Genomic DNA, 57671 nt, shown 5'->3' with positions numbered 1-57671 from the left:
TTGGGCGGCGGTGTCGGGGCCGACGCCGAACAGGGCGGTGGTGGCCGGGGCCAGGCGGGTGGTCAGCGCTTTGAGTTGGTTGCCGAGGCGGGTGATTTCGCTGGTGAGGGCCTGGATGCGGTGCCCCAGTTCGCGCAGGGCCATTCGGGCGGCCTGGGCCGGGTCGGCGGTGTCGTCGGGGGCTAGTTCGGCGCAGGCGGCGGCCAGGCGGGTGGCTGAGAGCCCGCGCAGACGTACGCGGAGTTCATCGTCGGCGGTCACCAGCAGCCCGCGCAGGGTGTTGATGGCGGCGGTGCGGGCCTTGACCGCGCCGGCCCGCACGGTGTGCAGCACACGCACGGCTTCCACGCTCCCGTTCTGGGCTTTGGGGATCGCGGTGGCCTGCCCTGCCAGCACCGCGCGGGCGGCAGCCGCGGCGTCCAGGGGATCGGATTTGCCTTTGCGGCGCCGGGTCGAGCGGTCGGGCCGGTTGACCTCCCACACCCGCACCCCGCTAGCGACCAGGAACCGCGTCAGCCCGGCCCCGTAGGAGGCGGTGCCCTCCACCCCCATACCGATGATGTGCCCGAACCCGCACAGCCATGTCAGCAGCTGCTGATACCCCGCCGGGGTGACGGGGAACTCCGTGTCCGCCAGCTGTCGGCCCGTCGCGTCGAACACTGCCGCGTGATGGGTATCCCGGTGAGTGTCCACCCCGCCGACCACCCGTAACGCCGATGCGGGCTCCGTTGTCGCCACCGACGCCGGTTGTTCCTGCTCGCCCTGATCAGTCATGCTTGCTCCGTCTTCGCGTCACACGTGAGACACGGCGCCGGGCCTGTGCTCAGTGGACAGGACAGTGACGGGCATGCAGTGCAGTGCAGGCTCCTATGAAGTCACACCACGACAGTCCCGGCGCCCCCGAACTCGGTGACCGCCGGGACGCCGACAGATCGAAACCAAGACAGCCCACAGGCGTCAGCGCGAAATCGAGCCAGACACCCCGGACGATCACCACCCACATCATCACTGCGCGAAATCGGCGCCCCGCCTCTACGTGGATTGCCGTTTTCGCGCGCTATCGAGCGCGTCTCTCGGGATCCGCTGAGCGGAGTCCGAGGTTGGGCGTTCCAGGGAGGCCCTGGGGTGAGCACGCCGCGGAAGGCAAACTCCCGGTTTGCCTTCCGCTCACTTCTCGCTTGCCGAGGCGGTCGTAGGTTGGCCGTGATTCTGGTGTGGGCAAGGGGAGGAAAGGGACGGGATGCATGCGCTGGCGGTGAACGTGCTGGATTCGCGGTCGTTGGTGACCGGGTTCGGGGCGCTCGGTGTGTTCCTGGTGCTTTTCGCTGAAACCGGATTGCTGATCGGCTTCTTCCTGCCGGGCGATTCGTTGCTGTTCACCGCAGGGGTTCTCGCGGCCACCGGTGCGGGCGGCTCGTCCCTGCTGCCGTTGCTGGTGGCTGCGGCGGCTGGGGCGCTTGCAGGAGCACAAGTCGGTTATCTGATCGGCAAACGCGGTGGGGCAGCGGCGCTCAGGCGGGTGCGCAACAAGCGCCTGCACGAGGGTGTGGGGCGAGCAGGGCGATTGCTGGAGCGCTACGGCTACGGCAAAGCCGTTGTGCTGGCCCGTTTCATCCCGATCGTGCGGACCGTTCTGAACCCGATGGCGGGGATGACCGGGGTGCCGTCGGGAGTGTTCGCGCTGTGGCAAGTCGCTGGCGGTCTGTTGTGGACAGTCGGCGTGATGCTCGCTGGTTATGCGCTGGGGGCGTCGATGCCGAACATCGACAGCTACTTGCTGCCGGTGATCGCGGTGATCGTCGTGGTGTCCCTGATCCCGGTGGGGTGGGAGGTGTATCGGTCGCGCCGGGCGCCCGATGCTTCGTGAGCGGAGCGGCTTTCCCGGACAGTGACGGATACGTGGCCGTGACGCAGTTCGCGCAGCGGACGCCTTGGCTCTGGGAACCGATGATCCTGTTCACGACCTTCGGCGTGGTGGCTCTCGCCGTCGCGGTATTGTGGATGCTGTGGTGGGCGCGCAGAGGTGATCCCACGGCGGTCGCGAAGGTGCTGTGGGTGGGCACCGCGGTGGTAGCTGCGTATGCGGTCGACAGCGTTGTGAAGTCCCTGGTGGCCGAGCAACGTCCGTGCCGGGCGTTGCAGGACGTGGTGACCGTGCTGCCCTGTGACGGCATCACCGACTACTCCTTCCCGAGCAACCACGCGGCCATCTTCGCCGCTTTCGCAGCAGCCACGCTGTTCATCCGCCGGAGCTGGGGTGTCTTGGCCGTGGTCGCCGCGCTCGTGATGGCGTTCTCCCGCGTGTACGTCGGTGCGCACTACCCGCACGATGTACTCGCTGGCCTCATCGTCGGAGGCGTGGTCGGTGGCGCGTGGATCGTCGCCCGTCGTCCCCTGACGGCAGGCATTGAGCGGTTGCGGACGAACAGGCTTCGCGGCGCCGCGTGAGCTAGCCGCGGGCCGGTGCGTCGGCGATCGGGAGCAGCAGGGTGAAGGTCGGCGGGGCCGGGATACGCAGCCACAGCCGGCCGCCTTCGGCTTCGGTGAGGTTGCGGGCTAGGGCCAGCCCGATCCCGTGTCCGACGCCTTCTCGGCGGCGGGTGAACGGGTCGTCTTCGGGGGCGATGCCGGGTCCTTCGTCGGAGACGTCGATGGCCAGCACGTCCCCGGCCTCGCGCACCGCGACGGTGACGGTGCCTCCGCCGTGTGTCGTGGCGTTGTCCAGCAGGACTGAGAGCACTTGGCGGACGGCCGCGGCGGAGGCGTCGGGGTGCACGTCCCCGGGTGTCGAGACATGCAGTTCTCGCCCTTTCGCCGCCAGGAGGGCTGTCCAGTCCTCCTGGACTTCGGCGAGCAGTTCGTCGAGGTCGGCGGGGTCGGACTCCGGCCTGGTGGTGCGGGCTAGGAGCAGCAGGTCGTCGATCGTGCGCTCCAGCCGGTCGGCTGCTTCGATGCTCGTGCGGATCGCGAGCCTCGGGTCGGTGTCGTGCGAGTCGAGCGCGGTCTCGAGCTGCAGGCGCAGTCCGGTCAGCGGGGTGCGGAGCTGGTGCGAGGCGTTCGCGGAGAACTCGCGCTCGCGGGCGAGGATTTCGCCGAGGCGCTGTGCGGTGATCTCCATCGCCGAGGCGACCGAGTCGATCTCCGGGACGCCTGCCCGGCCGGGACGCACGGTGAAGTCCCCGTCGCCGAGCTGCTGGGCCGCGAGGGACAGCTCGTCCAAGGGACGGGTGAGGCGGCGGGCCATGCTGTGGGCCATCAACCAGGCCACAGCCCCCGCTACCGCGGCCAACCCGGCCATCGCCGACCACGTCAGGGCGGTTCGCAGGTAGACCTCGCGGTACGAGGAGGCCGCGCGCACCACGCCGGCGACAGTGTCGCCGTTGGGGACTGGGACCGCTACAACGAGGTCGCCGCCCGCCGAGCCTGTGACCACACCGCCACCCGTTGCGGCGCTGACGGCCTCATCCACGGCTGGGCCATCGCCGCTTTCCAGCCTCCCGGCTGGCGAGTACAGGCTGAGCCGGGTGTCGGACTCGGTCGGAGGCAGCTGCGGGGGAAGCTGGTCGCGGATCAGCCCGGCCGTGATGGACAGCGCGGTGGCCTCGGCAGCGCGCTCCAGTTCCGCCCGCTCGTCGTTGAGGTAGTAGCGCGCGACGGCGATGCCGAGCGGCAGGCCGAACAGGCCGATCGCCAGCATGGCTGACAACACCGTGAGCGTCACGATGCGCTTTCGCATGGTCGCCCTCCTCGTCCATTCGACCCGCACCACCTTTGGTCGCCGGCGCCGCCAGCAGCCGTCCCTGGCGTTCGCCTGCTGCGTGGCGCTGAACCCACGAAGCTCGGTTCGCGTTCAGCTCGCCGTGTTCTCCAGCCGGTACCCGTGACCGCGCAACGTGACGATCTTCGGCACGTGCTCGGGAGAAGCAGCGGCAGCGCTGAGCTTTCGGCGCAGCGCTGCGATGTGCACGTCGAGGGTCTTGCTCGAGCCGTACCAGTGCTCGTCCCACACCTCGGTCATCAGCATGTCGCGGCTCAGGGCCACGCCTGGCTCGGCCGCCAAGCGAGCCAGCAGGTCGAACTCCTTCGCCCGAAGCGTGACCTCCTGGCCGTCGACGCTCGCGCGCCTGGCCGCGGTGTCGATGCGCAGATGCCCCACCGCGATGACTGCTTGGTAGCTGGCTGCCGGACCGCGTCGGAGGTGCGCGCGGATGCGGGCCAGCAGCTCACCCAGGCGGACTGGTTTGGTGAGGTAGTCGTCGGCTCCGGCTTCCAGCCCGACCACCACGTCCATCTCGTCGTGGCGCGCGGTCAGGATCACCAACACGCACTGCGGCTGTGTCTCGCGCAGCCGGCGGCACACCTCCACACCGTCCAGATCGGGCAGGCCGAGATCGAGCAGCACGAGGTCGAACTCCCGCCGGCCCGCGAGCTCCAGCGTGTCCTGCCCGGTGTGCTGCCAGGAGACGTCGTAGCCGTGCGATCTCAAGCTCGATTCAAGAGCTTGTCCGATCGTGTGGTCGTCCTCCACCACCAGAACCCGGAACATGCGTGCAGGATATCGACCGACCTGTGCCGTTCGCTGCGCTGCGGGAGGGCTGGCTCCGGGATGCCGTCGAGCCAGATCGAGGTCCGAGGTGAACTGCTGCGCCATCCGTTGCGATGGGCACTGTCCGCTTTCCCTCGCTTTGCCGTTAGCTCACCATCCCCTCTCTAACGTCTCGGGCGAAGGGGCAACCACTCCTGCCCCGCCCAATGCCGTTCTCGGGTTCGCACCCGTGCCCGCTGACGCTGCCGTCACGGGCGTTGAGACCGTTCCAAAGGATCTACCCGCCGTGGCGATCGGATCGAGACAAGGGGTCCACTATGACCACTCGGAGCCGCCTAGCGCCGAGCTGCCTGCTCCTCAACAAAGTTCCGGAAGTCACAGTCTATTTCTGGATCGTCAAGATGCTGTGCACGACCGTGGGTGAATCGGCGGCCGATTTCCTGAACGTCAACCTGGGCTTCGGTTTGACCGGGACGTCCGTGGTCACGGGTGTGCTGCTCGTCGTCGCTCTGATCTTCCAGTTTAGGGCGAGCCGGTACGTACCGGGCGTGTACTGGTCGACGGTGGCGCTCGTGAGTGTCTTCGGCACTTTGGTGACGGACAACTTGGCAGACAACGTCGGCGTGCCGCTCGAAACGAGCACGCTGATCTTCAGCGCTCTGCTGGCCCTCACCTTCATCGTGTGGTACTCATCCGAGCGAACGCTGTCGATCCATTCCATCCTGACCCGACGACGAGAAGCGTTCTACTGGCTTGCGATTCTCTTCACCTTCGCTCTCGGCACTGCAACCGGTGATCTCATGGCCGAGGTTCTCGGCCTCGGCTACCTGGTGACGGGGATCATCGTGGCCTCGCTGATCACTATCATCGCGATCGCGTGGCGCTTGGGGCTTAGCTCCGTCCTGTCCTTCTGGATCATCTACGTCCTGACGCGACCGCTCGGCGCGTCGATCGGTGACTACCTATCCCAGTCGCAGAGCCAGGGCGGGCTCGGATTGGGAACGACGGTGACGAGCGTGATCTTCTTGCTCGGGATTCTCGGCATCGTCATCTACCTCTCGATCGCGAAGGTCGACGTCCTCCCGGCCACCGATACCGCCGATGCTGCCGAGGAGGGGGAGCGGGGCGGCTTGTGGCAGACCATCGTCGTGCTGGCGCTCGTGCTCGTGGTGGCAGGGGGCGGGTACTTCGTGCGCAAATCCGCGCTGGAAGAGGACACGTCAGCTCCGGCCGCAGCTGCGCAGGGAGACCGCGCAGCATCGCTTTCATCTCTCGGGGATCTGGGGAAGTTTCGCGAGATCACCCAGAACACGCTGGATCTGTTGAACGCAGGCAACCAGGCCGGTGCCACGACCCGCGTCGACGATCTCGAAACCGAGTGGGACGACGCCGAAGCCCGCTTGAAGCCGAAGGACAACGCGACATGGAGGCGCATCGACGGCAAGATCGACGCTGTGCTGCGCCAGCTCCGGTCGACGAGCCCGGACCCGAACGGCGAAAGGGCTGCGCTCACAGCATTGCTCGCTGATCTCGGCTGACGCTCGTTTCAGCGCTGGAGGCTGCTGGAGGATCGCCAGTTGGACGTCGTGTGGAACTCAAGCTACGCCGAGGGCGATGTGCCTTGTGCGGGCAGGGGAATGCGAAGCCGGAAACAGGTTCCGCCACCGGGTGCGCCGACGATCCTCACGTCGCCATCGTGCGCGGTGACGATCTCGTGCACGATGGCCAACCCGAGTCCCGCGCCGCCGCTCGAGCGTTGGCGCGCGGTGTCGAGTCGGACGAAGCGCTCGAAGATGCGTTGGCGGTCCGTTTCCGGGATGCCCGGCCCGTCGTCGGTGACCTCCAGCACCGCGTGGGTGGCGTCGTAGGTGACGCTCAGGTCGACGGTGGTGTTCGCATGACGGGCAGCGTTGTCGACGAGGTTGCGGATGGCGCGGGACAGCGCGGCCGGGTCGGCGTGGACCTTGACCGGGCGGAGCCTGGCGTGCACGGCCAGTTCGGTGGTCTGGGCCAACCGCGCGCGTTCGGCATCGACGAGATCGTCCAGGTCGACTTCAGTGCGGTGCAGCGGCAGGCGGTGCTCGTCAACACGGGTCAGCAGCAGCAGGTCGTCGACCATGCGCACCATCCGGTCGACTTCGTGGCGCATGACGTCGAGCTGGTTGGCGTCGAGGTGCTGGCGGTCGGCGATCTCGAGGCTGGCGCGCAGGGTGGCCAGGGGGCTGCGCAGTTCGTGGCTGGCGTCGGCGATGAAACGTCGCTGCGTGGTTTGGGCGGTTTCCAGGCCTGCCAGCATGCTGTTCATGGTGTCGGCGAGTCTGGCTATCTCGTCGCGGGTTCCGGGCACCGGCACGCGGCGGGCGAGATCGGCTTGGCTGACCTCGGCGACCTCATTCCGGATTGCTTCCACCGGCGCCAACGCGCGTCCGGCGAGCCAGTACGTGATGCCGCCGACGACGAGGAGCAAGATCGGGAATCCGGTGGCGAGGAGGACGGCGGCCGCGTTGACGGTGTCCTCCGTCTGGCCCAGGGACATCGCGGCGATCACGGTGTAGTCGCGGCCCTCGCTGCGCGCGCCGACTGCCGAGACCCACCACGGGTCGTCGTCGCCCTGCGGTTCGACGCGGAGCTGGGCAACTTGTCCCGCGGCAAGCCGCAGCGGCGGTAGGGCGAGGTCCTCGGATCCCCGGCTGGCTGCCACGGTCCGCCCGTTCGCATCGATGATCCGTGCTACTCCGTCGCCGCCTACCGAGTCGGGCCAGCTCTCGTCGTTGTGAACGCCTTCGCTGGCGAGTTGGGCGGCGACCTGCTGGGCACGTTGCAGGGCGGCCTGCGCGACGGTGTCGGTGGCCTGCTGGCGTAGCTGCAGCACCAGAACGAGCCCGCCGATGGCCAGCGCGATGCCGGTGGTGGCCACGGCCACGACCACGGACCGCCAACGCACTCCCATCTGCCTCGGCTGCAGCCGTTCGGCCTTGGGCCGAGCGCGTCGCGTGGTCGCCCTGCCGAGCAGATCGGCCAGCCAGCGGAAAGGTCGCACGCGCATCGGCTTCAACTCGCACGGCCGCCGTCGGCGAGCAACCGGTATCCGACACCGCGGATCGTCTCGATGCTGTCCCGCCCGAACGGTTTGTCGATCTTGTTGCGGAGGTAGCGGATGTAGACCTCGACGACGTTGTCGTCGCCGTCGTAGTGCGGATCCCATACGTCACGTAGGATCTCCGCTTTGCTCACCACTTCTCCGCAGTGGCGCATCAGGTATTCCAGCAGGCTGAACTCCCGCGGGGTCAGCCGGAGATCTGAGCCGGCCCGGCGCACGACTCGCCGGCCCGGGTCCAGGCTCAGATCCCCGGCCGTCAGCGTCACCGGGCGTTCCGGGGCGCCCCGGCGAACCAAGGCGCGCAACCTCGCCAGCAGGACGACGAACGAGAACGGTTTGGTCAGGTAGTCGTCGGCACCGAGGTCGAACGCGTCGGCTTGGTCGTACTCGCCGTCCTTGGCGGTCAGCATGAGCACCGGGGTCCAGACGTTCGCTCGCCGCAGCTCTTCGAGTACCCGGTAGCCGTTCAAGCCGGGGAGCATGATGTCGAGCATGACGACGTCGTAGCCGCCTTCCGACGCCCTCGACACAGCCGCGAGGCCATCGGAGACGAGGTCGACGACGAAACCGTCGGCTACCAGACCACGCCGAATGGTCTCGGCGAGCCGTGGCTCGTCTTCCACCACCAACACTCGCATGCAGCCTCCCCGGTCGCCTCCAGGATGCGCGCTACTTGCTGAGAGCGCGCTGAGCGACGGCCCGCCGACGCTGGCGGCAGCGTCGGCGGGTGTCCGGGGCCACTTGTCCTCAGTGCCCGGGGGCGGTTGCCGCAGGCTTGCCGTTGTCGTCCCGGTGCTCGCCCTGTTCCTGGCGGTCGGCGGAGTCGTTGTCCTTGCCCTGCTGTTCCTGGCCATCGGCCTGCTCGGCTTCCTGCCCGTCGGGCTGTTCGCCGTCCTCGGCTTCCTGGCCATCGGGTTGTTCACCGGGCTGCGGTGCGTCGGCCTGGTCTCCCGGGGACTCGGGAGCATCCGAGCTGATTCCCGGCTGCGGCGCGGGCGCGGTGTTGGCCGAGGCTACCGCCGTGCCGATGCCGAGCCCTCCGGCGAGCAGGCCGGCCGCAGCCAGGGTCAGGATCTTGATGCGCCTGGTCATATCTCCTCCATGTTCGTTGCGGACGTCGACAACAGTGCCCGCACAGCGCTGAGCAACTGCTGAGTGCGGCTGAGCGCCGTTCTCAGCGTCTGCTCAGCGGGACTGGTGCATCGTGAAGTGGTGACAAGGCACCGAGGGCTGGGAGAGTGCCGCGCGGGAAGCCGCCTTCGAGGCTCGACCTGGAGGCGCGATGATCGATGAATTGGCCCGACACATCCTCGGTGTGCCCGGATGGGCCTTGTTGCTGATCGTGTTCGTGCTGCCGATGTTGGAGTCCTCGGCGTTCGTCGGGTTCCTCTTCCCCGGCGAGATCGCAGTGCTGCTGGGCGGTGTGATGGCGTCCCAACAGCGGGTGGGGCTCGTCGCGGTGGTCCTGGCAGCCGCGTGCGGGGCCATTGTCGGCGACACGATCGGCTACGCCGTAGGTGCCCGCTACGGCCGGCGCCTGCTACACGGCACCCTCGGCCGATTCGTTCGGCACGCACATCTGGACAGGGGGGAGCGGTATCTCGCGGAGCGGGGTGGGAAGGCTGTGGTGTTCGGCCGCTTCACCATGGCCTTGCGGATCGTGATCCCTGGGCTGGCCGGTATGGCTCGCATGCCGTACCGCACCTTCGCCCTGTACAACATCAGCGGCGGCGTCCTCTGGGCGATCGAAACCGCGCTGCTGGGGTATTTCGCTGGAGCGAGCTGGCGTTACGCTGCGCACCTCGCTGGCACGGTCGGCCTGTTGCTGTTGGCACTGTTGGTCTTCGGGCTTGTGGTGTCCCTGGTCCTGCGCGCTGGCCTGCGCCGCTACGGGGATCTGCCCGGCGTCGCCCTTCGGCTGGCCACGACCCGCTGGGCTCGTTGGCTCTACCGGCACTTCCCGGTGCCGATGCGCTGGCTAGCCAGGAGAATGGATCCGCGCGTTCCCTCTGGCCTGGCCTTGACCACCGCAGCGCTGGGCGCTGCTGTCGGTGCCTGGATCTTCGGCGGCCTGGCCCAGGACGTCCTCGAACGCGAGGAGGCCGCCCGACTCGATCCGCTCGTCGCGGCATTCGTGGTCTCGCACCGCGCCGACTGGATCAACATGGGAATGCAGGTCGTGACCTGGCTGGGCTCGAGCGTCATCTTGGTGCCGCTTCTGCTGGTAGCGACCGAGGTTCTCCTCGTAGGACACCGTGACCTGCGCGCCACGGTGCAGATCTGGGCTGCATTCCTGGGAGCCATGGGCTTGTCCACGATGTTCAAGGCGATCGTCGATCGGCCCCGTCCGCCGCTGGCTGAGGCGATCACGCACGTGACCGGAGCAGCGTTCCCTTCCGGTCACGCCACCCAGGCCATCGCCACCTGGGGCATGCTGGCATTCGTACTCGCCCGCGGCCGCTCGCCCCGTGCCCGCACCCTGGCGGTCGCCGCCGTCATGGTCGTGGTGCTGTTCGTCGGCCTCTCCCGCGTCTACCTTGGCGCCCACTGGCTCACCGACGTCGTGGCCGGCTATGCGCTAGGAGGGACCTGGCTCGCGGTCCTACTCGCCGTTGGCCTCAGCCCAACGCCAGAACCCGAATCCCCGAAGCAACAGCCACCCGCTAGAGCAACCGACCAGGACGCTCACGAAAACAACGTCCAGGATGCCAAGGACACGGACTCCCACCCGGGTCAGGACGGAGAGTTCCGTGATGTTGGGCCGGAGATAGCCGGACGGACAGCCCAGATAGCGATGAGCGAGAGCGCCATCCAGCCTGCGGTGTAGAGGAAGGCTGCTGTTGCGGGACATGAGGTTGTTGACGTCTGAGCAGGTCTTCAACTCGTCGTAGCGATGGTGATGGAAGATCGCGGTGCTCGTGGACGTTGCCTCCAAGTATGAAGATCAGCGAAGCTTCCAAAGTCAGCGGCGTGAGTGCGAGATCGTTGCGGCACTACGAGGATGAGGGCTTGATCGTCCCTGGCCGTTTCAGCAATGGGTTCCGCGACTACTGCCAGTCCACGATCGACCGAGTGCTCGTCATCCGCTCGCTGCTGGAGTCCGGGCTGCCCGTGCGGTTGATCAGGGAACTCCTGCCCCGCCTCACTGACGGATCCGATGCTGGCACCGACGTGGTGTGCGCGGAGTTCCTGCACGAAGTGCAGGGTGGGGGTGCAGTGGTGGTGGGGGGTGGTGGTGGGGGTGGGGTGATGGGTGCAGGTGGTGGTGGTGCAGAGCTATCGCGATCGGCTCGCTGCTCGCATCGTCGTTCTCAGCGATCAGCAGGCGGCACTCGACGCCTACCTGAAGGAGGCCCGCCGCAATGATCTATGACCGCCACTTGACCTTGACGTAAGTGTCAGACTCCTACGTTCGGTGCATGGAGATCAACGAGCAGCAGCGCGCGGCTGAACAGACGGTACGAGCACTGATCCAGCGGTCGCACCGGGGACCGAAGGATCTGACCCTTACGACGGATCATCGACGCCCTACCCCAGGGCCCGGCGAGTACCTGATCCGCGTCGGCGCTGCCGGGGTCAACTTCGCTGACGTCATGCAGACCCATGGAACTTACGGGGGAGGTCCGCAGGCACCTTATGTGGCGGGCTTCGAGGCCGCCGGCGAGATCGTGGGTGTTGGCCTGGACGTCGACAACCCGCTCGAACTCGGCACCCACGTCGTCGGAGCGGGCCCGGGAGCCTTCGCGCAGTACATGACCATGCCAGCCACGGGTGTACTCCCCGTCCCTTCCGGCTGGAGCGACGCCGAAGCGCTTGGCCTGGTGCTGAACTGGGCCACCGCCTTGGCGGCACTGAAGCCACTGGGCGAGATCAAAACAGGTGAGGTGGTACTCATTCATGCCGCGGGCGGAGGCGTGGGGCAGGCCGCCGTCCGCCTCGCCCGCCACTACGGTGCGCGCGTGATCGCCACGGCGTCACCAGCGAAGCACGCTACCGTCAAAGCGCTCGGCGCTGACGAAGTCCTGGACAGCCGGCACCCTGATCTGGCTGAGGAGATCACCCGCCTGACCGGCGGTGTCGACCTGGTCCTGGAATCGGTGGGACAGGCCACGTTCGAGGTCAGTCTGTCGGTGGGACTTCACCCCGGATGTTGGACACCTGACACACTTGGATCTTGATGGTCCGGGTGGACTGGAGTCCTGTACAGATGGTGATGAAGCACTACCCGCCGGAGTTCAAGGCCGAGGCGGTTGCGTTGTACCGGTCTCGCCCTGGTACGACGATCGCGGCGGTGGCCGCGGATCTCGGGGTGAACGCCGAGACGCTGCGGAACTGGATCCGGAGTGATGACCGGCATCGCGCTGGCCCGCCTACCGAGGCCACGGCAACGCCTGCGGCCGCACCGGCTTCCGGCATGCTGGAGAGTGAGAATGCCGCGCTGCGCAGGCGGGTCCGGGAGTTGGAGGAGGAACGCGAGATCCTGCGTAAGGCGGCCAAGTATTTCGCCGGGGAGACGCGCTGGTGAACCGCTTCCAGTTCGTCGCCGAACACCAGCGCCGTTACGGCGTGAAGCGGTTGTGTCAGGTCATCGGCTCTGTCGCTGATTGCGTGATCAACGTCGCGGGTCTGGTCGTCGGGCCTGATGGGAAGTCTGTGATCATGGTCGGTGTGTGATCGTGAGTGGCTGGACGTGTTGCTGCCGCACCTGGCCGGGGTGGTGGAGCAGGTCGAGCGAGCCGGGTCGGGCGTGCTGGTCTGGGCGCGAGTGAAGGCCGAAGATGGCGTCTGCCCGTCGTGTGGTGGCCGGTCGCGGCGGGTTCACAGCCGATATGACCGTGGGCTGGCCGATGTCTCGGTGGCCGGCCAGCCGGTGACGTTGCGATTACAGGTACGCCGGTTCTTCTGTGATGGAATCGACTGTCCTGTTCGGACGTTCGCCGAGCAGGTCGACGGCTTGACTGCCAAACACGCCCGCAAGACATCCCCCAACCGTGCGGTATTAGAGCACATCGGGTTGGCGCTGGCGGGCAGGGCAGGAACACGTCTAGCGGCTCGGCTGGGGATGGCGGTCTGCCGGAGCACGTTGCTGCGCTTGGTGCATGCGCTGCCCGAACCCGAGGTCGGGACGGTCACGGTGCTGGGTGTCGATGACTTCGCGATCCGGCGGGGCCGCAAGTACGCGACGTTGCTGATCGACGCGGTCACCCACCGCCGCCTCGACGTGCTCCCAGACCGCAAAGCCGGCACTGTGGCCGCCTGGCTGCGTGAGCATCCCGGTGTTGAGGTCGTCTGCCGTGACGGGTCCGCAGCCTATGCCGAGGCCATCCGCCAGGGCGCCCCGAAGGCCGTCCAGGCCAGTGATCGGTGGCACCTCTGGCACAACCTGGCTGCAGCAGTGGAAAAGAGCGTCGTGGCCTACTCCACGTTCTGGAACACCACGCCCCGCGCGGCCGGTTCGGCGCTAGCTGAGCGCACGCGGGAACGGTTCGCCGCCGTCCACGAACTCCTCAACCAAGGGGTGGGATTGCTGGAATGTGCCCGACGGCTGGGCTGGGCCTTGAACACCGTCAAACGCTACGCCCGTGCCGAGCGGGTCGAAGACCTGCTGCGCCCGCCGCGCTACGGTCGCTGCCTGGTCGACGCCCACCGTGACCACGTCCGGAAGCGCCTGGCCGAGAACATCCCGGTTACCCGGATCCTGGCCGAGATCCGCGAACTGGGTTACACCGGCAGCGCGAACCTCCCGGTGCGCTACATCAACCAGGGACGGGCCGACCCGCAACGCCGCACGCCCTCACCACGCCGCCTGGTCTGCTGGATCATGAGCAGACCCGAGGATCTACCCGACCCCACCCGCCGCCACCTCGACGATCTGACCGCCAGCTGTCCCGGGATGACCGCCCTCGCCACCCGGGTGCGCGAATTCGCCGCGATCCTCACCGGACGCCGCGGCCAGGACCTCGCCGCCTGGACCGCCACAACCCGTGGCGACGCGCTGCCCGGCTTCGATTCCTACCTCAACGGCCTGGAAAAGGACTGGGACGCCACCACCGCGGGCCTGACCCTGCCCTACAGCAACGGCCCGACCGAAGGTATCAACAACAAGATCAAAATGCTCAAACGACAGACCTACGGCAAAGCCAGCTTCACCTTGCTACGCAAGAGAATCCTACTCGACCAGTAACCACCCACGGCGTCCTTGATCACGCAATCAGCGACAGAGCCCGATTTCGTGTGCGCGAGCTGGCGGCAAGCGGACGCGGGGATCTGGGAAGTCCGCAGCGCGCCCCGGCATTTCACCCAATCGAAGATGATGTGCTGGATCGCCCTCGACCGCGCGCTGCGCTTGGCCGAACGAGGGCTGCTTCCCCGCCGGCACGCACGCACGTGGCGGCGCGAGCAGGATGCGATCGAGGACTTCATCGAAACGCGGTGCCTGAGCGAGGACCGGAGCAGCTACGTGCGCAGCGCCGGCGCCGAGGAGGTGGACGTCAGCGTCTTGCTCGGCCTGCTGCGCGGTTATGCGGGTCCGCAGCAGCCCCGGCTGCACGGCACGATCGAGGCCATCCGCCGCGACTTGGCGCGCGGACCGTTCGTGTACCGCTACGGCGGCGACGATGGTCTGCAGGGGACGGAGGGGGCGTTCGTGGCCTGCTCGTTCTGGCTGGCCGAGGCCGTTGCGCGCTGCGGCCACCTCGAAGAGGCCGCGGAGCTGATGGACCAGCTGGTCGGGCTGGCCAACGACGTGGGCCTCTACAGCGAGGAGATCGACCCGGCCACGGGGGAGTTCCTGGGGAACATGCCGCAGGGCCTGACCCATCTGGCGTTGATCAGCGCGGCTTGTGCGATCACCGAGCAGGCGGTGGCGCGGTGACGATCTGGGGAGCGCTCGCCGGCGGGTTCATCGGCACCCTGGTGCTGACCACGGCGTTGCGCGCGGCGAACGAGTTGAAGCTGACCCGCATCGACATCCCCTTCCTGCTCGGCACCTGCCTCACGGTCAACCGCTCGCGCGCGAAAGCCCTCGGATACCTGGCGCACTTCCTCTTCGGGGAGCTGTTCGCCCTGGGCTACTACGGGCTGTTCGTCGCGCTGGGAACCAGCAGTTGGTGGTTGGGGGCGTTGTTCGGTCTGGTCCACGGCCTGTTCGCCGGAACCGCGCTGGTGAACCTCCTGCTGCCGGTGGTGCACCCGCGGATGGGAACCAGCCTGACCAGCGCTCCCCGCACCGCGCTGCTCGAACCACCGGGATTCCTCCTGCTCAACTACGGGGTGGTGACACCGGTGGTCAGCCTCCTGGGGCATGTCCTCTACGGCGCCCTCGTCGGCGGATTCATCTCCTACACCGGCTGACCTGGTCACGCTCCTTCGGCGAGCGTCCACGCGCGGTTGCGGGCGTGCTGGCCGGCGGACACGAGGTGCTGCCAGCTTTCCCGGTCGAGGCCCCGGATCTCGCCGAGCTGCCGCAGCACTTCCGGCACCCGGCCGTCCGGCCGGTGCGGGTGGACCGCGATCGCTGCCAGGTCGCCGCGCGCGGTGAACAGCGCTTCCGGGTCGAGCCGGTCGATCGTCGGGCGCTCCGGTTCGGCCGAGCCGGAGCGCGCCGCGCGCAATGCGGCCAGCAGCGGTTCCCGGTCGCGGCCGCGCAGCCTGGTGAGCAGGAACGGGTCGGCGTCCAGCATCGGGGCCAGCACGTAGTGCACCGCCGCGGCGTGCCCGCACGGCTCGTTCTTGCTGGTGCATGTGCATGTCGAGCCGAGTTCGCCGGTTCGCGGGAACAGGGACAGATCGACCTCGCGCAGCGTGTCGTCGACGTCCTCCGGCAGCTCGCCCTGCAGCAGGGCGGCGGCGTGCCGCAGCTGACCGGCGAGCGCCTCGACGGCCCTTTCCCAATCGGTGTCGGAGAAAACCGGAAGCGTCAGGACGATGTCGTGCGCCCTGCCGCGCCCGTGCACCTGGGCCCGGATCCGGCCCGGCTCGACGACCAGGTCCTGCACGGCACCGTGGCGCGCCAGCGACCTTCCGTGCGGCAGGCGCGGATTGGGATAGGTGGCGCCGAGCGATTCCAGGGCGCGCCGCCAGCGCCGTCCCCACCACGTCGCGCCGAAGGATTCCGTCCGCTTCTTGCCGCTCATGACTGGTCCGCCTCTCCGCGATTCACAGTGGTGGTTGCGTTCAGCCCACTCTCCCGTTGCGCGGTTTCTCGTGGCTGGTTTGCGTCACGGTCCCCCGGGGTGCGGTTGAGGAGGGCTGAGGTTGACACCGGGCTACTCATGAGTCCTCCGCATCTTGCGCGCGGATTTCATGAACGGGGAAGCCGTTTTCGCTCATTAGTCCTCCGTGGACAGTTCGACGAGTTCGCGCAGCGCGTCGTCGGTCAGTTCGGCCAGCCACGTCTCGCCGCTGCCGATCACCGCGTCGGCCAGGGCGCGCTTCTGCTCCAGCAGGTCGGCGATCCGCTCTTCGAGCGTCCCGTGCGCGACCAGCTTGTGGACGTGCACGCGGCGGGACTGGCCGATCCGGTGCGCGCGGTCGGTCGCCTGGTCCTCCACCGCCGGATTCCACCAGCGGTCGTAGTGCACGACGTGCGTCGCGCGGGTCAGGTTCAGGCCGGTGCCGCCCGCCTTCAGGCTGATGATCAGCAGCGGCGGGGCGGTGTCGTCGTGCTGGAAGGCGTCCACCATCGCCTGCCGCCGCGCCGTCGACACGCCGCCGTGCAGGAACGGCACCGCGGGCAGGCCCAGCTCGGCGGCCAGGTGCTCGGCTAGCAGCTCGCCCATCGCCCGGTACTGGGTGAACACCAGCGCGCGGTCGTCGGCCGCCACCACCTCGGCCAGCATCTCGGTGGCGCGGGTGAGCTTCCCGGAGCGGCCCGGGAGCGGCCCGGTCTCGCCGAGGAAGTGCGCGGGGTGGTTGCAGATCTGCTTGAGCGCCGTCAGCAGCTTGAGGATGCGCCCGCGCCGCCCGATGCCAGCGCCCAAGCCGTCGTCGAAGGTTTCCCGCACCGTCCTCCGGTACAGCGCGGCCTGCTCGTCGGTCAGCGTGCAGGTGACCACCGACTCGACCTTCGGCGGCAGGTCGGTCGCGACCTCGGTCTTGAGGCGGCGCAGCAGGAAGGGCGCGACGACCGAACGCAGCCGCCGCGCGGCGTCGGCGTCCCGCCAGCGCTCGACCGGCACCGCGAACCGCTCCTTGAAGCGGGCAAAACCGCCCAGCAGGCCGGGATTCGCGAAGTGCATGATCGACCACAGCTCGGCGAGCCGGTTCTCCACCGGCGTGCCGGTCAGCGCCACCCGGGCGCCCGCGCGCAGCCGACGGGCCGCTTGCGCGGTCTGCCCGGCGTGGTTCTTGATCTGCTGCGCCTCGTCCAGCACCACGACCTCCCAGTCCACTTCGGACAGGAGTGCGGCGTCGGTGCGCAGCAGGGGATAGGTGGTGATCACGACGGAGCCGGGGGTGAACGCCCCGGGAGCGATGGGCCGCCGCGGGCCGTGGTGGCGCACGACCGGCAGCTTCGGCGCGAAGCGGTTGAGTTCGCGCTGCCAGTTGTCCACCACCGACGTCGGGCACACCACCAGCTGCGGCCGCGTACCGGCGCGGGCGGCCAGCAGCGTGATGGTCTGCAGCGTCTTGCCGAGCCCCATGTCGTCGGCGAGCACCGCGCCGAATCCCAGCTCGGCCATGCTCTGCAGCCAGGCCGCGCCGCGCTGCTGGTAGCCGCGCAGCGTCGCGTCGATGCCGATCAGCCGTGGTTGCAGGGACGGCTCGCCGAGCCGCTCGACCAGCGTCCGCAGCCGCCCGCCGGCGGACACCTCGACCTCGCCGAGCTCGGTGGCCCGGCGCCCCTCCAGAACCGCCGCCAGCGCTTCGGACTCCGACAGCGTGTGCGTTTTCCCAAGCACGGCGCGGACGTTCTTCGCCTCGTGCACGTCGACGCTCACCCAGCGGCCGCGCCAGCGCACCAGCGGGTGGCCCGCCGCGATCAGCTCGTCGAGCTCGTCCGCCGTCAGCGCCTGGTCGCCGATGGCGGCCTCCCAGCGGAACCGCGCCGAATCCGGGGAGTGGAGGCGCGCCCGGAGGCGGCGCACCCCGGTGAGATCGGTCGGCACGTCGACGGCGATGCCCGCGGCGGTCAGCTCGGCCTCGCCGGTGGCCAGGAACTCCGCCGCCTGCGCGACGTCCAGCAGGGCTTCGGTCGGGCGCTGCTCGGACAGCGCCGCGTCCAGCGGCCGGAAGATCCGGGCCGCCTCGGCCAGCCCGCGCACCAGCGAATCCTGCGGCGAGCCGATGGAACCGCCCGGTAGCCGGAGCGTCGCAGAACCCGCCGACCAGGCCCGCGCGGCCGGCACCGACACCGTCCGGTCGGCGGCTTGGAGGTGGAGGCTCAGCGCCCACGGCGCGCCGTCGTCGGCGGGCACCTCCAGGCGCAGGCGGAGCCGGCCGCCGAGCGGACCGGCCGGGCCCGCCGGAAGCGGCCGGGCCCAGGCCAGGACCTCGGACCTGGCCTGCTCGTCGAGCCGCACCGCCGGATCCGGGCCGGTCAGCGCGGTGATCCACCTGCCTCCCCAGGAGCCGTTCCCGGCGATCGCGGTGCTCCGCGCGCAGGCGTCCGCGACGGCGTCGCCGAAGGCGGCGAGGAGTTCCGCCGCGGTCCAGAGCGCGTCGCCGCGGCGCAGCGCGTGCGCGGCCGGGGGCAGGGCCTCGGCGAGCGCGGCGAGCCGGTCGTCGTGCGGGTTGGCCAGGCGCCAGCAGGCGATGTCGTCGCGCACGTCGGGCACGAGGTGTCCGGCGGCGACGTGCTCCAGGGCCAGTTTCGCCGCGACGCTCCAGGCGATCAGCGAGTCGCCGGGGCGGTGCCAGCCCGGCCACCGGTCCGGGCTGGGCAGCGCCGCCAGCGGCGCGAGCGCGTTGCCGACCGGGATCAGCGCGGCGGGCACGTCGGCCGCCCCGACCCCGCGTCCGGACGGCAGCACGGTCGGCAGTTCCCCTTGCGCACCAAGGGGAAAGCCGAGCTCGGTCGCCGCCGCGGACGGGTCGTCGGTGCCCCACAGGGCGAGCTGTCCGGCGGACGGCAGCGGCCCGTGCGGCCGGAAGGTCGCCTGCAGTCGCGCCGGGATGCCGGTTCTTCTGGTGCTTGCCGGAGCGGTAATGGGTGTCCTCCGTTCAGGCCGGTCGGCGGGCACAGTTGTCCCCCGAGCGCGATGCCACGATTTCCCCGCTGCCGGACAACGGTACCCAAGAATCGTTGTGCTGCCCAGAAATCCAGCTCAGCGCGCTATTTGACAAATGCCGCGGATTCTGGCCGCGAAGCGATTTGACAAATCGCCTCGGATGCCTTCCAGGGAGTTGCTGACCTGCGGTTCCGCTGCTGTGGTGATGTCGCGGAAAACGTGATTCCGGTCGTTTCCGAGCGGGCCTTTCGGGGCGCATTGCCGATGCAGAACCCCGGAGCTGCCGAAAGTGGCTAGCCGAAGAAGTCGAGCAGTGCCGCCGCGGTTTTCCGCGGCTCGTCCTCGGCGATGAAGTGCCCGGCATCGGGCACCGTCGCGCGGCGGGCACCCGGAATCGCCGCGGCCAGGCGATCGCCGACCGAAGGGTCCAGCCACTCGTCCCGCTCGCCCCACAGCACCAGGGTGGGCGCGGCGATCTCGCCGAGCCGGGCCACGACCTCGCGGGTGTCCTCGAAGCTCACGGCGGCAACCTGGTCGATCCAGCGCTGTTGCCCGGCTTCGCCGCTCCAGGGCGCGAGGTACGCCGCCGCGGCGGTGCTGGACATCCGGTGCGCGGCGGTGCTGAAGCGCGCGGCGATGATGTCGCCGAAGACGTGCGGCGGCATCGTGCGGTAGGCGTCCTCGTGGGTCTGCATGTGCTCGGTGAACGGGGTGTTCCACGGGCCGAGCACGGCGGCGTCGAGCAGCGCGAGGCTCCGGGCCGGGACCCGTTCGACCAGGTGCGCCCGCAACACGATCCCGCCACCGATGTCGTGCCCGACCAGGCTCGGTTCGTCGATCCCCCAGTGCTCGACGAGCTCGGCGAGCGTCCGGGCCTGGCGGGCGATCGACGGTGCTACACCGGGTTCCGCGCGGGAATCGCCGAAGCCGAGCAGGTCCCACACGTGGACGGTGTGCCGCCGGGCGAGCACCGGCACGACGTCGCGCCACAGGTAGGACCAGGCCGGCGTGCCGTGGACCAGGATCACCGGCGGTCCGTCGCCGAAGACGCCGGTGGCGACCTCGCCGCCGGACACCTCGACCCGCTCGGTGAGCCGCCACGTCTCGGGCTTCGTGTGCATCGATCCTCCATGACTAAGGGGTATATTCATGTTTCTCCGGTTACCGTAGGGGAGGGTAAGGGTTGAAAGCAACGTTCAACGATTACGCATTGGGGGCCGGGGTGGCCACCGACCTGGTCAACACCGCGCCCGAGGTGCGGAGCGCCGGCGAGGTGCTCGTCGACCCCGCGGCCTTGGCGCATTTCCTGGAGGAGCACGAGATCCGGGTCGATGCCCTGGCGGGCGGCGGGCCGAGTGCCGCCGACCTCGATCAGGTGCGCGCGCTCCGCCAGGAGGTCCGGGCCGTCATCGAAGCCGACGAAGACCGGCTCGTCGAAGGCGCGTCGGCGCTGGTCGCGCGTGCCGTCGCCGGCCCGTCGCTGCACCGCGACGACGGCGGCCGGTGGCAGTGGCACGTCGCGACCGCGCCGCACGCATCGCTGGCCGACGAGCTGGCGGTCTTCGTGGGAACCGGGCTGCTCGGCGCTCTGCGCGCGCTGGGGCACGACCGGTTCCGGGACTGCGCTTCGCCGGTGTGCAACGGGGTTTTCGTCGACACCAGCCGGGCGGGCCGCCGCCGCTACTGCATGCCCGAGCTGTGCGGCAACCGCCTCAACGTCGCCAACCACCGGGCTCGCCGCCAAGCCGCCAAGCCCTAGCCGGGCGCCGGTGATGTGGGCGATCGGCCGCTCTTGGTAACCCGATCGGACGAGTAGTGGTTGTTAGTATGCCTGCGGTCTGGGCGCTGCCCGGCGGTTTCTCCCGCTACACCCGGAGGTTCGATGGCCCAGTCGCCCGGAGACGGCCCGAAACGCGTCGCGATCATCGGCAGCAGCGGCGGAAACCTGCACAGCCACGGCGGCGACGACCCGGCCCGGCTGCTGGCCGACATCGCGCGGCAGCTGGACGCCGCGGGCATCGAGCTGGCCGCGGTGCAGTTCGTCGCCGCGCAGTCGTCGATGGACCACGCCTCGGGCGACACCGCGGCGACCCTGTGGACGCTGGAAACCGATGGGCCCGCACCGGCCTTGCAGGGCTCGCTGGCCGAGGTCAACGAGGCGGCGGCGGAGCACGACGAGCGCCTGGCGCAATCGCTGCGCTCCGGTGAGATCGACGGCTTGATCCTGGTCAGCGCGGACCCGTCGGGTGCCAACGGCCAGGCGGTCGCCGCGGCGGCGGAGGTCCGCGCCCCGGCCAGCGGGACCGGCGGCAGCTCGCTGGCCACCGCGCAGGCCCTCGGGGTCGACCTGGTCGCCGGATCCGGCACCACCGGCACGACCAGCGCCACCCGAGCGGTGTCCTACGTGTCCGGGCTCGCCCGCCGCTGGGGCCTGAAGTACCGGCCGGTCATCGGCAGCGGACCGTCCACTGTGGCCGAAGGTGGCCCGTGGCGGCGGATCAGCATCCGCGGGATCATGGTCGGCAGCATCCCGGCGTTCATCGCTATGGCCCTGGTGCTGGCGATCAGCAAGATCCCCGGTCTCGACTTCCTGTCGCCGGTCTTCGACGCGCTCATGGAAGGGCTGCCGATCGTCGTGGCGGCCGTCGCCGCCCGCCGCGTCTCCGGGCTCGGCGAGGTCGGACTGGTCGCCGGTGCGGTGGCCGGCATCCTGTCGGCGCAGGGCGGCATCCTCGGTGGCCTGGTGGGCGGCGTGCTCGCCGGCGTGCTGGCGTCGTACCTGCTCACCTGGACGCTGGCGCGCCGGTTCCCGGCGACGACGGCGAACATCGTCACCGGCGGTCTCGCCGGGTTGCTCGGCGGGCTCGTCGTCCACTTCGCGCTCGCGCCGCTGACCAGCGCGATCGGCGACGGTGTCAAGGCCGGCATCGAGGCGCTGGTGGAGTTCAACCCGCTGCTGGCCGGTGCGGTGGCCGGACTGGTGATGTGGCCGGCGATCATCGGCGGCGTCTACCACGCGGTGATCCTGCCGCTCGTGCTGGTCGAAATGGGGGAGAAGGGGCACAGCTTCTTCGGCGCCATCGACATGGTGGGCCTGGTGATGGTCAGCCTCGGGATCACGCTGGCGAACGTGGTGCTGCCGCGCAGCAGCGGCGAGCGCGCGCTGGCGGCCTCGGGCGCGGCGGTCAACTTCGGCTTCGGCACCTTCGTGGAGGCGGCGTACCCGTTCCTGTTCGCCGACAAGCGGGTCTTCGCGGGCGCGTTGCTGAGCGCGGCGGCGGGTGGCGCGCTCGTGGGGTGGACGGGCTCGGAAGCGACGGCCTACCTGCCGGCGTTCGTGCCGCCGTTCATCGCGACGAACAAGCTCGGCATGGCCCTGGCGATGCTGGTGGCGTGCGCGTGCGCCTTCGCGGTGACGGCCCTGGCGAACCTCCACCACCGCCGGAAGCAACACGCCTGACCCGGTGATCCGCAGTTTCATTGACCTTTTTCATCCTCTACGCGGATGGCCTGTGTCCTGGGTCGTGAGTGGCTATGGCTGCTATGACGACCATGGGCACTCACGACCCCTGCACACTCGGGACCTGGCCTGACGCCGCAGACCAGGATGAAAAGGGCTCATTGAAATCGAAGGTCCGATTTCCATTGAAATTGCGGACCCACCGGGCCGGATCCCTTAGTCCACCAGGGCTTGGTAGACGAGTTGGTGCAGTTGGGAGCGGATGGGGTGGGTGCTCGACGGCATCAGCTGGGTCAGGAACAGCACCGTCAGGTCCTCCGCCGGGTCCACCCAGAACGCGGTGCTGGCCAGGCCGCCCCAGGAGAACTCGCCCGGGGAGCTGATCACCTTCGCCGCCATCGGGTCGTCGATCACCGCGAAGCCCAGCCCGAAGCCCTTGCCCGCGTTGGCCACCTCCGAGAACGCGCCGAGCGCCAGGGTTTCCAGGTCCGCGCCGCCGGGCAGGTGGTTGCGGGTCATGTACTGCACCGTGCGGCTGCCGAGCAGGCGGACCCCGTCGAGTTCGCCCTCGCGCAGCAGCATCTGCGTGAACCGGTGGTAGTCGTGCGCCGAGGAGAACAGCCCGCCGCCGCCGGAGAGGGCCTTGGGCAGCTCGAACGCCGCCGCGCCCAGCTCCGCCTGCTTCGGGTGCGGGCGGGCCTTGCCCTGCGGGTCGGCGACGTAGAGGGTGGCGAGCCGGTCGGCGTCGGCGCGGTCCACCGCGAAGCCGGTGTCGGTCATGCCCAGCGGCTCGAAGATGCGGGTGCGGAAGAACTCGTCCAGCGTCTGCCCGGACGCCACCTCCACGATCCGGCCCAGCACGTCGGTGGCCACCGAGTAGTTCCAGGCCGTGCCGGGGTCGAACAGCAGCGGCATGCTCGCCCACTCGTCGCAGCAGCCCGCCAGGTCGAGGTCGTCGGCCATGCCGTACTCGAAGCCGGCGCGGCGGTAGAGCTCGTCGACCGGGTTCAGGTAGTGGAAGGCGTAGGTGAGGCCGGCGGTGTGGGTCAGCAGGTGCCAGATCCGCATGTCCTCGCCCGCCGGGCGGGTCTGCGGGGCGCGGGCCGTGCCGCCGCTGTAGACGCGCAGCTCGGCGAAGGACGGGATGAAGTCGCTGACGGGGTCGGTGAGCTCGAACGCACCCTCCTCGTGCAGCATCATGATCGCCACCGAGGTGACCGGTTTGGTCATGGAGTAGATCCGGAACAGGGTGTCGGTCTGCACCGGGGTGCCGGCGGCGACGTCGCGCATGCCGTGCGTCGACAGGTGCGCGATCTTGCCCTGCCGGGACACCAGCGCCAGCCAGCCGGGCAGCTTGCCGGCCTCGACGTACTTGGCGAAGTGCTGGTCGATTCGGTTCAGCCGGGCGGCGTCGAACCCTGCCTCGGCGGGGTCCACCTCGATCTCCAGGGCCACTTGATCCTCCTGCGCGTGCCGTCGCGGGTTACCTGGTTTTTCTACTCTCGCCAGACCGCATGCGAAATCCTTTCTGCTATGGCAGCGCGCGTCGGTGCGTGCCGGTAGCGTCGAGGGGGTGACGACCCCGACTTCACCCGAAGGGCTGCCCCGCACGGCGGGGGAGCTGCGGTCCAGCGGCCACGCGCCGCGCAGCGTCAAGGCGGAGCTGCGCGCCAACCTGCTGACCGCACTGCGCTCCGGCCGCTCGCTGTGGCCCGGCATCGTCGGTTTCGACCAGACCGTGCTGCCGCAGCTGGAGCGCGCCCTGATCGCCGGGCACGACGTGGTGCTGCTCGGGGAGCGCGGGCAGGGCAAGACGCGGCTGCTGCGCAGCCTCACCGAACTGCTGGACGAGTGGACGCCGGTCATCGAGGGTTCGGAGCTCGGCGAGCACCCGCTGCAGCCGATCACCCCGGCCTCCCGCCGCCGCGCCGCCGAACTCGGCGACGACCTGCCGGTGGCCTGGCGGCACCGCAGCGAGCGGTACGTGGAGAAGCTGGCGACCCCGGACACCTCGGTCGGCGACCTGGTCGGCGACGTGGACCCGGTGAAGGTCGCCGAGGGGCGCTCGCTGGGCGACCCGGAGACGATCCACTTCGGACTGGTGCCCCGCGCGCACCGCGGCATCGTCACCGTCAACGAGCTGCCCGACCTGGCCGAGCGGATCCAGGTGGCGCTGCTGAACGTGATGGAGGAGCGGGACATCCAGATCCGCGGCTACAGCCTGCGGTTGCCGCTGGACGTGCTGCTGGTCGCCACCGCCAACCCGGAGGACTACACCAACCGGGGCCGGATCATCACGCCGCTGAAGGACCGCTTCGGCGCGGAGATCCGCACCCACTACCCGCTGGACGTCGACGACGAGATCTCGCTGGTGCGCCAGGAGGCGGACCTGCCCGCGGAGGTCGGCGACCACCTGCTGGAGGTGCTCGCGCGCTTCGTCGGCCACCTGCGCGAGTCCAGCGCCGTCGACCAGCGCTCCGGCGTGTCGGCCCGGTTCGCCATCGCCGCCGCCGAGACGGTCTCAGCCGCCGCGCTGCACCGCTCCGCGGTGACCGGCGAGCACCCGGCGGTCGCGCGGCCGGTCGACCTGGCGGCGGTGCCCGCCGTGCTGCGCGGCAAGATCGAGTTCGAGGCCGGCGAGGAGGGCCGCGAGGACGAGCTGCTCGGCTACCTGCTGCGCCGCTCGGTCGCCGACACCGCCCGCGGCCTGTTCGCCGGGCTGGACCTGCAGTCGCTGGCCCAGGCCGTCGTCGACGGCCACCCGGTGGCCACCGGCGAGCGCATCGCCGGGCACGACGTGCTCACGGCGCTGCCGGAGCTGCCGGTGCTGCACCAGGTCGCGGAGCGGCTCGGCGTGCGGGCCGGGGACCCGCCGGGGCGGATCGCCAGCGCCGTCGAGCTCGCGCTGGAGTCGCTGTACCTGGCGAAGCGGCTCGGCAAGGACGCCGAGGACGACCGGTCGGTGTACAGCTGATGAGCCGCCGGTTCCGGTACGACGCGTGGCACGGCGGGACGGACCCCCTGGCCCCGCCGGTGGACCTGCGCGCCGCGCTGGACCAGATCGGCCGCGACGTCATGGAAGGCGCGTCGCCGCGCTCCGCGCTGGAGGAGATGCTGCGCACCGGAACCCGCGACACCGCCGGGCTCGACGAGCTCACCCGGCGGCTGTGGCAGCGGCGCAGCGAGCTGCAGCGGCGGCACCGGCTGGACGGGACGCTCTCCGAGGTCCGCCGGCTGCTGGACCGCGCGCTGCAGCAGGAGCGGCTGGCGCTCGCGGTCGACACGAGTGAGGACGCGCGGTTCCGCGAGCTGCAGCTCGACGCGCTGCCGCCGGACGTCGCCGGTCAGGTCGCCGAGCTGGCGAACTACGACTGGCGTTCGCCGGACGCGCGGGAGGCGTTCGAGGAGATCCGGCAGATGCTGGGCACCGAGTTCCTCGAACAGCGCTTCCAGGGCATGAAGCAGGCGATGGAGCACGTCACGCCCGAGGACGTCGAACGGGTGCGGCAGATGCTCGACGACCTGTCGGCGCTGCTGGCCGCGCACGCCCGCGGCGACGCCGACGTCCAGCAGAAGTTCGAGCAGTTCATGGCCCAGCACGGCGAGTTCTTCCCGGAGAACCCGCGCGACGTCGACGAGCTCATCGACGCGCTGGCGGCGCGCTCGGCCGCCGCGCAGCGGCTGCTGAACTCCATGAGCGAGCAGCAGCGCGCCGAGCTGATGTCGTTGTCGCAGCAGGCATTCGGCGATCCGCGGATCGCGCAGGCGTTGCAGCGGCTCGATCAGCAGCTGCAGGGGCTGCGGCCGGGCGAGGACTGGACGGGCCAGGCGCGGTTCCGCGGCGACCAGCCGATGGGCCTGGCCGAGGCGACCGCGGCGATGGCCGAGCTCGGCGAGCTGGACCGGCTGGCGGAGCAGCTGGGGCAGGCGTATCCGGGCGCGAGCCTGGAGGACATCGACCTGGAGGCGCTGGCACGGCAGCTCGGCCCGCAGGCGGTCGTCGATGCGCAGCGGCTTTCGGAGATCGAGCAGCAGTTGCGGCAGCAGGGCCTGTTGCAGCGCGCACCCGATGGCAGCCTCCGGCTGTCGCCGCGAGCGATGCGGCGGCTCGGGGAGACCGCGCTGCGGTCGGTGATCTCGCAGCTGCGGTCGCGACGCGGCGAGCGCGACACCGATCGCGCGGGCGCGGCGGGGGAGCTGACCGGCACCACGCGGCCGTGGAGCTACGGCGACGCGGAGCCGTGGGACGCCGTGCGCACGGTGCGCAACGCGGTGCTGCGGCGCGCGGGGGAGGGCCCCGACTCGGCGCTGCTGGACATCTCGGACCTGGAGGTGGCGGAGACCGAGCAGCGCTCGCGCGCGGCTGTGGTGCTGTGCGTGGACACGTCGTGGTCGATGGTGCAGGACGGCCGCTGGGTGCCGATGAAGCGCACCGCGCTCGCGCTGCACCACCTGGTCGCGACCCGGTTCCGGTCGGACGCGCTGCAGCTGGTCACCTTCGGCCGCTACGCGTCCACTGTGGATGTGGGTGAGCTCGCCGCGCTGGAAGGGGTTTGGGAGCAGGGCACGAACCTGCACCACGCCCTGCTGCTCGCGGGGCGCCACCTGCGCCGCCACCCGGACGCCCAGCCCGTGGTGCTCGTCGTGACCGACGGCGAACCGACCGCGCACCTCGAACCCGACGGCGAAGCGGTGTTCCAGTACCCGCCGACGCCGCACACCCTCGGCGTGACGCTGTCCGAAGTGGACGCATTGCACCGGTTGGGGACCACGCTGAGCGTCTTCATGCTCGGCGAGAACCCGCGCCTGAAGGCGTTCGTGGACATCGTCGCCCGCCGCGGCGGCGGCCGGGTCCTGTCGCCCACCGCGGACGGCCTCGGAGCGGCGGTCGTCGGCGACTACCTGCGGACCAAGCGCCGCCGCTAGGGTGCGAGCATGGTCGATTCGCGCGTTTTCACCTGGGACGTGACCGAGAGCGGTGGGTACGAGACATCGTGGGTCGAGGTCGTCGGCAGGAGCTTCCGGGCCAGGGGGCGGGCTGTCGGGACCGTTCCGGAGCCGTACTGGATCACGTACGAGCTCGAAACCGGCGATGACTACGTGACTCGCCGACTGCGGGTCGGCGCCGAGACCGCGCTGTGGGCGCGCGAGCTCGACCTCCGGCACGACGGTGCCGGGCGGTGGACCGCCAACGGTGAGCCGCTGCCGGACGTCGATGGTGCGCTCGACTGCGACCTGGGGCTTTGCCCGCTTACCAACACCATGCCGACGCTGCGCCACGAGCTGCACCTGATGTCGGGCGAGCAGTCGTTCTTGATGGCCTGGGTTTCGGTGCCCGACCTGGCCGTGCGACCCTCGCGGCAGATCTACACCCACCTCGGGAGAACCGGAGACGCCGCCCGCGTCCGCTACGCGGCGGGCGACTACAACAGCGACCTGGAATTCGATGCGGACGGCTTCGTCGTCGAATACCCGGGAATGGCCCGGCGCCTGTCCGCCCAGGCGGCGAGCGCCGTCGACGGCTCGTGAGTGGTTTTGGTCGCTATGACAGCACAAAGCGCACACGGGGCTGATCCGCTCCGCAACCTGGCGTCGCTGCGAGCCACCCGGTGGTTCACCGACGAGGAAGTCGACGACGCGGATCTGCGCCGGATCCTGGACGCGGCGCGGTGGACCGGTTCGGCGCGCAACAGGCAGCCCTGGCGGTTCCACACCGTCCGCGACGCCGCGACGCGGGACGAGCTGAGTCGCTGCGGCGCCTACGCGGTGCACCTGCGGTCCGCGCCCGTCGTCGTGCTGCTGGCGCTCGATCACGGCTGGGCCGACTCGGAGTTCGACGGCGGCCGGGTCGCGCAGAACCTCATGCTCGCCGCGCACCTGCTCGGGCTGGGGTCGTGCCCGGTCACGTTCTTCCCCGCGGAGAACGCCGAACGCGTCACCGCCATCGCCGGGTGCTCGCCGCCCTGGCAGGTGCGCACCGGCATCGCGCTGGGGCATCCCGCGCCCCGGCCGCCGGGAACCTCGGCGATTCCCACCGGCCGCCACCCGCTCGACGTCCTCTGGACCTCGGACTAGCGCCGCTCACGAGCGTGCCCGCAGGGTCGCCCGCCACGCCACGATCGCGATCGATAGTGCGAACAAGACGCCCACGCCGGAAAGTGCGGAGTTGAGCAGCCGCGCGACGTGCAGGCCGGCGGCGTACCCGGTGCCGGCGAGACAGCTCGCCCACAGCGTCGTCGACGGGATGCTCGCCACGGCGAACCGCCGGTACGGCATGCCCGTCGACGCCGCCAGCCGCGGCGTCAGCACTCGCGCGCCGGACAACCACTGCCCACCCGCCACAGCCGCGAGGCCCAGACGGCGCACCAGGATCGGCACCGGCATCCTGGGCGGAACACCGCTTTGGCGGCCACGCAGATAGCCGAGCTGCGCGCCGAGAACCGCGCCGGTGGCCACGACGAGCATCGTCGGCCCGAGCGGCACGATGCCGTGACGGGCGCACAGCCCGGCCGCGAACAGCACGCTCGTACCGGGCAGCACCAGGCCGACGAGGAAGCCCGCCTCGACGATCAGCACGAGGCAGGCCCCGGTCAGCAACAGGATCGGCGGCACCCCGGCGAGCACCGAGTGCACGAGGTCAAACAACGGGACCCCGGCAGCGGTAGACCCTCGCCGGCGGCAGGTTCGACCAGACCACAGAGGACGTTCGCGTCTCCCGGAACGTGGCCTCCAGCTGCCGCCGGAATGAGCGCGCCTTGTGCGGCAACGCGGTCAGGTACCCGATCGCGCTGAACGTCCCATCCGGACGCAGCGCGCCGGCCACCGAGCGGAGCAGCGCCGCGCGATCCTCCGGCGCAAGCAGCGTCCACGGCAACGAGCTGACGACCGCATCTACGCTGCCCGGCCGGATCCCGGCGCCGGCGAGCACCTCGTCCAGCGCCAGCGCATCGGCCTGCAGCACGCGCACGCCATGCCGGGTTCTCCGCAGATGCGCGGCCAGGCCGGGATCGAGCTCCACCGCGAACTGGCGTCCAGAACCCGCCATCCTGGCCGTGATCGCGTCGGTGATGGAGCCGGTGCCCGGCCCGAGTTCGACGACCGTCGCATCCGGGCGGTCCGGCGCGACGGATGCGGTGAGCGCGGACACCGCACGCCCCGTCGGGGTCAGCGCACCCACGCGCGCCGGGCTCTGCAACGCCGTCCGCACGAACAGGCGGAGATCGTTGCGGTGTTCGATGGCGGTCACTGGTGCACGCTCCTCACTGGCGTCGATGCATCGAGCGTGCCGGGGCGGGCGGGTGTCGACCATCGGCCGATGACCACGGTTCGGAGTGGCGTTCGACCACCCGAGGGGTAGGTTTTTCCCTACCGTGCACGGCGAATCCCGGCGGTAGGGTCGCCTTGATCGAGCCGACGGCACTGGGAATCGGGGGACCGCATGAGCGCGCTGCGGACACGGCTTGCGGCTCCGGAAGTGCTGCTCGCCCTCGCGCTGAAGGGGGTGGCGCTGCTGGCGTTGCTGATCTCCGTCGGCCTCCTCGCGGCGGCGAAGCGCCTGTTCGGCACCGGCGACACCGCTCGCCGCAGCGCGTTGGTCCTGATCCAGGACCTCGCGCGAAACCAGCATGCGTGGTCGGCCCGAGTGCTGGGCAAGCAGGCCGAGGACACGCACGGCCCGCTCCGCTGGGCAGGCGCTTTCGGCATCCTCGCGCCGTTGTGCTTCGGCGCGGTGCTCACCGTCGTCGCCATGCCCGTGCTGTTCGCGGCCGCATCCGATGGCCGCGTGAGCCTGGCCGAGACCGCGGTCCTGGCCGTCCTGGTGGCGTTCGGCTGGTTGCTGGCACACCGGTTCGCGCGCCTGCTGGCCCTGCTGACCGACTGGTTGCTGAGCCCGTCCCAGTTGGCCAGGCGCGTCGCGGAACTGGCGGAGTCGCGTGCGGAAACGGTGGACGCGCGCGCCTCCGAACTGCGGCGGATCGAGCGGGACCTGCACGACGGTGCGCAGGCGCGGCTGGTGGCGCTCCGGATGTCGCTCGGCATGGCGCAGGACTGCTCGGATCCCGCGCAACTGCGGGAATTCCTCGCCGAGGCGTACGAGTCGGCGGGGCAGGCGCTCGACGATCTGCGCACGCTGGTGCGCGGCATCCACCCGCCGGTGCTCGCCGAACGCGGCCTGACCGGCGGGATCGAGGCGGCGGCGTTGCGCTGCCCGGTGCCGGTCCGGGTTTACGCCGAGCTCGCCGGCCGACCCGAAGCGCCCGTCGAATCCGCCTTGTACTTCGCCACCACGGAGTTGCTCGTCAACATCGCCAAGCACAGCGGCGCCAACGGCGCGGTGATCCGGCTGACCGGCGGCGCCGCCAGGATCCGGGTGGTCGTCACCGATGACGGCAGGGGTGGGGCGGAGCTCACCGCAGGCGCCGGACTGCACGGGATCGAACGCAGGCTCGCCGCTTTCGATGGCAAGCTGACGATCAGCAGCCCGAGGGGCGGGCCGAGCGAGTTCACCATGGAGGTGCCGTGCGCGTCGTCCTAGCCGAAGACCTGGCACTGCTGCGGGACGGGCTGACCAGGTTGCTCGAAGCGCACGATTTCCAGGTCGTCGCCGCCGTGGACAACGCGCCGATGCTGCTCGACGCTCTGCGCAGGCACCAGCCGGACGTGGCGGTGGTCGACGTGCGCCTACCACCCACGCAAACCGACGAGGGACTGCGTGCGGCGCTCGACGCGCGTCGCGAGAACCCCGCGCTGCCGATCCTGATCCTCTCGCAGCACGTCGAGCAGCTCTACGCGCGCGAGCTGCTCTCCGATCGCTCCGGCGGGATCGGTTATCTGCTCAAGGACAGGATCGGCGACGTGCGGCACTTCGTCGACGCGGTGCGCCGGGTCGCCGAGGGCGGGACCGCGATGGACCCCGAGGTGATCTCCCAGCTGCTCGCGCGCCCCCGGCGCGACGATCCGGTCGACGCGCTCACGCCCCGCGAGCGCGAGGTGATGGCACTGGTGGCCGAAGGCCTGTCGAACCGGGCGATCTCGCATCGCCTTCACGTGTCGGACAAGGCAGTCAGCAAGCACACCAACAACATCTTCGGCAAGCTCGGGCTGCCGGCCACCGAGGACCACAACCGCCGCGTCCTAGCGGTCCTGGCCTTCCTCCAGTCAGTGTGAACGGTCAGCCGCCGACCAAGACGTCGACGTCGGCAAACGGCACTGCGGATCCGCTGGCGTACTCGGCGTCGAATGCCTCGTCGCCCAGGGATTTCCGGGCGGCGGACTCGATCCGGTCGACGTCCAGGCGTTCCGCGGGCGGGAGCGGCGTGCGGACGGAGTCGCGCGCTGCCGCGGCGGCACCGAGGAGGCGGGCTGCCGCTGTCGCGTTGTCGGCCAGGGCTTCGGCGCCTGCCAGGCCTTCCAGCGTCAGGGCGATCGCCCGGGGGTCGGTGCCCCGGCTGGCGATCCGGTAGGCCGACAGGTGCAGTTCGCGGGCCTGCTCGGCGTTTCCGCGTTCTTCGGCGACGAAGCCGAGTTCGGCCAGGATCAGGGCGTTACCCGGCTCGAACTCCACGCGGCGGTGCCATTCGAGCACCCTGCGCAGGTGCCGCTCCGCCTCGTCGAACCTGCCTTCGCGGCGCGCGCCCAGCGCCAAGCCGGTTTCCGCGTACATCTCCGCCGGGGTGAAGCCGCGCTCGGCGGCCACGCGCATCGCGCGGGTGTGCAGCTCGCGCGCCCGCGCGTAGTCGTGCCTGAGCAGCGCGACGCGGCCCAGCCAGGACGTCTGGTAGGCCACCTCCGCCCACAGGCCGAGGGCTTCCGCGCCGCGCAGCGCCTCGGCGTGATGGCGCTCGGCGCTCGCGTAGTCGCCGGTGATCCCGGCGACCGTGCCGAGCCCGTACGACGCTTGCGCCAGGCCCCAGCTGTCGCCCAGCTCTTGGAAGAGTTCGGCGCTGCGCTCGGCATCCCGCTTCGCCGCAGCCAGGTCGCCGCGCGTCATCTGGTGCGTCGTCCGGTCGCTGAGCGCGACGCCGAGGCCCCAGCGGTCGTCCAGCTCGGCGAACTCCGCCACCAGCTCGTCCACGTCGCGTTCGGTGCTGGAGAGGTCGGCGACGGTGGTCCTCGCGTGGATGAGGAACCACCGCGCGCGGGCGCGGTCCGTGGGATCGGTGATGTTCCGCCACGCGTCGACCTCTTCGACGGGTTCCCCGGTCAGCAGTCCTATCCCGGCGTACCAGGCCGCCGTCTTCGCCCGCGTTTCTCCGCCGCCGCCCGTCGCGAGGGCCGCGGCCAGCGAGCGCTTGGCCTCGCTGAGCCTGCCGCGCAGGAACCAGTACCAGAACAACGCGTTGACCAGCCGCAACGCCACCTCGGTGGAGTGCTGGACGGCGTCGTCCAGCGTCGCCCGCAGGTTCGCCGCCTCCGCGTCGAGCCGCTCCAGCCAGTGCCGTTGTTCGCGGCCGCGCAAGTTCGGGTCCGCTCGCTCCGCCAGCGCCAGGTAGTGCTCGTTGTGCCGCTGGCGGAGGGTCTCGTGCTCGTCGGCCTCTTCCAGCCGCTCCAGGCAGTACGCCGCAACCGATTCCAGCAGGCGATACCGGCGACCTCCGGCGGGTGTTTCGGTCGCGACCACCAGCGACCGGTCCACGAGCCGCGCCAGCAGGTCCAGCACCTCGGTGGGCCGAACGCCGTCACCGGAGCACACCGCTTCGGCACTGTCCAAAGTGCATCCATCGCGATGGATGGCCAGGCGGCGCAACACCGTTCGCTCGGCTGTCGGCAGCAGGCGCCAGCTCCAGTCGATCACCGCCTGCAACGTCCGCTGCCGCTCGGGGGCATCGCGGTGGCCGGACGTGAGCAGTGCGAATCGATCGTCCAGTCTGGACAACAGGGTCTTCGCGCCGAGTGCGCGAACCCGGGTGGCGGCCAGCTCCAGGGCCAGCGGGATGCCGTCCAGCCGGCGGCAGATCGCGGCCACTGATGCGGCGTTGTCGCCGTCGACGTCGAAGCCCGGAGACGCCGCGGCGGCGCGAGCGGTGAACAGCCGCACCGCGCCCGATGCCCGCACGTCGTCGAGCCCGGATCCGGGCGGCGGAACGTCCAGCGGCGGCACCGGGAGCAGCGTCTCGCCCGAGATGCCGAGCGCCTCCCGGCTCGTGGCGAGGATCCGCAACCCGGGCAGCGCCCGCAGCAGGCGCGCGGCCATCCCGGCGGCGCCGATGATCAGGTGCTCGCAGTTGTCGAGGACGAGCAGGATCTCCTTGCCGCGCAACGCATCGACGAGCGGATCGGCGGGTGCGACGGGCGCCGCTCCGGTTTCCTGCACGTCCAGCTCCGCCAGCACGGCGTGCTCCAGCGAGCACGTCGCGTCCCCATCGGCCCGGATGCCGGCCAGCTCGACGAGCCGCACGCCGTCGCGGAACGCCGCGCTGCGGGCCGATTCGATGGCCAGCCGCGTCTTGCCCACCCCGCCGGGCCCGGTCAACGTCACCAGCCGTGACGTGCTCAGCAACGCCTTGACCTGGGCGAACTCCCGGTCGCGGCCGACCAGGTCGGTGACCGGCACCGGCAGGTCGTGCACCGGCGCGGCGGGGGCGGCGAGCGCGGCGTCCTGCGTCAGGACGGCCTGCAGCAGCTCGGCCAGTTCCGGGCTCGGGTCGACGCCCAGCTCGTCGGCCAGCCGCTCCCGCAGGTCCGCCAGGCTCGCCAGCGCCTCGCCCTGCCGTCCGGCGCGGTACAGCGCCCGCACGTGCACCGCGCGCAGCCGCTCGCGCAGCGGATGCGCGCTCACCAGCTCGCCGAGCTCGCCCGCGAGCGCGGCGTGTTCGCCCAGCTCCAGCCGGGTTTCGGCGAACTCCTCCAGCGCGGCGAGGCGTTCTTCGGCCAGCCGCTGGATGGGGGCCTGCGCGAACGGCTCGTCGGCGAACTCGGCGAACGCGCGACCCCGCCACAGCGCCAGCGCGTCGGCCAGCAGCGTCCGGCGTGCCTCCGGGGCGGCGGTCTCGCGGGCCTGCGCGACGAGGCGGCGGAAGCGGTGCGCATCCACCGCGTCCGGCTCGATGACCAGCGCGTACCCGGGGGAGCGGTAGGTCACCAGGCCCCTGCCGATGGCCTTGCGCAGCTGGGAGACCTTCGTCTGCAGCGTGTTCGTCGGGTTGCCGGGCGGCTCGACGCCCCACAGGTCGTCGATCAACCGGTCCGCCGATACCGGCCCGTCGTGCGCGAGCAGCGCCGCGAGCAGGGCACGGACCTTCGCCTCCGGCACCGCGACGGCCTCGCCGTCGGCGGTCCGCACCTCCAGCGGGCCCAGCACTCCGAAACGCACGTCCACAACGTTAGTCCGCGCCCGTGACGGCACCGTTCACGAGACGTGTTTAAACGCGTTGTGAGCCGACACCTTGCGGTGCCGACGTTGGCCCGAGCTTGTTCGGCGCGGGTCTTCCCGTGGCGATACCGGCTGCCCGCGCATTGCGGGTCTTGTGTCGGTTTCCATCGGGCTCGTTTACCGTCGCCCCGCAACTCGGGGAGGACGTCGTGGTCTCAGCAAGCTTGGCGAGGTTGTGGGCCGCGTTGAGGTCACGATCCATGCTCATCCCAGGAGGCTTTGTACTCGACCAGGCGTCGGAGTTCGGCCATGCCGACGCCCCGCCCGGTACGACACCGTCGCCGACCGGATCCGTGCCCTCCCTCGCTCCACGTGGCGAGCGAGCTTGCGAGTGGACTCGTGCGTGCGCACCACCCCGATGCGAGGCAGCTTCACATGCCGCCGGTCGTGGTCGGCGAGACCGAAGCTGCCGGTGGTGAACCGGCATGACAACCCAGCCCGCTTACCCTTGAACCTCGGGAACCCGAGCTTGCGGCCTTTGCGCTTTCCCGTGTTCGAGTCGCCCCAGTTCTTCAGCGCGGTCGCCAGATTGGCCAGGCCAGACGAGTACGTCTCCTTCGAATTTTCCTGCCACCACGGCGCAACCGCATCCTTGGCCTGGTTCCAGTCCTTCCGCAAGCTGTAGGCCGACCAGCTCACAGACGGCGTCAACTCATCCCCGCCCAGGCCGTACGATGCTTCGGCTTTCCGCTGATCACGGTTGGCTTTGATGCGCGCCAGCCCCCAGTTGAACGCGAACCGCTGCGCACCACAATGCGACCGCAATGCCGACTCCTGGTCAGGGTTCGGGTCCAGCGCGAACCGGTAAGCCTGCAACACCGTGCTCATCACCGGGAACAGTACCGGCGGGCACCGACAAGCCCTGAGATCTACCAAACCATCACATCACCCGCATCTTGACACCTTCCATCGAACAGTTCACACCCCCAGCCGACCGTGCGCGGTTCGTGCGCGGCCCCCAGCAGGGTTGATGTCGACGAAAGGGAGCGAGATGACCGACCAGAAAGCAGTGAGCGTCCTCGGGCTCGGTGACATGGGCGCGGCGCTGGCCGAGGCGCTGCTCGCCGCCGGTCACCGGGTGACCGTGTGGAACCGCACCGCGGCCAAGGCCGATCCGTTGGTGGCCAAGGGCGCCGTCCGCGCGGACACGGCCGCCGACGCGGTTCTCGCGAGCCGGCTGGTGATCGTCTGCCTGCTGGACTACGACTCGGTCGGCCAGGTGCTGGCCCCGCACACCGACGTGCTGGCCGGGCGCACACTGGTCAACCTGACCAACGGCACCCCGGGCCAGGCACGCGAGATGGCCGCCTGGGCCGCTGATCACGGTGCCGACTACCTCGATGGCGGCATCATGGCCGTCCCGCCGATGATCGCCACACCGGCGGCGTTCGTGCTCTACAGCGGGCCGAGCGGGACCTTCGACGCCGCGCGGCCGGTGCTGGACGCCTTCGGCGAGAGCAACTACCTCGGCGACGATCCGGGCTCCGCCGCGCTGCAAGACCTCGCCCTGCTCAGCGGCATGTACGGGATGATCAGCGGCGCCCTGCACGCCTTCGCCCTGGTGCGTTCGGCAGGCGCGTCGGCGCGCGAGTTCGCGCCGCTGCTGAACCGGTGGCTGCAGACCATGAGCGGGTGGCCGCTCGGCGCGGCCGAGCAGATCGACTCGGGCGACTACGGCAAGGACGTCGTCTCCAACCTCGGCATGCAGGAAGCCGCGTACGTCAACCACTTCACGGCCGCCGACGAGGCGGGCATCAGCGCCGAACTCCTCGCGCCGCTGCACGCCCTGATGCAGCGCCGCGTCGCCGGCGGTCACGCCCACGAAGACCTCACCGGCGTCATCGAACTCCTCAAGAAGTGACGATCTCCTTGGAACACAACATGAATCAGCACGTCACCCTGATCGGTCTGGGGCCGATGGGGCAGGCGATGGTCAGGGCGTTGCTCGACGGCGGGCATCCGGTGACGGTGTGGAACCGGACGGCGAGCCGTGCGGACGATGTGGTCGCGCGCGGTGCCGTGCGCGCCGCAACTCCTGCCGAGGCTGTCGCGGCCGGTGAGCTGGTGATCCTGAGCCTGACCGACTACCAGGCGATGTACGACATCCTGGGTCCGGTCGAGGACCTGGGCGGCAAGGTGATCGTCAACCTCAGCTCGGACACCCCGGACAAGTCCCGCGAGGCGGCGCAGTGGGTTCGGCAGCGCGGCGGCGCTTTCCTCACCGGCGGCGTGCTGGCCTCCGCGGAGATCGTCGGCACCGAGGCGGCCAAGGTGTTCTACAGCGGGCCGGCGGAACTCCTGGAGGCCCACGAGCAGACGTTGCGGCTGATCGGGAAACCGCACCACGTGGGCGAGGATCCCGGCCTGGCGCAGCTGTTCTACCTGGCGCACATCGATCTCTTCCTGGTGAGCCTGGCGGCGTACCTGCACGCCACCGCGCTGGTGGGCTCGGCCGGGGTGTCCGCGCAGGACTTCCTGCCCTGGGCGGTGGAGAACCTGAACACCAACTCGTTCCTGCTGCCGTCCGCCGCCGAGCAGATCGACCGCGGGGAGCACCCCGGAGACCTGGGGACCGCCCGGATGATGGGGGCGAGCGCCGATCACCTGCTGGCCGCCAGCGAGGCCGTGGGCATCGACCTCGAACTCCCGCGCGCCATCAAGGCGCATTACGACCGGGCCATCGCCGCCGGGAAGGGCGGCGACAGCTGGACCCGGCTCATCGACGGGATCCGCCGACCCGCGTGATCCCTTCGCAACATCCCAACGAAATCTCCTCGGAGCACAACATGAATGAGCACGTCACCCTGATCGGATTGGGTCCGATGGGGCAGGCGATGGTAGGGGCCCTGCTCGATGGCGGGCATCCGGTGACGGTGTGGAACCGGACGGCGAGCCGTGCGGACGACGTGGTCGCGCGCGGTGCCGTGCGCGCCGCCACCCCCGCCGAAGCCGTGGGGGCCGGCGACATAGTGATCCTGAGCCTCACCGACTACCAGGCGATGTACGACATCCTGGGGCCGGTCGAGGACCTGGGCGGCAAAGTGATCGTCAACCTCAGCTCGGACACCCCGGAGAAGACCCGCGAGGCGGCTGCGTGGGCCGAGCAGCGCGGTGCCCGATTCCTCACCGGCGGCGTCATGGTGCCCGCCCCGGTGGTCGGCACCGAAGCGTCCTACGTGTACTACAGCGGGCCGAAGGACGTCTACGACGCGCACGAGAAGACGTTGCGGCGCATCGGGGAAGCCCACTACATGGGCGATGATCCCGGCCTGGCGCAGCTGTTCTACCAGGCCAACCTGGACGTCTTCCTGACCGCGTTGTCGGCCTTCATGCACGGCGCCGCGCTGCTCGGCTCGGCGGGCGTGCCGGCGAAGGAGTTCGCGCCGTGGGCGGCGAAGGTGCTCCAGCTCGCCGCCCACTTCCTGCCGGAATCCGCCGAGCAGGTCGACAGCGGCGAGCACCCCGGCCACCTGAGCACCGCCAAGATGATGGGCGCGACCGCCGACCACATCCTGGCCGCCAGCGAGGCCGCGGGCATCGATCTCGACCTGCCGCGCGCGATCAAGGCGCATTACGACCGGGCCATCGCCGCCGGGAAGGGCGGCGACAACTGGACCAGCCTCATCGACGGCATCCGGAATCCCCAGTAGCGGCAATGCGAAAGGCCGGTGGTCGCGCCCACCGGCCTTTCGCTCGCAGTGGCTTCAGGGGGTGAAGAAGTTGGCCACCACGGCCTGGTTCTCCGACACCCACTTCCGCGCCGCGTCGTCCTCCTTGCCCTTCTCGGCGCTGTTGATCGTGTTCTCCAGCGACGCCAGCTGAGCGTCGTCCAGCTTGAACTTCTTGACCATCTCGGTGACCTCGGGGAAGTCCCGGCTGAAGTTCTGGCGGCCGATCGCGTGGATCTGCTCCGCCTGGCCCATCGCGCCCAGCGGGTCCTGCAGGTCCTTGATCGGGTACCGGGCGTAGGCCCAGTGCGGGTGCCACAGCGTGACCACGATCGGCTTCTGGTCCTTGGTGGCCTTCTCCAGGGCCGCCAGCATCGCCGTCGTCGACGAGGTCTGCAGGGTGTACTCACCGCCGAGGCCGTAGGCCGGGATCGCGTTGTCCTTGGTGATGCGGGTCAACCCGGCGCCCGGGTCGATGCCGGTGATCACGCCGCCGAACTCCGGGCCGCGGCCCTTGAGGTCGGCGATCGAGTTCAAGTCGGTCATGTACTTGGGCACCGCGATGTTCAGCGTCGCCTGGTCGTACCAGACGTTGAGGTCCTCCAGCTGCGGGCCGTACTGCTTCCAGTAGTCGGCGTGCGTCTGCGGCAGCCAGCCGTCCAGGAACAGGTCGATGTTGCCCTGCGCGAGCCCGGCGTACATCGGCCCGGCCTCCAGCTCCTGGGCGTTGACCTTGTAGCCCTTCTGCTCCAGGAGAACCTTGTACAGGTGGGTGACGGCGATGTCCTCGTCCCACGCGATGAAGCCGATGTTGATCGCCTTCGCCTGCTGGCCGGTCTGCGCTTCGCGGCCGCCGCACCCCGCGACGACCAGCACCAGGGCGGCCAGCGCGGCGAGGAGAGCGAACAGCTTTCGGGATCTTCTTCCGGTCGACATTCGTGCCCTGCCTTTCTGCGACAACTGCGCCGGAGGCGGGCCGCCTCACTTTGCTTTGGCCGCCGCCCGGTGCTCCGCCCGCGCCACCGGCGAGCGGTCCGACAGCACCGCGGTGATCCGGTCCAGGTAGACCGCGAGGATCACCACCGACAGGCCGGCCTCGAAGCCCAGGCTCAGCTGGACCCGGGTGACCGCCTGGTAGATGTCGGTGCCCAGGCCCTGGGCGCCGACCATGCCCGCGATGACCACCATCGACAGCGACAGCATGATCACCTGGTTGATGCCCGCCATGATCGACGGCATCGCGAGCGGCAGCTGGATGCCGGTGAGGATCTTGCGCTCGGGCGCGCCGAACGCCTCTCCGGCCTCGACGACCTCCTTGTCCACCTGCCGGATGCCCAGCTCGGTGAGCCGGACGCCCGGCGGCAGCGCGAACACCACGGTCGCCACCACGCCCGGCGTCGTCCCGATGTTGAAGAACAGGATCGCCGGGATCAGGTAGACGAAGGCGGGCATGGTCTGCATCAGGTCCAGCACCGGCCGCACGACCATGCTGACCCGCGCGCTGCGCGCCGCGAGGATGCCGACCGGGATGCCGATCAGCACGGCGATGACGCTGGCCACCAGCACCAGCGACAGGGTCTGCATCGCGGCGGTGAACTCCCGCATGCTCGCGATCAGGCCGAAGCCGATCAGGCTGAACAGCGCGAACCGCCAGCTGCGCAGCCACAGCGCCAGCGCGCTGAACACCAGCACCATGGCCAGCTCGGGCAGGAAGGTCAGCGCGTAGGTCAGGCCGTTGACGGCCGAGACGACCACCAGCGTGATGAAGTCGAACACCGGGCCGATGTTGTTGTTCAGCCAGTCGACCAGGGCCGTGAACATGTCGCCGATGGGGATTCGCGGCAGCTCGAACTCGGCCGCGAGCCGGAGTGCCTCAGACATCGGACGCCTCCTCGATCGCTGGCCCGGCGCCGGGCGCCCTGACCTCGCGGCACAGGGCCTCGAACACCGCGGCCGGGGTGACCACGCCGATCACCCGCTGCTGCTCGTCGACCACCGGGATCGGTGCCGCGCGGGCGCTCATCCGCGCGAACAGGTCCTTCATCGGGGTGTCGGCGGGCACCGGTTCCCCGTCGGGCGGCGTGGTGCCCGGCGGCTCGGCGATGGATGCCGCGGTGAGCACCCGGCTGCGGTCGACGTCCTTGACGAACGTGGCGACGTAGTCGTCCGCGGGCTCGTTGAGGATCTGCTCGGCGGTGCCGATCTGCACGATCCGGCCCGCCTGCATCATCGCGATGCGGTCGCCGAGGCGCATCGCCTCGTTCAGGTCGTGGGTGATGAAGATGATGGTCTTGCCGAGCTTGGCGTTGAGGTTGAGCAGCTGGTCCTGCATCTCCCGCTTGATCAGCGGGTCCAGCGCGCTGAACGCCTCGTCCATCAGCAGCACGTCGGTCTGCGCCGCCAGGGCGCGGGCGAGCCCGACGCGTTGCCGCATGCCGCCGGAGAGCTGCTGCGGGTAGCGCTCCTCCCAGCCCTCCAGACCCACCAGGTCGAGCGCTTCGCGCGCCTGTTCGGCGATCTCGGTCTTGCTCACGCCTCGGATCTGCAACCCGTAGCCCGCGTTGTCCAGCACCGTGCGGTGCGGGAACAGGGCGAAGTGCTGGAAGACCATGCTCATCTTCTGCTGCCGCATCGCGCGCAGCGCCGCGGCGGACATCCCGGTGATGTCCTCGTCGTCGACGAGGACGCTGCCCGAGGTGGGCGTGAGCAGCCCGTTGAGCATCCGGATCAGCGTCGACTTGCCGGAGCCGGACAGCCCCATGACGACGAAGGTCTCGCCCTCCTTGACGTCGAACGACGCGTCCACCACCGCGGCGGTGGCGCCCGCCGCCTTGATCTCCTCCTGGTCGGCTCCCGCCTCCAGGCGGCGAACGAGCTCCGTCGGTTGCGGCCCGAAGATCTTGTAGAGCCGTTCCACGCGTACCGATGTCACCGATCGCCTCCACTGCTTCGCCGGTGCCGGGAGCTCCGCCCGGGCGCCGGGGGCCGCGTGAATCGCCGGATCCGGCCGATCAATTCAGGCGGGCCGCGGATTCGCGTTCGAGTCCTTTCGTGCGGGCATTGATCATACGTAGCGAGTTGGGCTTGTCCAGTCATTCGGGCGCGGAACTGATCGCGGTACGGGCGTTCTTTTTCGAGTTCGAGGCCGGATGGCTGGGTATTCTTCAGTGCTCTGACGTGCGAATATTCAACTTTTCCAACTGAATGATCCCACCTTGTCGCCGTCGTTGCGAAGCGGCGGTTTCAAATGATCAAGGTGGGTGGATATGTGTTGTTTCGACCGGTTTCCCCGGGCTGTTAATTGATCTTTTCCGGGGCCCGGATTTGGTAAGTTCCTGACTGGAATCCGAATAGTTCCGACAAGATCTGGTTTCCGGTGGCCGCGTCGGTGAGCTGCCGATCTTCCCACGATGTGATACTGCCGATGACCCGGGTGGGGGCGTCCACCGGTCCCGGACGTTTAAGGTCGGATGCATGCAACCCTGGTCATCGGTTCCCGTGCCTCAGGTGCCGGGCACACCAAGCCCCCTGCGCCTCTTCGACACCGCCGCCGGTGAGATCAGGCCCACCGAACCCGGGCCCGTCGCGCGGATGTACGTCTGCGGCATCACGCCGTACGACGCGACCCATCTCGGCCACGCCGCGACCTACCTGGCGTTCGACCTGGTCCACCGGGTCTGGCTGGACAACGGTCACCAGGTGCACTACGTGCAGAACGTCACCGACATCGACGATCCGCTGCTGGAGCGCGCCGAGCGCGACAGCGAGGACTGGATCGTGCTCGCGATGCGCGAGACGGCGCTGTTCCGCGAGGACATGGCGGCGCTGCGGGTGGTGCCGCCGGCGGACTTCGTCGGCGCGGTCGAGTCGATCCCGGAGATCGTCGAGGCCGTCGGCAAGCTGCTGGCCTCCGGCGCGGCCTACCGGGTCGACGACGAGTACCCCGACATCTACTTCCGGCACCAGGCCTCCGGCCGCTTCGGCTACGAGTCCAACTACGACGACGCGACCATGCGCGCCTTCTTCGCCGAGCGCGGCGGCGACCCGGACCGCGGCGGCAAGGAGCACCCGCTGGACGCGCTGGTGTGGCGGGCCGCCCGCGACGGCGAGCCGTCCTGGGAGTCCGAGCTCGGCGCCGGCCGGCCCGGCTGGCACCTGGAGTGCTCGGTGATCGCGCTGAACCGGCTCGGGCTCGGTTTCGACGTGCAGGGCGGCGGCTCGGACCTGATCTTCCCGCACCACGAGTTCAGCGCCGCGCACGCCGAATCGCTCACCGGCGAGTTCCCGTTCGCCAAGCACTACGTGCACGCCGGGATGGTCGGCCTGGACGGCGAGAAGATGTCGAAGTCCAAGGGCAACCTGGTGTTCGTGTCGCGGCTGCGCGGCGACCGGGTGGATCCGATGGCCATCCGGCTGGCGCTGCTGGACGGCCACTACCGCGCCGACCGCGAGTGGACGGCGGACGCGCTGACCGGCGGCGCCGCGCGCCTGGCGCGCTGGCGGGAGGCCGTCGCGCTGGAGTCGGCTCCGGCGGCGGAGCAGGCGGTCGCGCGGCTGCGCGAGCGGCTGTCCGACGACTTGGACACCCAGCAGGCGCTGCGCGCGATCGACGCCTGGGCGGACGAGGCGCTGACCGCCGGTGGTTCCGACCGCGGCGCGCCGGGGCTGATCCGCGCCGCCGTCGACGCGCTGCTCGGCGTCGAGCTCTAGAACCGACGATCAACACGGAGAGTGAGCGGAAGCCGATTGTCCGGCTTCCGCTCACTTTTCTGGCGGACTTGTTCGACCCGGTTCCCGGTTTGCGTTAAATCCGGCAAAAGCAGCCGGTCAGCGCGTGGTATGCACCACTCGTGGAACGAGTCCGCATCCCGCATGGACTTCGCAAACCCCGTCTGGTTGGATCTTTCTCGGTTACTGGGAGCAATGGACCAATCTGCTGCGACGAATGGCGGAATAGGCCTGCTGCGCCCGGAAGTTCGGGGAGACCAACGGAAGGTGGTCGGGGAGATGCGGAAGGTCCTGATCGTCGGGGCGGGACAGTCCGGGTTGCAGCTGGGGCTCAGCCTGCAGGCGCTGCGCTACGAGGTGACGTTGATCTCGGCGCGGACGCCGGCGGAGATCCGGGGCGGCCGGGTGATGTCCACGCAGGTCATGTTCCGGACCGCGCTCGGGTACGAACGGGAGCACGGCCTGAACCTGTGGGAGGAGCAGGCACCGAAGATCACCGGGCTGCGGCTGTCGGTGGGCGGCCCGGACGGCTCCCGGGTGCTGGACTGGCGGGGCGAGCTGACGGGCTTCGCGCAGTCGGTGGACCAGCGGTTGAAGATGGCCGGGTGGCTGGAGCTCTTCGCCGAGCGCGGCGGCGCCGTCGAGTACCGCGACATCGAGGTGTCCGACCTGGACGAGCTGAGCCGCGGCTACGACCTGGTGCTGGTCGCGGCGGGCGCCGGGAAGCTCGGCCGCATCTTCGAGCGCGACCCGGGGTGGTCCCCGTTCGCCGAGCCGCAGCGGGCGCTCGCGGTGTCCTACCTGCGCGGCGCCGCACCATCGTCCGATGTGGACGATTCGGGGCTGGTCCGGTTCAACTCGGTGCCGGGCGTGGGCGAGGTCTTCGTCATTCCCGGCTACACCGAGGGCGGGCCGTGCGACATCCTGTTCTTCGAGGGCGTCCCGGGCGGGCCGCTGGACTGCTGGGCCGATCGCCCGGGTCCCGCCGAGCACCGGGCGCGGATGCTGGAGCTGCTCCGGGCCCACCTGCCGTGGGAGCACGAGCGGTTCGCCGACGCGGAGCTGACCGACGACCGGGCGGTCCTGGCCGGCGGGGTGACCCCGGTGGTGCGCAAGCCGGTCGCGCGGCTGCCCTCCGGGGCCGCGGTGCTGGGCATGGCGGACGCGGTGGTGGTCACCGACCCGGTCACCGGGCAGGGCGTCAACAGCGCGAGCAAGGCGGCGGAGTCCTATTTGGACAGCATCGTGCGGCGGGCGGACCGGCCGTTCCACGCCGAGTGGATGCAGGAGACCTTCGACCGGTTCTGGGACTACGCCCGGCACGTGACGGTGTGGAGCAACGCGATGCTGCGACCGCCGGCGCCGCACGTGCAGCGGCTGCTCGGCGCGGCGGTGGAGATCCCGGCGATCCGGAACCGCTTCGCGAACGGCTTCGACGACCCGGCGGACTTCGAGTCCTGGTTCCTCGACCCGGCCGGGGCCGAGGAGTACCTCAGCAGCCTCAGTTGAGAATATTCGCCCGTTTGGGCTAAAAAGGGCGCGACTGATCATCTCGATCCAGGAGGTTGTCGTGTCGCTGCTCCGACATCGGTGCGGTGCGCTCGGATTGGCGGTGACGGTGGCGGTGCTCGCCGCGCCGATCGCCGTCGCCAATCCGGCCACCCCGCCGCCGCGGCAGGTCCGGCCGATGCCGGACAAGAGCATCGCCTTCTACGTCGGAAAGAACCGGACGGAGAGCGGGGCGACGCTGATCGGCGGGTTCGGGCACGAGCCCTCCAGCCACTGGCTGGAGATCGTGCCCCGGCAGCAGCACGAACCCGGCTCGACGATCACGGTGGGCGCCACCGAGGAGGCCGACCTGCCGGGGCGGCTGACGCAGATCCCGCAGGTGCCGGAGACCGCGAAGTACATCACCTCGAACTACTCGGAGTTCGCCGGCTTCCCGGCCCCGCTCACCAACGGCGGGCTGAACGAGTACCAGGTGGCGGCGCGCGACGTGTGGTCGGATTCGCGGCCCGAGCTGGTCGAGATGACCCCGCCCGGCCAGACCGGGCCGAACTACAGCGACCTGTCGCGGATCGCGATGGAGCGGGCGCACACCGCGCGCGAGGCCGTGCAGATCCTCGGCGACCTGATCGACCGGTACGGCTACACCACCTACGGCGGGAACTCGCACCTGTTCGCCGATGCCAACGAGGGCTGGGTGTTCATCGAGTTCGCCGGCGGCAAGGGGTTGTGGGCGGCCGAGCGGCTCGGGCCCGACGACGTGCGGGTGTCCTATCCGGGTTACATCGGCGACTTCCCGGTGGACCACCGGAACGACCCGGACCACATGGGCTCGCCGAACCTGGTCGATTTCGCGGTCCAGCAGGGCTGGTGGAACCCGGCCGACGGCAGGCCGTTCAACGTCCAGCAGGTCTACGGCACGCCGTTCCCGGGCCATCCCGGCAAGTCCACCCCGGACGACGAGGCGCCGTGGCGGCATCCGCCGACGCTGGAGGAGGAGCTGCGGCGGCTCGGCGAGGTTTCGCTGGTGGACATGCAGCGCATGGTCCGCGACCCGCGCTGGTCCGACGACCGCTCCGGTTACGGGCAGGTCGCCGAGCTGAAGGCGGATCTGGCGCATCCGGAGCTCGCGACGCTGTGGGTGGCCAACACCGCCGCGATCACCGCGCCGTACATCCCGTTCCACATCGGTGCCGAAACCGTGCCGCCGGAGTACGGCCAGCACCGCTACCTGACGTCCGGGGCGGCGGCCAACTACCTGAGCCCGGAGTACGCGGCGCAGGAGGCGACCCGCTCGGCCACCTACGAGTCGAAGCGGCTCATGTACTACACCTGCGACCGGCCGGAGGTGTTCCTCGCCGACGTCACGAAGGCGTTCGAGGGCTTCGAGGCCCAGATGCTCGGCGAGATCGGCGGCGTCGAGCAGCAGGCGGCCGAGGCGTACCGGGCCGGCGATGCCCCGCGGGCCCGCGCGTTGCTCACCGACTGGAGCAACAAGTGGGCGATGGACGGCCTGGACCTCACCGAGTACCTGGTGGCGGACGTCGAGGCCCGCACCAAGGAGCAGTTCGGCATCCGCAAGCCGGCGGTCGAGCCGCCGCCGGGGGTGACGGCCAGGGCGGAGAGCCTGGACATGTCGCTGCCGGAGGGGTCGATCTCGGCGCGGGACCGGGTCAACTGCGACCTGGGCAACGGCTGGGCGGACGGCACCACGGTGGATCGCAAGGGCCAGGTCGGCGACCCGAACGCGGTCCCCGACTTCCGCGCGGCCACCCGCGCCGATCGGTCCTTCCCCTGGCTCCCGGTGACGATCGCGGCGGTCGTGGGCCTCGCCCTCGGAGCGGCGGCGATGTTCTTCGCCCGCCGCCGAACCACCTGATCCGCCGGATTCGGTGAGCCGGGGCGCCTGCCGCCGAGCTGTTCGGCGGCAGGCGCCCGGGTCAGTAGGCGTCGTGGGCCTTGGCGAACTCGTTGCCGTGGTAGGCGTCCCAGTTGATCGACCACGCCATCAGGCCGCGCAGGGCCGGATAGGTGCCGTGCGGTCGGTACGGGCCGCAGCCGGTGCCCGCGCGCAGGCAATCGAGCGCCTTGTGGACCTCCGGGACCGGGGTGAAGCCGTTGCCCGCCGGGTTGGCCGCGGGCAGGCCGATGGCGACCTGTTCCGGCGCCAGCGGCGCGAAGGCGTTGTCCGGGTTCTTCGCCAGCGGGAAGCCGGTCAGCAGCATGTCGATCATCGCCACGTGGAAGTCCGCGGTGCCCATCGTGTGGTACTGGTCGTCCAGGCCCATGATCGGGCCCGAGTTGTAGTTCTGGACGTGCAGCAGGTCCAGGTCCGCCCGCAGCGCGTCGATCACCGGCAGGTACGAGCCGGCGCGCGGGTCGGCGCCGGAGCCGCCGCCGTAGTGCTGGTAGCCGAGCTGGACGAAGAACGTCTCCGGCGCCATGGTCAGCACGAAGTCCGGGCCGTAGCGCTCGTTCAGCGCCCGGAGCGCGGCGATCAGGTTGACCACGACCGGCGTGGTCGGGTTCTTCAGGTCGGTGTCGCCGGGGGCGAGTTCCAGCGAGTGGCCCTCGAAGTCGATGTCGATGCCGTCGAGGCCGTAGCGGTCGATGATCGCGGCGGCGGATTCGACGAAGGCGTCGCGCGCGCCCGCGGTCTCCAGCCGGACCTGCCCGTTGGCGCCGCCGACCGACAGCAGCACCTTCTTGCCCTCGGCCTGCTTGGCCTCGATGCCGGCGGTGAACTCCTCGTCGGTCTCGACGTTCGGGCATTCGGCGGCCGGACAGCGGTTGAACTCCAGCCGGCCGGAGGTGGGGGAGGTGGGCTCGGCGAAGGCGAGGTCGATGACGTCCCATTCGGCGGGCACGTCGGCGATGCGCACGTAGCCGGAGCCGTTGGCGAAGCTGGCGTGCAGGTAGCCGACCAGGGCGTGGGCGGGGATGTCCGGCGCGGCGGGTTCGGGGGCGGCCGCGGCGGTGGCGGGCAGCGTCAGCCCGACCAGGCCGACCAGGGCGGCGAGCGCGGTGCGCATCCGTGGCATGGGAGTGCTCCGATCCGTCGGGAGTGATCTGGGGCACAACAAAAAATGGACTAGACCATTGCTCGCGTCAAGGTCCAGTCCATTTGTCGCCAACGGCCGCGAAGGCGCCGGTCAGCCCGGGCCGGGGCCCAGCGGCCCCTTGCCGCCGGGGCCGCCCGGACCGCGGCGGCGCAGGTAGCGCTCGAACTCCGCGGCGATCGCGTCCCCGCTGGCCTCGGTCAGCTTGACCTCGGCGTCCCCGCGCTCCTCCAGCGCGCGGACGTAGTTGCGGACGTCCTCGTCCTCCTCCGCCATCTCGCTGACGGTCTGCTCCCACTCCTCGGCCTGCTCGGGCAGGTTGCCCAGCGGCACCTCCACGTCGAGCGCCTCCTCGACCCGGTGCAGCAGCGCCAGCGTGGCCTTCGGCGACGGCGGCTGCGACACGTAGTGCGGCACCGCCGCCCAGAACGAGATCGCCGGGATCCCGGCCTGCACGCAGGCGTCCTGGAACACCCCGACGATCCCGGTCGGGCCCTCGTAGCGAGAGCGCTCCAGCCCGTAGCGGGCGGCCGACTCGGTGTCGTAGGCCGCGCCGCTGACCGGCACCGGCCGGGTGTGCGGCGCGTCCGCGAGCAGGGCGCCCAGGGTGACCACGGTGCGGGCGCCGATCCGCTCGATCTGCTCGACGAGTTCGGCGCAGAACGCCCGCCAGCGCATGTTCGGCTCGATGCCGTGCACCAGCACCACGTCGTGATCGCAGCCGGGCGGGCGGCAGACCGTCAGCCGCGTGGTCGGCCAGGAGACCTGGCGGGTGATGCCGTCGACCAGCTTCACCGTGGGGCGGGTGACCTGGAAGTCGTAGTACGGGTCCGGGTCCACCTCGCTGAGCGGCTCCGCGTCCCAGATGAGCTGCAGGTGCTCGATCGCGGAACTGGCGGCGTCGCCTGCATCGTTCCAGCCCTCGAAGGCGCTGACGACGATCGGGTCGGTCAGCGGGGGCAGTTCGGCGCGCTGTTGTCCGGTGATGTGTGCGTCGCGATCGGTCACGGCGCCAGCCTACGACGCCACGCCGACGCGAGCGCCCGACGTCCCCGCCGAACATCATCCGCCGCGCGCGAACACGCGGGAGCCACCGTTCTCCCAAGCCTGCAGTGCGGTGCCGTGGTGGAACGATCCTCATCCCGGTTTGACGGGAGGGAGCCGGGGCCAGACCCTTTACCCGAGTCACCGTGGGTGTCAGCGGTCGAGGGAAGCCGATCCAGCCAGTGGACAGCACCGGAGCGTCATCGAGCGACGGGACCGGGATATCCCCGAAGTCCCGGCTGCGGCTGTCGATCGGCCGCCGCCCGAAGGACCTGGCCCAGCTGGCCCTCGTCGGCGGGCTGCTCACGCTGAGCGTGCTGCTCGTCCTGGTGCCCGCCAACCCCGTCGAGCTCGCCCTCTACCAGCAGCTGGAGCGGATCCCGGCGGTCACCGACCCGCTGTGGGTGGTGCTCACCTGGGTCGGCGGCTGGGCCGGGATCGCCGGAGCCACCGCGGTGGCGATGTACTTCGGCTGGATCCGGGTGGCGCTGCTGTGCGCGGCGTCGGGCGCGGCGACGTGGGCGCTGGCCGGGCTCATGCAGCACGTGCTGGGCGTCCGCCCGGTGCCCGTGCCGTTCCCCGGGCCGCCGGGCGGTTTCCCGTTCCCAGCGGGCGAAGTGGCCATCGTGACCGTGCTGGCGGTGGTCGCCGCGCCCTACCTGGGCCGCACCGCGCGGTACCTCGGGTGGGCCCTCGCCGTGCTGGTCGGGGTGGCGGTGGTGCACCTCGGTGGGCACCTGCCGCTGGACGCCGTGGGCGGCGCGCTGCTGGGGTGGGGCGTCGGCCTGCTCTGCCACGTCGTCTGGGGCGCGCCGGGGCGGAAGATCTCCGGCCAGGTGATCCTGGGCGAGCTGGAGCTGGCCGGGCTGGAACCGACCTGGATCGTCGCGCTGCGCCACCGGCTGCTGGAGCCGCGGGAGTTCGCCGTGGGCACCACGGCGGGGTGGACGCTGCGGGCCAAGGTGGTGCGGCGGATGAGCCGCCGCGCCGGGCCCTGGTACAAGATCAAGCGCCTGCTCACGCTGCTCGACGTCCAGGACGAGCCGCACCTGTCGACGCCGCACCACGAGGTGGAGCACGAGGCCTACGTGACGCTGCTCGCCGAACGGGCCGGCGTGCGCACCCCGCAGGTCGTGCTGGCCTGCGACGTCAAGCACGCGCCCGCGCTGCTGGTGGTCCGCCAGATCGCCGGGCGCCGGCTGTCGGAGCTGCGCGGCGCCGAGATCGACGACCAGCTGCTCGCGGCGATCTGGACGCAGCTCGCGGCCCTGGCCGCGGCCCGCATCGCCCATCACGACCTTCGTGCGAAGAACATCCTGGTGGACGACGAGAACCGGCCGTGGCTGCTCAGCTTCACGTTCAGCCACGCGGGCGCGGACGCGGCGCGCCTGGCCCAGGACCTGGCCGAGGCGCTGGTGTCGCTGGCGGCGGTGGTCGGCACCGAGCGCGCGGTGCGAAGCGCGATCAGCGCGCTGCCGGCCGAGCAGCTCGCGGCGGCGCTGCGGAACCTGGTGCCGCCGGCGCTGCCACGGCGCATCAGGAGCCAGGCGGAGCGCGGGCGCTTCCTGCTGGCCGAGCTGCGCGAAACCCTGGCGGACGGGCTGGGCCTGCCGATCCCGGGCTTCCGCTCGCCGGTCCGCCCGATCACCGTGATCGGCCTGCTGCTCATCGCCGCTGCGGTGTACCTGCTGCTCCCAGAACTGTCCAGCATGGGCGAGGTGCTCACGGCGGTGCGGCACGCCAACTGGGGCTGGCTGGCGGTGGCGGTCGTGACCGGGTTCGTCGCGATCCTGCTGTCGTCGATCTCCGTGCAGGGCTCCAGCCGGATCCCGCTGCCGTTCTGGCGGACGTTCCTGGTGCAGATGGCGGCCGCGTTCACCGGGCGCACCACGCCCGGCGGCGCCGGGTTCTTCGGCATCAACGTGGTCTACATGGAACGCCTCGGGTTGCGGCGGCCGCTGGCGGTCGGGGTGACGCTGCTGAACCAGGCGGGCACCGGTGCGGTGGCGTTCGTCGTGGCCGTGATCGGCGTGTTCGCGGTCGGCCTGTCCGGCACGTTCACCAACCTGTCGATCCCGACCGGCTGGCCGGTGCTGGCCGGCGCCGCCGCGGTCGTGGTGATCGCGGCGGCCGTGATCGCCTCGCCGTTCGGCCGCCGCCGGATCGTCGCGCCGTCGCTGGAGGTCGGCCGGGAGCTGCTGGAGACGTTGCGCCACCCGGTCCGCGCGCTCCAGCTCTTCGGCGGCGCGCTGGGTTACCTCGTGGTGTCGGGGCTGGGCCTGGCCGCGTCGCTGGCCGCGCTGCACCCGGACTTCTCCTGGACGGCCGTGACGGTCGTGTTCATCATCGGCAACACCCTCGGTCACCTGGTGCCCTCGCCCGGCGGGCTGGGCGCGGTCGAGGCGGTGCTGCTCGCGGGCCTCGGAGCGATGGGCGTGCCGGCGACGGCGGCGATCACCGGAGTGCTGATCTCCCGCCTGCTGACGTACTGGCTGCCGGTCCTCCCGGGCATCGCGGTGTTCCGCTACCTCCAGCACCGAGGCCTGATCTAGACCTGCCCCAAGCGCTCCGCCCGGGGGCACCCCGGCCCGTCGCGCCCCGCTCCGGGTCCGGTCGTCCCGCAATTTCCATTGAAATCGAAGGTTCGATTTCAATGGAAATTGCGGGCACGAGACGGGGATCCCGTGGCGCTGGGAGCCTCGTACCACACTGTGGGAATTGGGTTGGGATGCGCTCGTACGCTGGTCGGTATGCCGCATTCTCCCTGGTCACCGCTGCTGGAGGCGCTGGAGCGCCGGGTTCTCGTCGCCGACGGCGCGATGGGCACCATGCTGCAGGAGGTGCCGCTGGGCCTCGACGACTTCGCGGGCCTGGAGGGCTGCAACGAGATCCTCAACGCCACCCGCCCGGACGTGGTGCGCGACGTGCACCGCGGCTACCTGGCGGCCGGGGCGGACGCGATCGAGACGAACACCTTCGGCGCGAACCTGGCCAACCTCGGCGAGTACGGCATCGCCGACCGCATCCGCGAACTCTCCGAGCGCGGCGCGCGGCTGGCCAGGGAATGCGCCGACGAGTTCGCCACCGCCGAGCAGCCGCGGTTCGTGCTGGGCGCGATGGGGCCGGGCACCAAGCTGCCGACGCTGGGGCACGTGACCTTCGAGGCGCTGCGCGACGCCTACGCGGAGCAGACCGTCGGCATGCTCGACGGCGGGATCGACGCCGTGCTGGTGGAGACCTCGCAGGACCTGTTGCAGACCAAGGCTTCGGTGCTGGCCGCCAAGCGCGGCATGGCGCGGGCCGGGCGGCGGGTGCCGATCATCGCGCAGGTGACCGTGGAGACCACCGGCACGATGCTGCTGGGCACCGAGATCACCGCCGCGCTGACCGCGCTGGAGCCGCTGGGCATCGACCTGATCGGGATGAACTGCGCGACCGGTCCGGCCGAGATGAGCGAGCACCTGCGGCAGCTGGCCAAGCAATCGCGGGTGCCGCTGTCGGTGATGCCCAACGCCGGGTTGCCGCAGCTCGGCCCCGACGGCGCGGTGTACCCGCTGACGCCCGAGGAGCTGGCCGAGGCGCTCGCCGAGTTCGTCACGCAGTACGGCGCCCGGCTGGTCGGCGGCTGCTGCGGCACGACCGGCGAGCACATCCGCCAGGTCGTCGAGGCGGTGCGCGACCTGACACCGCCGCGGCGCGAGCCGCAGCCCGAGCCGGGCGTCAGCTCGCTGTACCAGGCCGTGCCGTTCGCCCAGGACGCGTCGGTGCTGGTGGTCGGCGAGCGCACGAATGCCAACGGCTCCAAGGCGTTCCGCGAGGCGATGCTGGAGGGCGAATACGATTCCTGCGTCGAGATCGCCAAGGCCCAGACCCGCGACGGGGCGCACCTGATCGACCTCTGCGTGGACTACGTGGGCCGCGACGGGGCCGCCGACATGGCCGAGCTGGCCGCGCGGCTGGCCACCGCCTCGACGCTGCCGGTGATGCTGGACTCGACCGAGCCGCCGGTGCTGCGCGCCGGGCTCGAACGCCTCGGCGGCCGGTGCGTGGTCAACTCGGTCAACTACGAGGACGGCGACGGCCCGGATTCCCGCTACAGCCGCGTCATGGAGCTCGTCCGCGAGCACGGCGCCGCGGTGGTGGTGATGTGCATCGACGAGGACGGGCAGGCCCGCACCAAGGACTGGAAGCTGCGGGTCGCCGGCCGGATGATCGACGACCTGACCTCGAACTGGGGGATGGCGGAGTCGGACATCATCATCGACACCCTGACGTTCCCGATCTCCACCGGCCAGGAGGAGGTCCGACGGGACGGCGTCGAGACCATCGAGGCGATCCGCGAGCTCAAGCGCGCGCACCCGGAAGTCCGCACCACGCTGGGTATTTCGAACGTCTCCTTCGGACTGAACGCGGCGGCGCGGCAGGTGCTGAACTCGGTGTTCCTCAACGAGTGCCGGGAAGCGGGCCTGGACACGGCGATCGTGCATGCCTCGAAGATCCTGCCGATGAACAAGATCCCGGACGAGCAGCGGGAGGTCGCGCTCGACCTGGTCTACGACCGGCGCCGCGAGGGCTACGACCCGCTGCAGAAGCTGATGGAGCTCTTCGAGGGGCAGACCGCGAAGTCCAGCCGGGCGTCGCGGGCCGAGGAACTCGCGGCGCTGCCGCTGTTCGAGCGCCTGGAGCGGCGGATCGTCGACGGCGAGCGCAACGGGCTGGAAGCCGACCTGGACGCGGCGATGGTCGAGAAGCCACCGCTGGAGATCATCAACGAGAACCTGCTGGCCGGGATGAAGGTCGTCGGCGAGCTGTTCGGCTCCGGGCAGATGCAGCTGCCGTTCGTGCTGCAGTCCGCCGAGGTCATGAAGGCCGCCGTCGCCTACCTGGAACCGCACCTGGAGCGGGAATCCGCCGCGGGCAAGGGCACTCTCGTGCTGGCCACCGTCAAGGGCGACGTGCACGACATCGGCAAGAACCTCGTCGACATCATCGTGTCCAACAACGGCTACAACGTGGTCAACCTCGGCATCAAGCAGTCGATCGGCACGATCCTGGACAGCGCGCAGCAGCACCGCGCGGATGCCATCGGCATGTCCGGGCTGCTGGTGAAGTCGACGATGATCATGAAGGAGAACCTGGCGGAGCTCAACGCCAGGGGAGTGGCCGAGGAGTACCCGGTGCTGCTCGGTGGCGCCGCGCTGACCCGGTCCTATGTGGAGGGTGATCTCGACGAGCTCTACCGCGGCGAGGTGCGCTACGCCCGGGACGCCTTCGAGGGCCTGCGGCTGATGGATTCCATCATGGCCCGCAAGCGCGGCGGCGTGATCGTCCCGGACCAGGCGGAGGAGGCGAAGAAGGCGGAGCGAAAGGCCCGCCGGGAGCGGTCGCTGCGGATCGCCGAGAAGCGCAAGGCGGCCGCCGTTCCCGAGCCGGTGACCCGCTCGGACGTGGCTGCCGGCGTTCCGGTGCCCACGCCGCCGTTCTGGGGCGGGCGCGAGGTGCGCGGCGTGCCGGTCGGCGAATACTCCGCCTACCTGGACGAACGGGCCACGTTCTTCGGCCAGTGGGGGCTGCGCGGCGCGAAGGGCGGCCCGACCTACGAGGAACTCGTCGAATCGGAGGGGCGGCCGCGGCTGCGGTACTGGATGGACCAGCTCGCCACCGAGGGGATCCTGCAGCACGCGGCGGTGGTCTACGGCTACTTCCCGTGCGTGTCCGAGGGCGACGACCTGGTCGTGCTGGCCGGGCCCGCGGCGGACGCGCCGGAGCGCTGCCGCTTCGCGTTCCCGCGCCAGGCCCGCGACCGGCACCTGTGCCTCGCGGACTTCTTCCGCTCGCGGGAACGCGCCGAGGCGTCCGGGCAGGTGGACGTGCTGCCGCTGCAACTGGTCACGATGGGCCAGCCCATCGCCGACTTCGCCAACGAGCTGTTCGCCCGCAACGCCTACCGCGACTACCTGGAGATCCACGGCCTCGGGGTGCAGCTCACCGAGGCGCTGGCGGAGTACTGGCACCGCCGCGTCCGCCAGGAACTGCTGTTCGCCTCCGGCGTTCCGGTGGCGGCCGAAGATCCGTCCACTGTGGAGGAATTCTTCCGGCTGGGCTACCGCGGCGCCCGCTTCTCCCTCGGCTACGGCGCCTGCCCGAACCTGGAGGACCGCGCCAAGATCGTCGAGCTGCTGCGGCCGGAACGCATCGGCGTGACGCTGTCCGAGGAGTTCCAGCTGCACCCGGAGCAGTCCACCGACGCGATCGTCGCCCACCACCCGGAGGCCAAGTACTTCAACACCTGAGCTACCACTTGCCGTTCTGGTTCACCGCTTCGTAGGCGGTCTTGACCGGGGCCCAGCCGTTTCCGGTGTCGTGCGGGACGCCTTCGCCGGAATGCCAGTAGCGGAGGTTGTGCTTGCCGCCGGCGATCTCGCGGATGCCGGAGTGCGTCACCTTCGGGCTGTTCCCGTTGAGGTACCGGAACTTGTGGTCGGCGTGGTAGCCCTTGTCGATCGCGGACGTGCCGCTGACCGTTTCGTCCTCGTTGGCGCCCGCGAACGTCCAGTCCGTCCCGGCCGCCCAGGACTGGCTCAGGCGGTTCTCCGGCGCGTGCAGGACGCGCATGAACTCCGAGTCCGGGTCCATCGACTTCCACTGCGTGGTGTCCGAGGCGTCCGGGTTGCGCACGCCCCGGTGCGGGGTGCCGAGCGTGACGACGTCGCCGACCTTCAGCGGCCCCTTCGGGAAACCCGACCAGCCCTTGGCCGAACCCAGCAGCGCGACGCGGGTGACCAGCCCGCCCATCGAGTGCGCCACGATGTCGACCGATTCGCCCTTCTTCGTGTGGTGCTCGTAGATGTAGTTGGCGAAGTCGGCGGCCACGTGCTTGATCCGCGTGCCGGTGGTGTTGTCGTCGCTGATCGAGACGTCGCAGCCGGTGTCGCCCTTGTAGTAGCCGACGGTCTTCAGCTGCCCGCCGGGCCAGCCGCGCTTCTCGAAGTAGTCGACGGCATCGCCCCAGATGGTCTTGCAGTTCGCGTCGCTGCCCGGGTTGTAGCCGTGCACGAAGTAGACCGGATTGTTCCCCGCCGCCGAGGTTTCCGGGTTTTCCGGTTGCGCAGCAGCCGTTCCGCCGAGCGCGAGCATCGCGACCGCGAGCAACGCCGCCGCGGCCCGGCCCGTCCTGCTGAACACCATGCGCGTCCTCCTCCCAACGGGAATGCGGTCTTCCAAGGTAGGTGAAGCCGATCTCGCCTTCCGCCCGAACGATCACGCGTCGCTCGTTCGGGTCTGCGCGTTGCGCCGACCGGGCCCGGGCCGCGCGTCGATTGCTCCGATCGTGGCCGGTGGGGCGGGGCGACGAGGGATTGGACACTTTCGCTGGGGGAGGCCGGACCTCGGGTGCTGTACTGGTGGAGGTCATGGTCCACACCTCTTCCCGGAACGGAGATCCCCGAGTGACCCGCGACGCCGGTCAGAACTCGCCCGCCGCAGTCCTGTTCGACATGGACGGCACGCTCGTCGACTCCGAGAAGCTGTGGACCATCGCGCTGGACGACTACGCACGGCATCTCGGCGGCGCGCTCACCGACGCGACCCGGGAGGCGATGGTCGGCTCCAACATGACCCGCAGCATGCGAATGCTGCTGGCCGATGTCGGGATCGCGGGCGTGCCGGAAGAAGTCGGCACTGCGGAGGTCGACGCGGCGGCGAAGTGGGTCGCGGCCCGCATGGAGGAGCTGTTCGAGCTGGGCCTGCCGTGGCGGCCGGGCGCGCAGGAGGCGCTGCGCGAGGCCCGCGAGCTGGGCATCCCCACCGCGCTGGTGACCTCCACGATCCGCTCCCTGACGGAGCTGGCGCTGGAGACCCTCGGCCGGGACTCGTTCGACGTGACGGTCTGCGGCGACGAGGTGGACGGCAAGAACAAGCCCGAGCCGGAGCCGTACCTGAAGGCCGCGCGGCTGCTCGGCGTCGACCCGGCGCGGTGCGTCGCGATCGAGGACTCCCCGACCGGGGTGGCCGCGGCCGAGGCCGCCGGCTGCCTGGTGATCGCCATCCCCTGCGAGGTGCCGCTGCAGCCCGGCCCGCACCGGGTCCTGCGCGACTCGCTGGCGGACGTGGACTTCGCCGCCCTCGGTGAGCTGTTCGCCCGGGCGGCGTGATGATCGACGTGCCGATCGTCCTGGCCGGGTACGGGCCGGTGGGGCGGGAGTACGTCGAGCTGGTCCGGCGGCACCGCGCGCGCTGGCGCGACACCTACGGCGCCGACCTGCACGTCGTCGCCGTCCGCGGCAGGCAATCGCAGGTCCGGGTCGATGGCGCCGTGCCGTCCCGCGGGCAGTGGGATCCCGCCGGTGAGATCGCCGACCTGCTCGCCGGCGCCCGGGTGCTGGCGCAGGCCGTGCCTTCGGACGGCAGCGACCAGCCCGCGCTGGACGCCCTGCAGGCGTTGCAGCACGGCGCGCACGTCGTGACCGCGACGAAGTCGCACCTGCTCACGCATTGGCGGAAGCTCGACGAGGCCGCGCGCCTGGCCGGGCGGTCGGTGCGGATCTCCGGGGCGACCGGCGCCGCGATGCCTGCCGGTGACCTGGCCCGCTCGGTGCTGCGCGGCTTCGACGTCCGCGCCGTGCAGGGCTGCCCGAACGGCACCGCGACCTTCGTCCTCGACCGGATCGCCGCAGGTCACGGCCTGGCCGGCGCGGTCGTCGAGGCCCAGCGGCGCGGCATCGCCGAGGCCGACCCCACCGCCGACCTCTCCGGCAAGGACGCCGCGACCAAGCTCCGGCTGATCACCGGCCTGCTGTGGGGCTGGGACCCGGCGGACGTCGCGGTCGCGGCGGAGCCGATCCGCGAACCGCTGCCGCCGGTGCCGGAAGGCCACCGGCTCCGGCAGGTCGCCGGCGCGCAGCGCGAGGAGCCTGGGCTGGTGCGCGTCGAGCTGCGCGCCGAACCCGCGGGGAGCACCTTCGGCGCACTGCTGGGGCCGGAGAAGGCGATCAGCTACGACTGCGGCGAAGCCGGG

The 57671-nt window shown here is 70.4% G+C and carries 48 protein-coding genes and 1 pseudogene (2 of these 49 cut by a window edge); 29 read left to right on the top strand and 20 right to left on the bottom strand.

The features are described 5' to 3' along the window. A protein-coding gene (locus ACWEV3_RS12230) for an IS110 family transposase (RefSeq protein ID WP_452613895.1) crosses the window boundary here: on the bottom strand, positions 1–774 show its 5' portion. 306 nt of this gene lie to the left of the window's left edge; 774 of the gene's 1080 nt are visible here — the first part of the coding sequence; the start codon lies at positions 772–774; its stop codon lies beyond the left edge, outside the window. Between the two features lie 466 nt (positions 775–1240). Here ACWEV3_RS12230 and ACWEV3_RS12225 point away from each other — a divergent pair, with 466 nt between their 5' ends. Continuing rightward, on the top strand, positions 1241–1867 hold the full coding sequence (locus tag ACWEV3_RS12225; RefSeq protein ID WP_452613894.1) for a DedA family protein: 627 nt from the start codon (positions 1241–1243) through the stop codon (positions 1865–1867). A 38-nt stretch (positions 1868–1905) separates the two neighbouring features. Beyond that, on the top strand, positions 1906–2448 hold the full coding sequence (locus ACWEV3_RS12220; protein WP_452613893.1) for a phosphatase PAP2 family protein: 543 nt from the start codon (positions 1906–1908) through the stop codon (positions 2446–2448). A gap of 1 nt (position 2449) precedes the next feature. Here the strand turns inward: ACWEV3_RS12220 and ACWEV3_RS12215 are convergent, their stop codons facing one another. Together ACWEV3_RS12215 and ACWEV3_RS12210 are read right to left on the bottom strand one after the other, a co-directional pair. Beyond that, a complete protein-coding gene (locus ACWEV3_RS12215) occupies positions 2450–3736 on the bottom strand; it encodes an ATP-binding protein (protein WP_452613892.1) in 1287 nt (428 codons plus the stop codon). 114 nt (positions 3737–3850) lie between these two features. Beyond that, the gene (locus ACWEV3_RS12210; RefSeq protein ID WP_452613891.1) at positions 3851–4546 is read right to left on the bottom strand and encodes a response regulator transcription factor; all 696 of its coding nucleotides are present in this window, start codon (positions 4544–4546) and stop codon (positions 3851–3853) included. Between the two features lie 317 nt (positions 4547–4863). Here ACWEV3_RS12210 and ACWEV3_RS12205 point away from each other — a divergent pair, with 317 nt between their 5' ends. Next, positions 4864–6084, top strand: coding sequence for a COG4705 family protein (locus ACWEV3_RS12205; protein WP_452613890.1), 1221 nt, complete (start codon positions 4864–4866; stop codon positions 6082–6084). A 62-nt stretch (positions 6085–6146) separates the two neighbouring features. On the opposite strand, the gene ACWEV3_RS12200 is transcribed toward ACWEV3_RS12205, so the two are convergent. From ACWEV3_RS12200 to ACWEV3_RS12190, 3 genes are all read right to left on the bottom strand, one after another. Next, entirely contained in the window at positions 6147–7082 is a 936-nt protein-coding gene (locus ACWEV3_RS12200) for a sensor histidine kinase (RefSeq protein WP_452613945.1), read from the bottom strand. A 515-nt stretch (positions 7083–7597) separates the two neighbouring features. After that, complete coding sequence (locus ACWEV3_RS12195; protein WP_452613889.1) at positions 7598–8284, bottom strand: response regulator transcription factor; 687 nt, start codon at positions 8282–8284, stop codon at positions 7598–7600. Positions 8285–8393: 109 nt separating this feature from the next. Beyond that, entirely contained in the window at positions 8394–8738 is a 345-nt protein-coding gene (locus ACWEV3_RS12190) for a hypothetical protein (RefSeq protein ID WP_452613888.1), read from the bottom strand. Between the two features lie 190 nt (positions 8739–8928). On the opposite strand from ACWEV3_RS12190, the gene ACWEV3_RS12185 reads away from it, so the two are divergent. The 8 genes and pseudogenes from ACWEV3_RS12185 to ACWEV3_RS12150 all read left to right on the top strand — a co-directional run bounded on the left by ACWEV3_RS12185 (position 8929) and on the right by ACWEV3_RS12150 (position 14999). Next, on the top strand, positions 8929–10473 hold the full coding sequence (locus ACWEV3_RS12185; RefSeq protein ID WP_452613887.1) for a bifunctional DedA family/phosphatase PAP2 family protein: 1545 nt from the start codon (positions 8929–8931) through the stop codon (positions 10471–10473). A 110-nt stretch (positions 10474–10583) separates the two neighbouring features. Continuing rightward, positions 10584–10775: pseudogene (locus ACWEV3_RS12180) on the top strand (MerR family transcriptional regulator); the annotation flags it as partial. 290 nt (positions 10776–11065) lie between these two features. Then, positions 11066–11824: a zinc-binding dehydrogenase gene (locus ACWEV3_RS12175; RefSeq protein ID WP_452613886.1), complete on the top strand. Its 759-nt coding sequence runs from the start codon at positions 11066–11068 to the stop codon at positions 11822–11824. Further along, entirely contained in the window at positions 11824–12171 is a 348-nt protein-coding gene (locus ACWEV3_RS12170) for a transposase (RefSeq protein WP_452613944.1), read from the top strand. Before ACWEV3_RS12175 ends, ACWEV3_RS12170 begins: the two co-directional genes overlap by 1 nt. Further along, a complete protein-coding gene (locus tag ACWEV3_RS12165) occupies positions 12168–12320 on the top strand; it encodes a hypothetical protein (RefSeq protein ID WP_452613885.1) in 153 nt (50 codons plus the stop codon). Before ACWEV3_RS12170 ends, ACWEV3_RS12165 begins: the two co-directional genes overlap by 4 nt. Then, on the top strand, positions 12313–13830 hold the full coding sequence (locus tag ACWEV3_RS12160; RefSeq protein WP_452613884.1) for an ISL3 family transposase: 1518 nt from the start codon (positions 12313–12315) through the stop codon (positions 13828–13830). Before ACWEV3_RS12165 ends, ACWEV3_RS12160 begins: the two co-directional genes overlap by 8 nt. Positions 13831–13878: 48 nt before the next feature. Beyond that, a complete protein-coding gene (locus tag ACWEV3_RS12155) occupies positions 13879–14520 on the top strand; it encodes a glycoside hydrolase family 15 protein (RefSeq protein WP_452613883.1) in 642 nt (213 codons plus the stop codon). Next, positions 14517–14999 carry a hypothetical protein gene (locus tag ACWEV3_RS12150; RefSeq protein ID WP_452613882.1) on the top strand — a complete coding sequence of 161 codons (483 nt, stop codon included), beginning with the start codon at positions 14517–14519 and terminating at the stop codon, positions 14997–14999. The genes ACWEV3_RS12155 and ACWEV3_RS12150 overlap by 4 nt, the downstream gene beginning before the upstream one ends. Before the next feature lie 5 nt (positions 15000–15004). Here ACWEV3_RS12150 and ACWEV3_RS12145 read toward each other — a convergent pair whose 3' ends face one another. From ACWEV3_RS12145 to ACWEV3_RS12135, 3 genes are all read right to left on the bottom strand, one after another. Beyond that, on the bottom strand, positions 15005–15781 hold the full coding sequence (locus ACWEV3_RS12145; RefSeq protein WP_452613881.1) for an SWIM zinc finger family protein: 777 nt from the start codon (positions 15779–15781) through the stop codon (positions 15005–15007). A 195-nt stretch (positions 15782–15976) separates the two neighbouring features. Next, entirely contained in the window at positions 15977–18829 is a 2853-nt protein-coding gene (locus ACWEV3_RS12140; protein WP_452613880.1) for a DEAD/DEAH box helicase, read from the bottom strand. A gap of 281 nt (positions 18830–19110) precedes the next feature. Next, entirely contained in the window at positions 19111–19938 is an 828-nt protein-coding gene (locus ACWEV3_RS12135) for an alpha/beta fold hydrolase (RefSeq protein WP_452613879.1), read from the bottom strand. Between the two features lie 62 nt (positions 19939–20000). Between ACWEV3_RS12135 and ACWEV3_RS12130 the strand changes: the two genes are divergently transcribed. Both ACWEV3_RS12130 and ACWEV3_RS12125 read left to right on the top strand, forming a co-directional pair. After that, positions 20001–20576: a CGNR zinc finger domain-containing protein gene (locus tag ACWEV3_RS12130; protein WP_452613878.1), complete on the top strand. Its 576-nt coding sequence runs from the start codon at positions 20001–20003 to the stop codon at positions 20574–20576. A 123-nt stretch (positions 20577–20699) separates the two neighbouring features. Further along, the gene (locus tag ACWEV3_RS12125; RefSeq protein WP_452613877.1) at positions 20700–22277 is read left to right on the top strand and encodes a hypothetical protein; all 1578 of its coding nucleotides are present in this window, start codon (positions 20700–20702) and stop codon (positions 22275–22277) included. 216 nt (positions 22278–22493) lie between these two features. Here ACWEV3_RS12125 and ACWEV3_RS12120 read toward each other — a convergent pair whose 3' ends face one another. Next, positions 22494–23732, bottom strand: a complete 1239-nt coding sequence (locus ACWEV3_RS12120) for a serine hydrolase domain-containing protein (protein ID WP_452613876.1) — start codon at positions 23730–23732, stop codon at positions 22494–22496. A 118-nt stretch (positions 23733–23850) separates the two neighbouring features. Between ACWEV3_RS12120 and ACWEV3_RS12115 the strand changes: the two genes are divergently transcribed. From ACWEV3_RS12115 to ACWEV3_RS12100, 4 genes are read left to right on the top strand one after another with little or no spacing between them, the layout of a single operon-like run. Further along, a complete protein-coding gene (locus ACWEV3_RS12115; protein WP_452613875.1) occupies positions 23851–25251 on the top strand; it encodes an ATP-binding protein in 1401 nt (466 codons plus the stop codon). Next, positions 25251–27203 (top strand): VWA domain-containing protein, encoded by a 1953-nt coding sequence (locus ACWEV3_RS12110; protein ID WP_452613874.1) that lies wholly within the window; start codon positions 25251–25253, stop codon positions 27201–27203. Before ACWEV3_RS12115 ends, ACWEV3_RS12110 begins: the two co-directional genes overlap by 1 nt. A gap of 9 nt (positions 27204–27212) precedes the next feature. Beyond that, positions 27213–27806, top strand: a complete 594-nt coding sequence (locus ACWEV3_RS12105) for a putative glycolipid-binding domain-containing protein (protein ID WP_452613873.1) — start codon at positions 27213–27215, stop codon at positions 27804–27806. 15 nt (positions 27807–27821) lie between these two features. Next, positions 27822–28352 carry a nitroreductase family protein gene (locus ACWEV3_RS12100; RefSeq protein WP_452613872.1) on the top strand — a complete coding sequence of 177 codons (531 nt, stop codon included), beginning with the start codon at positions 27822–27824 and terminating at the stop codon, positions 28350–28352. Positions 28353–28358: 6 nt separating this feature from the next. On the opposite strand, the gene ACWEV3_RS12095 is transcribed toward ACWEV3_RS12100, so the two are convergent. Both ACWEV3_RS12095 and ACWEV3_RS12090 read right to left on the bottom strand, forming a co-directional pair. Continuing rightward, positions 28359–28922: a DedA family protein gene (locus ACWEV3_RS12095; protein ID WP_452613871.1), complete on the bottom strand. Its 564-nt coding sequence runs from the start codon at positions 28920–28922 to the stop codon at positions 28359–28361. Continuing rightward, complete coding sequence (locus tag ACWEV3_RS12090; protein ID WP_452613870.1) at positions 28915–29523, bottom strand: class I SAM-dependent methyltransferase; 609 nt, start codon at positions 29521–29523, stop codon at positions 28915–28917. The genes ACWEV3_RS12095 and ACWEV3_RS12090 overlap by 8 nt, the downstream gene beginning before the upstream one ends. Before the next feature lie 192 nt (positions 29524–29715). Between ACWEV3_RS12090 and ACWEV3_RS12085 the strand changes: the two genes are divergently transcribed. Together ACWEV3_RS12085 and ACWEV3_RS12080 are read left to right on the top strand one after the other, a co-directional pair. After that, a complete protein-coding gene (locus tag ACWEV3_RS12085; RefSeq protein ID WP_452613869.1) occupies positions 29716–30813 on the top strand; it encodes a sensor histidine kinase in 1098 nt (365 codons plus the stop codon). Beyond that, positions 30798–31445, top strand: a complete 648-nt coding sequence (locus tag ACWEV3_RS12080) for a LuxR C-terminal-related transcriptional regulator (RefSeq protein WP_452613868.1) — start codon at positions 30798–30800, stop codon at positions 31443–31445. The genes ACWEV3_RS12085 and ACWEV3_RS12080 overlap by 16 nt, the downstream gene beginning before the upstream one ends. 4 nt (positions 31446–31449) lie before the next feature. Here the strand turns inward: ACWEV3_RS12080 and ACWEV3_RS12075 are convergent, their stop codons facing one another. Next, a complete protein-coding gene (locus ACWEV3_RS12075) occupies positions 31450–34590 on the bottom strand; it encodes a BTAD domain-containing putative transcriptional regulator (protein ID WP_452613867.1) in 3141 nt (1046 codons plus the stop codon). Between the two features lie 264 nt (positions 34591–34854). Then, entirely contained in the window at positions 34855–35478 is a 624-nt protein-coding gene (locus ACWEV3_RS12070; RefSeq protein ID WP_452613866.1) for a helix-turn-helix domain-containing protein, read from the bottom strand. 163 nt (positions 35479–35641) lie between these two features. On the opposite strand from ACWEV3_RS12070, the gene ACWEV3_RS12065 reads away from it, so the two are divergent. From ACWEV3_RS12065 to ACWEV3_RS12055, 3 genes are read left to right on the top strand one after another with little or no spacing between them, the layout of a single operon-like run. Further along, positions 35642–36511, top strand: coding sequence for an NAD(P)-dependent oxidoreductase (locus tag ACWEV3_RS12065; protein WP_452613865.1), 870 nt, complete (start codon positions 35642–35644; stop codon positions 36509–36511). A gap of 20 nt (positions 36512–36531) precedes the next feature. Next, positions 36532–37395, top strand: a complete 864-nt coding sequence (locus ACWEV3_RS12060; protein ID WP_452613864.1) for an NAD(P)-dependent oxidoreductase — start codon at positions 36532–36534, stop codon at positions 37393–37395. A gap of 41 nt (positions 37396–37436) precedes the next feature. Beyond that, positions 37437–38300: an NAD(P)-dependent oxidoreductase gene (locus tag ACWEV3_RS12055; protein ID WP_452613863.1), complete on the top strand. Its 864-nt coding sequence runs from the start codon at positions 37437–37439 to the stop codon at positions 38298–38300. A 54-nt stretch (positions 38301–38354) separates the two neighbouring features. On the opposite strand, the gene ACWEV3_RS12050 is transcribed toward ACWEV3_RS12055, so the two are convergent. The 3 genes from ACWEV3_RS12050 to ACWEV3_RS12040 are packed head-to-tail and all read right to left on the bottom strand — an operon-like array spanning position 38355 to position 41250. Next, entirely contained in the window at positions 38355–39254 is a 900-nt protein-coding gene (locus tag ACWEV3_RS12050) for a glycine betaine ABC transporter substrate-binding protein (protein WP_452613862.1), read from the bottom strand. A gap of 45 nt (positions 39255–39299) precedes the next feature. Beyond that, the gene (locus ACWEV3_RS12045) at positions 39300–40199 is read right to left on the bottom strand and encodes an ABC transporter permease (protein ID WP_452613861.1); all 900 of its coding nucleotides are present in this window, start codon (positions 40197–40199) and stop codon (positions 39300–39302) included. Beyond that, complete coding sequence (locus ACWEV3_RS12040) at positions 40192–41250, bottom strand: quaternary amine ABC transporter ATP-binding protein (protein ID WP_452613860.1); 1059 nt, start codon at positions 41248–41250, stop codon at positions 40192–40194. Before ACWEV3_RS12040 ends, ACWEV3_RS12045 begins: the two co-directional genes overlap by 8 nt. Before the next feature lie 542 nt (positions 41251–41792). Here ACWEV3_RS12040 and mshC point away from each other — a divergent pair. The 3 genes from mshC to ACWEV3_RS12025 all read left to right on the top strand — a co-directional run bounded on the left by mshC (position 41793) and on the right by ACWEV3_RS12025 (position 46431). After that, positions 41793–43028 carry a cysteine--1-D-myo-inosityl 2-amino-2-deoxy-alpha-D-glucopyranoside ligase gene (gene mshC, locus ACWEV3_RS12035; protein WP_452613859.1) on the top strand — a complete coding sequence of 412 codons (1236 nt, stop codon included), beginning with the start codon at positions 41793–41795 and terminating at the stop codon, positions 43026–43028. Between the two features lie 297 nt (positions 43029–43325). Then, the gene (locus tag ACWEV3_RS12030) at positions 43326–44555 is read left to right on the top strand and encodes a styrene monooxygenase/indole monooxygenase family protein (protein WP_452613858.1); all 1230 of its coding nucleotides are present in this window, start codon (positions 43326–43328) and stop codon (positions 44553–44555) included. Positions 44556–44616: 61 nt separating this feature from the next. Further along, complete coding sequence (locus tag ACWEV3_RS12025; protein WP_452613857.1) at positions 44617–46431, top strand: C69 family dipeptidase; 1815 nt, start codon at positions 44617–44619, stop codon at positions 46429–46431. Between the two features lie 61 nt (positions 46432–46492). Here ACWEV3_RS12025 and ACWEV3_RS12020 read toward each other — a convergent pair whose 3' ends face one another. Together ACWEV3_RS12020 and ACWEV3_RS12015 are read right to left on the bottom strand one after the other, a co-directional pair. Further along, on the bottom strand, positions 46493–47593 hold the full coding sequence (locus ACWEV3_RS12020) for a chitinase (protein ID WP_452613856.1): 1101 nt from the start codon (positions 47591–47593) through the stop codon (positions 46493–46495). 111 nt (positions 47594–47704) lie between these two features. Next, entirely contained in the window at positions 47705–48598 is an 894-nt protein-coding gene (locus ACWEV3_RS12015; protein ID WP_132481062.1) for a PAC2 family protein, read from the bottom strand. Between the two features lie 239 nt (positions 48599–48837). Between ACWEV3_RS12015 and ACWEV3_RS12010 the strand changes: the two genes are divergently transcribed. After that, positions 48838–51207, top strand: coding sequence for a lysylphosphatidylglycerol synthase domain-containing protein (locus ACWEV3_RS12010; RefSeq protein WP_452613855.1), 2370 nt, complete (start codon positions 48838–48840; stop codon positions 51205–51207). Between the two features lie 198 nt (positions 51208–51405). Continuing rightward, positions 51406–54948 (top strand): methionine synthase, encoded by a 3543-nt coding sequence (gene metH / locus ACWEV3_RS12005; protein WP_452613854.1) that lies wholly within the window; start codon positions 51406–51408, stop codon positions 54946–54948. Between the two features lies 1 nt (position 54949). On the opposite strand, the gene ACWEV3_RS12000 is transcribed toward metH, so the two are convergent. After that, the gene (locus ACWEV3_RS12000) at positions 54950–55843 is read right to left on the bottom strand and encodes an esterase/lipase family protein (RefSeq protein WP_452613853.1); all 894 of its coding nucleotides are present in this window, start codon (positions 55841–55843) and stop codon (positions 54950–54952) included. Between the two features lie 260 nt (positions 55844–56103). Between ACWEV3_RS12000 and ACWEV3_RS11995 the strand changes: the two genes are divergently transcribed. Further along, positions 56104–56808 carry an HAD family hydrolase gene (locus tag ACWEV3_RS11995; RefSeq protein WP_452613852.1) on the top strand — a complete coding sequence of 235 codons (705 nt, stop codon included), beginning with the start codon at positions 56104–56106 and terminating at the stop codon, positions 56806–56808. After that, positions 56808–57671, top strand: the 5' portion of a protein-coding gene (locus ACWEV3_RS11990; protein ID WP_452613851.1) for a homoserine dehydrogenase. It continues 105 nt past the right edge of the window; 864 of the gene's 969 nt are visible here — the first part of the coding sequence; the start codon lies at positions 56808–56810; its stop codon lies off the right edge, out of view. The genes ACWEV3_RS11995 and ACWEV3_RS11990 overlap by 1 nt, the downstream gene beginning before the upstream one ends.

This window comes from Saccharopolyspora sp. NPDC003752, assembly GCF_053605825.1.
The sequence above is the reverse complement of the archived record's forward strand: the minus strand, read 5'-3'. Positions and strand labels throughout refer to the sequence as shown.

What these genes read in the sequence shown, in the direction of transcription:
- ACWEV3_RS12225 (WP_452613894.1), top strand. Translation starts at nt 1,241, where the DNA reads ATGCATGCGCTGGCGGTGAACGTGCTGGATTCGCGGTCGTTGGTGACC.
- ACWEV3_RS12215 (WP_452613892.1), bottom strand. Translation starts at nt 3,736, where the DNA reads ATGCGAAAGCGCATCGTGACGCTCACGGTGTTGTCAGCCATGCTGGCG.
- ACWEV3_RS12210 (WP_452613891.1), bottom strand. Translation starts at nt 4,546, where the DNA reads ATGTTCCGGGTTCTGGTGGTGGAGGACGACCACACGATCGGACAAGCT.
- ACWEV3_RS12205 (WP_452613890.1), top strand. Translation starts at nt 4,864, where the DNA reads ATGACCACTCGGAGCCGCCTAGCGCCGAGCTGCCTGCTCCTCAACAAA.
- ACWEV3_RS12200 (WP_452613945.1), bottom strand. Translation starts at nt 7,082, where the DNA reads ATGTCCCTGGGCCAGACGGAGGACACCGTCAACGCGGCCGCCGTCCTC.
- ACWEV3_RS12195 (WP_452613889.1), bottom strand. Translation starts at nt 8,284, where the DNA reads ATGCGAGTGTTGGTGGTGGAAGACGAGCCACGGCTCGCCGAGACCATT.
- ACWEV3_RS12190 (WP_452613888.1), bottom strand. Translation starts at nt 8,738, where the DNA reads ATGACCAGGCGCATCAAGATCCTGACCCTGGCTGCGGCCGGCCTGCTC.
- ACWEV3_RS12185 (WP_452613887.1), top strand. Translation starts at nt 8,929, where the DNA reads ATGATCGATGAATTGGCCCGACACATCCTCGGTGTGCCCGGATGGGCC.
- ACWEV3_RS12175 (WP_452613886.1), top strand. Translation starts at nt 11,066, where the DNA reads ATGGAGATCAACGAGCAGCAGCGCGCGGCTGAACAGACGGTACGAGCA.
- ACWEV3_RS12170 (WP_452613944.1), top strand. Translation starts at nt 11,824, where the DNA reads ATGGTCCGGGTGGACTGGAGTCCTGTACAGATGGTGATGAAGCACTAC.
- ACWEV3_RS12145 (WP_452613881.1), bottom strand. Translation starts at nt 15,781, where the DNA reads ATGAGCGGCAAGAAGCGGACGGAATCCTTCGGCGCGACGTGGTGGGGA.
- ACWEV3_RS12135 (WP_452613879.1), bottom strand. Translation starts at nt 19,938, where the DNA reads ATGCACACGAAGCCCGAGACGTGGCGGCTCACCGAGCGGGTCGAGGTG.
- ACWEV3_RS12125 (WP_452613877.1), top strand. Translation starts at nt 20,700, where the DNA reads ATGGCCCAGTCGCCCGGAGACGGCCCGAAACGCGTCGCGATCATCGGC.
- ACWEV3_RS12110 (WP_452613874.1), top strand. Translation starts at nt 25,251, where the DNA reads ATGAGCCGCCGGTTCCGGTACGACGCGTGGCACGGCGGGACGGACCCC.
- ACWEV3_RS12105 (WP_452613873.1), top strand. Translation starts at nt 27,213, where the DNA reads ATGGTCGATTCGCGCGTTTTCACCTGGGACGTGACCGAGAGCGGTGGG.
- ACWEV3_RS12100 (WP_452613872.1), top strand. Translation starts at nt 27,822, where the DNA reads ATGACAGCACAAAGCGCACACGGGGCTGATCCGCTCCGCAACCTGGCG.
- ACWEV3_RS12085 (WP_452613869.1), top strand. Translation starts at nt 29,716, where the DNA reads ATGAGCGCGCTGCGGACACGGCTTGCGGCTCCGGAAGTGCTGCTCGCC.
- ACWEV3_RS12070 (WP_452613866.1), bottom strand. Translation starts at nt 35,478, where the DNA reads ATGAGCACGGTGTTGCAGGCTTACCGGTTCGCGCTGGACCCGAACCCT.
- ACWEV3_RS12065 (WP_452613865.1), top strand. Translation starts at nt 35,642, where the DNA reads ATGACCGACCAGAAAGCAGTGAGCGTCCTCGGGCTCGGTGACATGGGC.
- ACWEV3_RS12060 (WP_452613864.1), top strand. Translation starts at nt 36,532, where the DNA reads ATGAATCAGCACGTCACCCTGATCGGTCTGGGGCCGATGGGGCAGGCG.
- ACWEV3_RS12055 (WP_452613863.1), top strand. Translation starts at nt 37,437, where the DNA reads ATGAATGAGCACGTCACCCTGATCGGATTGGGTCCGATGGGGCAGGCG.
- ACWEV3_RS12050 (WP_452613862.1), bottom strand. Translation starts at nt 39,254, where the DNA reads ATGTCGACCGGAAGAAGATCCCGAAAGCTGTTCGCTCTCCTCGCCGCG.
- ACWEV3_RS12045 (WP_452613861.1), bottom strand. Translation starts at nt 40,199, where the DNA reads ATGTCTGAGGCACTCCGGCTCGCGGCCGAGTTCGAGCTGCCGCGAATC.
- mshC (WP_452613859.1), top strand. Translation starts at nt 41,793, where the DNA reads ATGCAACCCTGGTCATCGGTTCCCGTGCCTCAGGTGCCGGGCACACCA.
- ACWEV3_RS12030 (WP_452613858.1), top strand. Translation starts at nt 43,326, where the DNA reads ATGCGGAAGGTCCTGATCGTCGGGGCGGGACAGTCCGGGTTGCAGCTG.
- ACWEV3_RS12020 (WP_452613856.1), bottom strand. Translation starts at nt 47,593, where the DNA reads ATGCCACGGATGCGCACCGCGCTCGCCGCCCTGGTCGGCCTGGTCGGG.
- metH (WP_452613854.1), top strand. Translation starts at nt 51,406, where the DNA reads ATGCCGCATTCTCCCTGGTCACCGCTGCTGGAGGCGCTGGAGCGCCGG.
- ACWEV3_RS12000 (WP_452613853.1), bottom strand. Translation starts at nt 55,843, where the DNA reads ATGGTGTTCAGCAGGACGGGCCGGGCCGCGGCGGCGTTGCTCGCGGTC.